The following is a 57188-nucleotide window of genomic DNA, read 5'->3' on the forward strand; positions in this document are numbered from 1 at the left end:
TTTTGGCGGTGTTTCCAACTTGGCGGCTGCGGCGATAAACGACAAATGCCAACAGACCGCCACCGGAATGGGCGACGATGTCAAACCAATCGATGGGCGCCAAGTGAAGTCCGTTCATCAGCATCATGGCCTTTTGCACCAAATGCGGTTCCGGCAAAATCGGCATGATCACGTACAGCAGGCCAAAAAATATGGTCGGCCCAACGGGCAATTTATCAATCCAGGAATTCAACATGGTCGTCCTTTGGCGTATATCGCTCTTTGTCATGGGTTGGTTTTAGACCCCCCAGGTGTGAAGACCCGCCCCCGTGTTGCTGTAGCCCTAAACGTTGCGCCGGGCAAAGTCAAATCATGCACCTTCAGGCCTTTGCGTAAAAAAACGGGCGTCCTCCGCATCGAAAGACGCCCGTTCCCAGCCTGTTTCCATTTATGGACGGATGTATTTCCAACCCTGGTCTTGGCGCTCAATCAGCTCCACCACACCTGACGGCACGACGGAAATGGTGTCCAATTTCAAAAGTTGCGGTTCTTTGCCTTCTTTTTTGGTCATCCCGGCCAAGGTATTGCCGCACGCGGCAAAGCTCACATTTTCATATTCCAAGCCGAATGTTTCCATCCGCGCCGCCACCGGCGAGGTGTCGGCGCGCAGCATATTCAGGCCCGGTCCATAGGTCACAATCTCAATCTGAACCTTTTCGCCTTTGCCTTCATAATACTTCGCCACGTTGGCGGCGTTGTTGAGCGTTAAGTTCATTTTGGCGGCATCATTTTCATCCACGTGAAAGACCACCTGGTGCTTAAAACCATCTGCGGCGCTGGCGGGCGTGAGGGCCGTACCCAACACAAGGGCAAACGCACCACATAACCCTAAAACAAGTGATTTAAACATCGAAAAACTCCCCATCGGTTTAAAATCCATACCCTTATACGAGTACGTTATGGAGAACATTATCATTGTTATAATTTAGTTTCGACAGCTTTTAATTTTCCACATCATTGCTGTTCAATAGCCCGCTTTTTGCCACTCGGGGGTTGCCTCTCAGGCTGTTTTCCGCCATTTTGGCCGGCCACCCTGCCTTTTCAGCACAACACTACGGGATGAATTCATGAGAGGTTATTTTGGCGTCGGCGTCGAACGCATCAGCAAATCCATGAACGCGGGGGCCATTTTCCGCACCGCCCACGCCTTTGGCGCCGGCTTTGTTTTCACCGTCGCGGCCCAATACAAACGCCCCAAGGGGGTCCTGGCCGATACCTCCAAAGCCCTTGAACACCTGCCGTTTTACGGCTTTCCCAATATTAACGAAATGATTTTGCCCGATAACTGTCGTCTGGTCGGGGTCGAACTGACCGACGACGCCATCGACATTCGCAGCTTTCGCCACCCCAGCCAGTGCGCGTATGTGCTGGGTCCGGAACGCGGATCGCTGTCGCCGGAGATGGTTGAGAAATGCGAATTCGTGGTCAAAATCCCCACCCGCTTTTGCATCAACGTTTCGGTGGCCGCAGCAATGGTTTTGTACGACCGATCCCTGTCCATGGGCCGTTTTGCCGAACGCCCCGTACGGGCAGGCGGGCCCCATACCCCGTTAGAACAGCATCAACACGGTGGTCCTATTTTGCGGAGACTGGAGAAATTCCGCAAAGATCCGCCAATTGGTGAAGATTTCGATCCCCACGGATTTAGCGCATAAGTTTAATCTTAAAAGACAAGCCCCGGGCCGCGACGAATTTCCCCGACTCGCTCGCCCAGGGTCGATTTGATCGGCTGTTCGATCAAATCGAGCAGTTGCGGACGCACGGCAGCGTGCAAAAGGCCCAATCCGTCCAGCACACAGGCCATGGCCAGTTCCGAGGCCCGGATGGTGCCGTCGTCCATTTTGAGCGCGATGCCCAGACCTAAACCGGGCAGCATGGCGATGTGCACGCCTTCGGCACCGCCTTTGGTCAAAACTGTGCCGTCGCAGGCGCTCATCACCCGGGTATCGAACCGTCCGGTGCCGGCAACGCAGCGGGGGTGCGCCGCCATGGCCGATGTGATGTGCAGGGCCGCCGCCGTGCGCGCCGTGCCCAGTTCTCCCCCAACCATACGCGCCATACCCAGCGCCAACGCTTGAAGGGGGATGGCATAGACCGGAATGCCGCAGCCGTCCGTGCCGCACGGCACGCTGTTCAAGGCCACACCCGTCAATTCCTCAACCGCCTCGGCAACCCGCAACTGCACCGGGTGGTGAGCGTCGATGTAGCCCTTGGTGGGCTCATTCAGGTGCAGGGCCGTGGTCAAAAAGCCCGTGTGCTTGCCCGAACAGTTGTTGTGCGCGCGGGTGAAAACTTCGCCCGCGCGGCTCATGGATTTGGTCACATTCAGCGACAGGGCTTCGCACGTTCCCTCACCACCGGGACCACATTCCAGGTCCTCAACGCCGAGCCCCACCCGCGCCAGCCACGCCCTCACTTGGTCCACATGAAAAGCTTCGCTGCTGTGAGACGCACACGCCAAGGCGATTTCTTGGGGGGTGACGGAATAATAATCCGCCGCCCCGGTGTCGATCAAGGGCAACGCCTGAATGGGTTTGAGCGCCGAGCGCGGATACACCAAGGCCTCCAAATCGCCCCACGCGTGAACGATTTCGCCGTTGGCGCGCACCACGGCACAGGCTCCCCGGTGACGGCTTTCGACCTGTTTACCGCGTATCACTTCAACCAAAACCGGGTTCGCAGATGTCATGGCGGGCGATCCTCTCAAGAACTCTTTAAACAGGCGCTAAAACTGGGGCTTGCCCCATAGAGAGCGGCTAGTAAACTAGCACCATGATTCGCAACCTCACACCTCTATCTGCAGGAATGGCGCTGGCGGTTTTTTTAACGTTTGCCAGCCCCCTTCCCCCTGCCCACGCCGAGGCCCTTGCGGATAATGGTGCCTGGCAGGCCATCAAGGAATTGGAAAACGGCAAACCCGTCTGCGTGATGTCGGCGGAACCGAGTAAATCCGAAGGCAACTACACCCAGCGCGACACTGTGCTGGCGATCATTTCCCACCGGGTTCATGAAAAGCGCATCGGCGAAGTGGGCATTCAAATCGGTTATACCTTTGCCGCCAAGTCCGAAGCCATCGCCACCATCGACGGCAAATCGGAATTTAAGCTGTTTACCCAAGGCGGTCATGCCTGGGCCTATGATGCAGACGCCGACAAAGCGCTGATCGCCGCCATGAAAGCGGGCACCCAGATGGTCGTCAAAGGCACCTCCTCGCGCGGCACAGAGACCACCGACACCTTTTCCCTATCCGGCTTCACCGCCACCTTGAACGCCATCAACACGGCCTGCGGCGTTAAATAATTGCGCCCGGTTCAAATGGGTCTGTTGGGGTTGGGAGGAAATAACTGTGAAAGGTGTTACGGTTGAGTAGTTAAAGTAAACTGTCACCGAAACTCACCGCACCGAAACTCCACCGAAACTCACTGAAACTTCTGAAACTCCGCACTGAAACTCCGAAACAACCCGCGTCGAGGAGCCATCACTTCTTACTAAAGTGAGATGAGTACGACTTCATCTACGCTCCTCGTAGGGGTAAGCGTGCGGCGTAGTACCTTTACCTTCGACCACCGACAGGAACCTTCTGTTTTGTTCACCACAGACTGAACGAGGTCCTCAGGCGCATTATAGCCGAGTACGATGGAATCCACTGCGTCGGAAGGCACTTCAAAAAGGAATACATCATTACCCTTCGGGTCTTTTTTTTCTGAAACCTTGGTTGCCTCCTCCGGTCTGCGCAAGAGACGCATTTCCTTTTCGGCCTTCCAGTCTTTGCGCTTTCTATACAAAAGCTCCGATGGCAAATCTGGGGGCTTGCCTTTAAGAATATCCTCGGTTCCGACCGTTTGGCCGCCGAGCCGCACCCAACCTCCGTTCGAAGAAACCCTAACAGGTTCATCGTTATAGTCGACTTCGAATAGTCGATCTGAAAAGAACGGGTGGTCCCTGTGGAAGCGGATTTCAATGCCCTCATGATTATTTCCGTAATGGGCCCACATTGATTCAGAGGCCACGGCTAACGAAAGGCTAAACACGAGAACAGTCTTATTCGCCTGCTCAAGACAAAGCTCGACGGCGCGCTCTGCTACGGCATTATCGAATTCGGCAATAGATGCAAAGGGGGCTGCCCGTAGACGCGGCTCACAGGTAGGCCATAAACCCGGGAAGCTTTTCTCGTCAAAACGTCCTGCGGGATACGGGGCCAGATAGAAGTCTTTGAGCTCATCATCATCCCGAGGATATCTGCCACCACGCGATGCAGTTTCATAGGCAGTAATCAAATCTTCCTGTGCATACTTATTAATCAGAACCACCGGACGTGCGTCATCAGCATCGTTCAAAGAAGCTGGCTGCGTAAATCTGAACAGGCCGTTTTCGAGAAAGAGACCGTTCCGTAAGTACTTCGAGAGAAGTTTCAAGTCTGTTCCTGCTTCCTGCTGAAATCAATAAGGTTACGGTGGTGGTAACGGGTAACGGTGACAGTTTACTTTTCTCTCCAACCACCATTCGTCCATACACCCAAGTGTAACCATAGATTGTCAATAATGTAAATGTTCACCGCTTGTGAGACGCGCCCTGGATGGCTTCGTCGCTTTGCTTCTCGCCATGACGGGGGGGACCAAAGTCTTCGACGAAGTTTCGTCCGGACCGGACTTGATCCGGTCATCCACGTCTTTCTCGCGCCTTCCAAAAAAGTCATGGATACGCGGGTCAAGCCCGCGCAGGACGGCTGAATTCAAGCGTGCCCTTAGGGTACCCCATACGATCTGAGTTGATGACGTTTTGTTATGGTGTCGGGTTCCTCTTTCGTGCGTTTTGTTCTGAAAAATCTTTATCCGTAAACTCATAAATAGGTTTTCCGTTTTAACCCTCCCCACCGAGAGTCTTTGCAGTTCGCCCGCTTTGCCCTTATATGAGGGCCATCATGACGACTGCGCGCACCAATCTCATCGGGCTCACCCGCGAAGAACTGACGGAGGCTTTGGCCGCCATCGGGGAAAAGCCGTTTCGTGCCAAGCAATTGTGGCACTGGCTGTATCATCAAGGGGCCAAAAGCTTTGATGACATGACGACCCTGTCCAAATCCATGCGCGAAAAGCTGCCCGAGCATTTTTATGTTGGCCGCCCCGAAGTGGTTCAGCATCTGACCAGCGTCGACGGCACCCAGAAGTGGCTGTTTCGCCTGGAAGACGGCAACGAGATCGAAGCCGTCTTGATTCCCGAAGAAGACCGCGGCGCGCTGTGCATTTCCAGCCAGGTGGGCTGTTCTTTGAATTGCGCGTTCTGCAACACCGGCACCCAGCGCATCGTGCGCAACTTAACCGCAGCCGAACTGGTCGGCCAAGTGATGGCGGCGCGCGACAGCCAAGGGGAATGGCCGTCAGGTCTGGACGGGCGCAAAATCGTCAATATTGTTTTGATGGGCATGGGCGAGCCGTTGATGAACTTCGACAACGTCAAAAAGGCCCTAAAAATCATCAAAGACGGCGAAGGCATCGCCATTTCGCGCCGCCGCATCACACTTTCGACCTCCGGCGTGGTGCCGATGATGGCGCGCGCGGGGGAAGAAATCGACGTGGATTTGGCCATCAGTCTGCATGCGGTGCGCGACGAATTGCGCGACGTGTTGGTGCCCATCAACAAAAAATATCCGCTCGATTCATTGCTCAAGGCGTGCGCCGCGTATCCCGGGGCGCGCAATTCACGGCGCATCACCATGGAATATGTGATGCTCAAGGACGTCAACGATTCCGAAGCCGACGCCCATCTGCTGGCCAAGTTGATGCGCCAGTATGATATCCCCGCCAAGTTCAACCTGATCCCGTTCAACCCTTGGCCGGGCACCTCTTATGAAACGTCATCCAACAACGCGGTGCATCGGTTTTCTAAAATTTTGAATGATTTGGGGTTTTCTGCCCCCATTCGCCATCCCCGTGGTCGCGACATCATGGCCGCGTGTGGGCAGTTGAAATCGGCCAGTGAAAACCAAAAGCTCAAAGATTTGGCCGCCAAACGCGAAGCGGCTTTGGACAGCGCCCCAGCCCCCTCGATTTAGATTTTTCTGGGCAGCGACCGGGCTTCGGTCTATTTTTGTACAGCTATTCCAAAACAAAGAACGGCTTGACCCATGGCGCGCCCCCAAGAATTTGACTCTGATGACGTTTTGCAAAATGCCATGCTTTTGTTCTGGCAAAAGGGCTATGACGCCACCTCCATCCAAGATTTGGTCGACGCCACCGGGCTGAACCGAGGTAGTCTTTACAATGCCTTTGGCGACAAAGCCCAGTTGTTCGCCATGGTGATGGAGCGCTATCGCGCTTTTTCCCCGGCTAGGGCTTTGGCCGAAGCCCCTGAGGACGCCTCACCCAAGCAACTGATTCAGGATTTTTTCGACACCTTGGTCGAGCGCGCCGAACACGACCCGCAAAACAAAGGCTGCTTGCTCACCAACACGGCGGCGGGGCTCTATGGCTGTAATGACATTATGGCCGGGTGGGTGCGCGAGACCATCGGCCAACTCGAAAACGTTGTCGCTCAGGTTGTCGAGCGCGGTCAAGCCCGTGGCGAATTGAGCACCCAACAATCGGCCACATCCATGGCCCACTTTATTGTCGCCACGGCGCAAGGCCTCAACGTTATGGCCCGGGCAACCCCTGACATCCAGACGCTTAAAGACATCGTTACCAACGCACTGCGGGCGCTGGAGCCCCGCTAAATCTTTTATTTTGGAATGATCGTTCATTAATCCTTGACCCAGCGCTCAAGTCTATTTAGATTCGAGCTATATTTGAACGATCATTCCATAATTTGAGAGGTCTCCCATGTCCCCCTTCACGTTGCACACCAAAGATACCGCCCCTGTCGGTTCCCACGGCGTCATGGATGCCTATATGGAGAAATTCGGCTTTGTTCCCAACTTGATTGGCATGATGTCCCAATCGCCGGCGACCACCCAAGGCTATGCGCAAACTTATGCGTTGCTGGATGAAACCGATTTTACCCCCGCCGAACAGCAATTGTTGTTTCTCACCGTCAGTCGCGCCAATGAATGCACCTACTGTGTTGCGGCGCACACCCTGGCTGGCAAGATGATGGGGTTGGATGAAGCAACCATTTCCGCCGTGCGCGAAGGACGCCCGATTTTAGATCCCAAGCTGGCGGCCTTGTCGGAATTTGCGCTCAAGATCGTCGCAAAACGCGGCAACGTCAGTCGTGACGACGTCAGTGATTTTCTCACCGCCGGGTATACCAACGCGCAAATCCTCGAAGTGCTTTTGGCGGTGGCAACCAAGTCCATCAGTAACTATATGAACCATATTGCCGAGACACCTTTGGACCCGGCGTTCCTGGCTTCGGCTTGGTCGGCCCGTTCTCAGGCGGCATAATTTGTTTTTTTATGCGGCCTCCCCCGTTCCTTTTTCCGCTGCGCCGGGTCTGACTCCTCCCCCTCAAGGCCTCTAGACCAACGCAGCGGGAGAAGGTTCTTTTCAACAGAAGGCCTATGTGATGTCTGACGTTTGCCCCATAACATCTGATGAAAACCTCAACGACCCGGTCGCCTCTTTTGATCCGGGACCGGGAAAACACGTTTTGTTTTTTGGCGATCCCATGTGTTCTTGGTGCTGGGGTTTTTCGCCTGATTTAAAACAGATTGCCGACATGGCCCAAGGCCGCGCCCAGTTCCATGTGGTGATGGGTGGTCTGCGCCCCGGCACCCGTGAATCATGGGATGCAACGATGCGCGCTTACATTCGTCATCACTGGCAAGACGTCGCCGCCAAAACCGGTCAGCCGTTTAATTTTGACCGCTTTGACGATGAAGATTTTGTCTACGACACCGAGCCCGCCTGCCGTGCGGTGGTCACCGTGCGCAGCCTCGACCCCAGCCGCACCTTGGCCATGTACGAAGCCCTTCAACGCGGCTTTTATGCTGAAAACCTGGACATCACCAAGACTGAAGTCCTGGCTGACCTGGCGCAATCCGTCGGTCTTGACCGCGATCGTTTTGTAAATTTATTTGAAGTCCCGGGTCAACGCCAACTGGTGGCTGCAGATTTTATCCGCACCCAGTCGTTTGGCGTTCAGGGGTTCCCGTCGCTGTTGTGCGCCGAAGATGGCAAGTACGGATTTTTGGCCTTGGGCTATCGACCGTTTGCGGCCATGCAGGGCGACTTTGCCGCGTGGCTCGACGCCTAACCGAACATGCCTTGCCCGGCTCGCGATTTTGGCTATAGTGCCCGCGAGAGCGCTCTGTTTTCGATCAGCTGAGGCTTCTGACCTCAAACTGTCTCCCACAAGCCTCCCACCGACCTCATTATTTAAGGACACTCCTCATGGCGGGCGATATCAAGAAAGTTGTTTTGGCATACAGCGGCGGATTGGACACGTCCATCATTCTGCGCTGGCTGGAAGAAACCTATCATTGCGAAGTGGTGACGTTCACTGCCGACTTGGGTCAAGGTGAAGAGCTGGAACCGGCGCGCCAAAAAGCCGAAATGATGGGCATCAAGGAAATCTACATCGAGGATCTGCGCGAAGAGTTCGTCCGCGATTATGTGTTTCCCATGTTTCGCGCCAACGCGTTGTATGAAGGCACCTACCTGTTGGGGACCTCCATCGCCAGGCCGCTGATCGCCAAACGCCAAATCGAAATTGCCCGCGAAGTCGGGGCCGACGCGGTGTCCCACGGCGCCACCGGCAAGGGCAACGACCAAGTTCGTTTTGAACTGGGGTATTACGCGTGTAATCCCGACATCAAAATCATCGCACCGTGGCGGGAATGGGACATGGCGTCCCGCACCGATCTCATCAATTATGCGGAAAAGCACCAGATTCCGGTGCCCAAGGACAAGCGCGGCGAAAGCCCCTTTTCCCAGGACGCCAATTTGCTGCACATTTCGTCCGAAGGCAAAATTCTCGAAGATCCGTGGCAAGAACCCGATTACGACCTGATCTTGGCGCGCATGGTCACCCCCATGGCGGCGCCGGATTACCCCACCGAAATCACCATCGATTTTGAAGCCGGCGACCCCATCGCCATCAACGGTGAAGCCATGAGCCCGGCCACCTTGCTGGCGAAGCTCAACGATTTGGGCGGCGCCAACGGTGTCGGCGCAACGGACATCGTGGAAAATCGTTTTGTCGGCATGAAATCGCGCGGTGTTTATGAAACCCCGGGCGGCACGGTGCTGCTGCACGCCCGACGCGCCATGGAAAGCCTGACCCTGGACCGCGGTGCGGCGCATCAAAAGGATGAATTGATGCCGCGCTATGCGGAAATGATTTACAACGGCTTTTGGTTTGCCCCGGAACGCGAAATGCTTCAGGCCGCCATCGACAAGGCCAGCGAGCGGGTCACCGGTACGGTTCGCCTGAAACTCTACAAAGGCAACGTCATCGTCACCGGGCGCAAATCGCCCAATTCGCTCTATGACGAAGCCATGGTGACGTTTGAAGAAGACAGCGTTTACAATCAGCACGATGCAGAAGGCTTTATCCGCCTCAATGCGCTGCGTTTGCGCCTAGGTGCCCGTTTGAAAAAATAATCAATAGAGACAGTTACGAGAAAAAGGGGCCGCAAGGTCCCTTTTTTTTGATCGGACCAAACGTTCGACGCACAGGCCTTCGAGCCGCCAGCTATATTTAAAGATTATTATATAATCTTATTATATATAGGCTGTGATCTTATTTTTACGTCCTAATGCTTTGATTATTCGTGTAAAAAATACAAACCTAATTTATTTATTTTTTATTTGCACCTGGACCCACCAACAAAATTTGACCAACGGCATAACACCAAACCGACACCGGCATGTAACCAATCTCATGAGTGCCGACCATGCGCTTGCCCGACATGTTGCGGGTCAAAACTTTTGACGGCGTCGATGGTTGGTTCAGGTCCAAGAAATCGATCATATCGGCAAGTACGTCTTGAGGCTTTGAAACAGCCGTGTTGGACCAATCCAATTCGATGCATTTCACCGGCTTTGTGCCCTTCGCGGGCATTTCAACCAGAGACACGTGTTTGTGTTTGCGGCCTTGTTTCCAAAAGGCATAGTACAACCTCTCGAAGGTCGACGAATGCATAAACTGTGAGATCACCGCCGTTTCCGCTTGGCGGGCCATGGCTTCGTCGTCCAGCGCCACGGGACCGGCCAGACCAGCGCGCAACGCCGGAGAGGTCAGATAGACCTTAAAGCGGGTTTGGCGCAAAAACCGCTTGGCTTCGCCGTCAACCCGCCAAATGCGTTTGATCAAATAGGCGGCCTCTAGGAATTCCAAATATTTGCGCAGGGTATTTTTCGCCACGCTCATGTCTTTAGACAGATTTTCGATGCTGGTTTCAATGCCGGTTTCCAGCGCCAATCGGGTCATCAGCTTGGCCACTTCGCGCTGGTCGGCGATGCCGCACAATCCCGCCAAGTCGCGATGGAGAATTTTCGCCGTGACGTCGACCGGATTGCCCACCTGACCGCCGGTTAAAAAGGCAATCTCGGGAAATCCGCCGAAGTTCACGTAATCGACAAAGGCTGCGTTGAGGCCATCCAGATCGTTTAAGCGTCCTTCAGCGTCAAACAATTTTTCCCGAATGCGTTTGATGTGCAGATATTCCGCAAACAACACGGGCGGTAAAACAGAATGCGAAAAAGGCCCCGGTTCCGTTACCTTTAGGGCTTTGGTTTTTTCGTTTTGATCCGCCATCACGTCGGTGTTGGTTTGGGGCGCCAGCGCCGTCACCGCGACAATGCGGCATGACGGGCGCGCGCGCGCCAGTTCGTCTAAACGCTGTTCCCATTCCGGCACGTTGTGAACGTCGTCCAAAAAGACATAAGCACCCGCGCCGCCCGGCTCAACGCCCGCCGACTGCAGCGCCTGGTCAACCAAATCGATCAGCGCCAAATTGGCGAAGGCTGGATTGTCCAGGCGAATATAAGACAGAGACTTTGGCTTAACCCCCGAACCCATCAACAACTGAATCACTTGCTTGATGAGAATCGATTTCCCCGCCCGTCCCGGACCGGAGAGAACCACCGCGACACCACCACCAGACCGGACCCGTTCAAGGAACGGACTCACAAACGCGCGGCGCGCCGCACGCTGAACCACCGTCTCAACTGAGCCGGTTGCCCACCATGGATTGTCCAGGATAAGCCTATTTTTCAAGTCAGTATCAATCACTTAAACCATCCCGTCAATTCGTATGAACAATTAAGATTAGTCTAAATAGTCTATACTGACGCCCCATTGGATTAAGGCATTTTATATACTTTTATATTTTTAAGCAAACGAAATAGCTTAATTTAATGCTATTAAACCCTATTTTTATTATGGATTAAACAAAGGATTTCTCTATCGCCCTAAATGGTTCATCATAACCACTGCGAACCTTTTAACCGGTATCATGAGCCTTTACATATGTCCCATGCAAAGCGCCCAGCCATTCCCGCCAAGCGGATCAACCTCAACAATCGTTTTGTCCACTTCGTTAGCATTGCTTTTGTCGTGGCCCTGTTCTTGATCGGTATTCCGTATGTGTTGGTTTCGCGTCCCGACGTGAATGCACAAGTTGCCCTGGCCAAGGCGGCACTGGCCGAATCCCGCCAAGCACGGCGTATTGTTTTTGATGGCGACGACATCACTGCTTTGCCGTTCGAGGTTAGCCAAGTTGAAGACCAAAAGGTTTTGTTTTTGGCCCGCATGTTGCCCCTCGTCGCGGCGGAAAATGCACGCATCACCAAGCAGCGCGCGTCCATCGAACACAACCCGTCTCCGGCCCAGCTCAATGCGTTGGCCCGTGCCTATGGTCTGACACCCGGCGCGGTTGACCGGGCAACTTTACTGCGGCGCATTGATGTGGTGCCCGAATCGTTGGTTTTGGCCCAATCGGCCATCGAATCGGCCTGGGGCGGTTCTCGGTTTGCCCGCCAAGGACACGCCTTTTTTGGTGAGCACACTTCAGACCCCGATGCCCCCGGCATGAAACCCAAACGAGCTGAGGGGTTTAAAATCAAAAGCTTCGAAACACCGCAAATGTCGGTGCGATCTTACTTAAAAACCCTCAACACCCACCCCGCGTATAAGGCCTTTCGGCTTCGCCGCGCCACCTTGCGGGCCTTGGGCGAACACCTGTCCGGCGCAGATTTGGCGCACCACCTGATGGCCTATTCGGAGCTGGGCTCGACCTATATCTCTATGATCACAAGCACCATCGCGACCAATGGCCTGCGTGAATTTGATGGTCTTCGCCTGTCTGACTAGCATCTTTATGAAGCTCACACTTGCCAGTCCGCCCAGCAGCCCGGATAATCCGCTCCCATCTTCCATTCACCCGGTTGCGGAGGTTCTGCATGGTTAGCGTTTTGTTTGTGTGTCTGGGCAACATTTGTCGATCCCCCACCGCCGAGGGCGTGTTTCGTCATTTGGTTGAACAGCGCCGATTGAGCGATAAAATCTCCATCGACAGCGCCGGGACCCACGCCTATCACATTGGCGAACCACCCGACCGCCGCGCCCAAGCCGAAGCGCGGCGGCGTGGCATCGATATCGGTGCCTTGCGCGGCCGCCAAGCCAAGGCTGACGATTTTTTAAACTTCGATTACGTGCTCGCCATGGACGCATCCAATTTGAGCAACCTGCAAAAAATTTGTCCCCAAGGCCACGCCCAGCGGCTCAGCCTGTTCTTGGACTTTGCCCCCCATTTAAACCGCCGCGAAGTCCCCGACCCTTATTATGATGATGGTTTTTCAGGGGTTTACGACATGATCGAAGCCGCAGCTCAAGGCTTGTTGGCTGACATCGAAGCCAAGCATCTGGCAGAAGATTGACCATGAGCGTTGATGTGAACGCCCAAATTGAAGCCTTAACAGGCGCGCGCCCGACACGTTTAACGCCCCTGTCCGGAGGCTGCGTCGGCCAAGTTTATCGTGTGTCGTTTGCCCACAAGCCCGACCTGGTCGCCAAGGTGGGCGAGGCGGACAGCGGTTTGGCGCTGGAAGGGCAAATGTTGGCCTATTTGGCATCCAACACGCAGCTGCCGGTGCCCCAGGTGCACCACAGTGATGATATGTTGTTGCTGATGGAGGCCCTGCCCTGCGGAGGTGGCTTGGGCACCATCGTCCAGCGTGATGCCGCCCGCCATGTCGCCGACCTTCACGCCATCACCACCGACCAAGGCTTCGGCTTTTCCTACGACACGGTCATTGGCGGATTGGCGCAACCCAATCCGTGGACGGCCAACTGGTGCGATTTTTTTCGCGATCAACGACTCATGTATATGGGGCGATTGGCGCATCAGTCCGGCAAATTGCCCACCCCCACCTTGAACCGCCTCAGTCTTTTTTGTGAAGTTTTGGAGCGATGGATACCCAAAGCCCCCCGGCCTGCACTGATCCATGGCGATCTGTGGACAGGTAACATTTTGAGCAATCAAGAGCACATTACGGGCTTCATCGATCCGGCCATTTATTTTGCCGACGCGGAAATAGAGTTGGCCTTCACCACCCTGTTCGGCACCTTCGGCGAGTCTTTTTTCGATCGATACCACCAGCTTCGCCCCATCCGTGCAGGCTTTTTTGAAGAACGCCGCGATATTTACAACCTCTACCCGCTGTTGGTACATGTGCGCCTGTTTGGCGGCTCATACGTTGCCGACGTTGAACGCACCCTTTCTAAATTTGGACATTGAGGCCATGAATTTACAGCTGGTCATTTTCGATTGCGATGGCGTCTTGGTGGACAGCGAAATGATTGCGTCGCGTGAATTGGCGTTGTATCTCAGCGATCTAGGCCATCCAACCGAGGCTGCAGAGTGTCGCCAATTGTTCACCGGCATGTCGATCCAATCCGTCGCCGATAAGGTTGGCACGGAGTGGGGCCTGAGTGTGCCCATTGATTTTATCGAACACCTGCGCGCCCGCGACCGCATCGCCTTTGAGCGCGAGTTGAAGGCAGTCGCCCATGTTGAAGAGGCACTGGAACACCTCCACCAAGCCAACATTCCGTTTTGTGTGGCCTCTAGCGGCACCCCGGAAAAAATTCGCCATTCCTTAGAGCTAACTGAGTTGCTGCCATGGTTTGACAACCATCTGTTCAGCGCCACCCAAGTGGCTCACGGCAAACCTGCGCCGGACCTGTTCACTTTTGCCGCCAAGCGTATGGGCGTGCCGGCCGGACACTGTCTGGTCATTGAAGACGCCACACCCGGTGTTCAAGGCGGCGTTGCGGCTGGAATGGACGTGTTTGGCTTTATCGGGGCCAGCCATTGCACCCCACACAGCGGTGAGGCCCTGTTGGCCAGCGGCGCGAAGTGCATTTTTGAACATATGGCCGACTTGCCTGCTCTATTAGATGCTCGCCAGAGCCACTGTGATTTTTTATAGTATACTGATGTAAAAAGATTATTTAAGTCTAATTTTTTAACCTTATTATAAATTGCTTAAATGTCGTCTTAAGGCGCTGGATTGGGCAGGTCCCGATGGATTTTGCCGATGGCTTGCAAGACCTCATCGCTGAGCGTCAAGGACCCGGACGCCACATTGGATTTCAACTGATCCATGGTTGTTGCGCCGATGATGTTGGCCGTCAAAAAGGCCTGCTGATTGATAAACGCCAAGGCCATTTGCGCCGGGTCCAGGGCAAAATCGCGGGCCACCTGGACGTAACGCGCCGTCGCTTGGGCCGCCAAGTCGTTTACGTAGCGGGTGAAGTATGAAAAGAGCGTGAGCCTGGCGCCTTCGGGACGCTCCCCGCCTAAGTACTTTCCGCTCAACACCCCAAACGCCAGCGGGGAATAAGCCAACAGGCCGCAGTCTTCGCGCTGGGAAACTTCCGCCAAGCCGACTTCATAGGTTCTGTTCAACAAGGAATAAGGATTTTGCACGCTGGCGATGCGCGCAAGGCCAGCTTTATCGGCAGCTTGCAGATACTTCATCACGCCCCAGGGGGTTTCATTGGAAACGCCGACAGCCCGGATTTTGCCGGCTTTCACCAAATCGGTGAGCACTTCCAAAGTCTCCTCGATGGGCGTTGAGGGCGCTTCTGCACCCGATTCATAGCCCAGCTTGCCAAAAAAGTTGCTGCGCCGTTCCGGCCAATGCACTTGATACAGATCGATGTAGTCCGTTTGCAAGCGCTGCAAGCTGGCATCGACGGCGGCGATCATGTTGGCGCGATCCAGTTTCATATCGCCTTCGCGCATATAGTCCACGGGAGGATTTTGCCCGCTGACGTTTTTACACGATACTTTGCTCGCCAAGATCACCTTGTCGCGCCGGCCGCGGGCTTTAAACCACGCGCCAATGATTTTTTCCGACGCGCCATAGGTTTCCGCCGAAGGCGGCACGGCATACAGCTCTGCCGTATCGATAAAATTGATGCCTTGGTCCAGCGCGTAATCCATCTGGGCAAAGGCTTCGTCTTGGCTGTTTTGACGGCCCCAGGTCATGGAGCCCAAACACATTCGACTCACCTGCAGATCGGTGCGGCCCAAACGGTTGTAAATCATGGGAGGTCTCTTTCAGTCGGTCAGAAGGTTCACGACGGGCGGCACCAGACGCTTGACGATGATCGCCACGCCTTGGGCGTTGGGATGAATGCCGTCTGCCTGGTTCAAGGCCTCGACGGTCGCGACCCCTTGAAGAAAAAAGGGATCGAGCGCGACTCCATACTTTTGCGCCAAATCCGGATAGATTGAATTGAACGCCACGCCATAATCTTCACCCAAATTAGGTGGGGCCAGCATACCCGAGAGCAAGACCAAAATGCCGCGCCCCGTTAATTTGGCCAAGATGGCATCCAGATTTCTGCGTGTCTCAGCGGGGTCTAAGCCCCGCAAACCGTCGTTTGCGCCCAATTCAACGATCACCAAATCGACAGGTTCGGCCAACAACCAATCCAGACGCGCCCGCCCCCCCGCTGACGTGTCGCCCGACACACCGCCATTGATCACAACAACGTCGGGTAAACCCGAATCGCGCAAAGCCGCTTGCAGCTGTACAGGAAATGCATCGGACTGCGCCAAGCCATAGCCCGCCGTCAAACTGTCGCCCAGGGCCAAAATGGTCTTGCCCGCGCCTGCGTAGACCTCCGATGAGAAACTCACAAGGCACACGAAGACCGCCAACGCGTTGACAAAACGAAGCCCAAGGCCATATCCCAAAGGATAAGTTTTGTTTTGTTGTTTCCCAAACCGCATCAGCAGGTATCCTTATTCTTATGCCCGATCAAAACCCCGCCCCCTCCAACACGTCTGCCAAAACATCTTTGGCCATCGAACTCGATGATGTTCGCTTGACGCTCAGCAGCGATGCGGGCGACGTCAACATCTTGCGGGGGATCAACGTGAAGATCAACCGCGGCGAAACCATTGGTCTGGTGGGGCCCAGCGGGTCCGGCAAGACCTCCTTGTTGATGGTGGTGGCCGGTCTGGAAAGCGCCAGTTCGGGGCGCGTGTGCGTCGCCGGGCAAGACATCACGCGCCTGAGTGAAGACAAACTGGCGCTGTTTCGTCGCCAGCACACCGGCATCGTGTTTCAAAATTTTCATTTGGTGCCGACCATGACGGCGCTGGAAAATGTCGCCTTGCCGTTGGAATTTGCGGGACGCTCAAACGCCTTTGACGCCGCCCGCGTTCAGCTTGAAGCGGTTGGCCTTGGCCATCGCCTGACCCATTATCCGTCCCAATTGTCCGGCGGCGAACAGCAACGCGTTGCCCTGGCCCGCGCGTTCGTCACCGAGCCCACCCTCTTGCTGGCCGACGAGCCCACCGGAAACCTGGACGGTCATACCGGCGAAGCGGTGATGGATTTGTTGTTCGATTTACACCGCCGTAAAGGCACCACCTTGGTGCTGATCACCCACGCGCCCGCTCTGGCGGAGCGCTGCAGCCGCATCCTCACCATGGCCGATGGTCACTTGATGGACGATGTCGCCCATGCCTAACGCCCTGGACGCTTCCACAGTGCAACTGGCGTGGCGCATTGCGCGCCGGGAAATGCGCACCGGGCTGAAAGGCTTTCGGGTATTTTTGGCGTGTCTGGCGCTGGGCGTCGCCGCCATTGCGGCGGTGAACAGTTTATCGGCCGCGGTCACGGCTGGTCTGTTGGCCGATGCGCGGGTGCTGTTGGGCGGCGATGTCGATATTCAATTACAACACCGCCCCCTCACGGAAGATCACCGCGCCTACTTAGCCGCACACACAAAGCGCCTGTCCTCTACTGTGGAAATGAAAGCCATGGCGCAAACCGACAGCGCCCGCGCTTTGGTGGAATTAAAGGGCGTCGACACGCTTTACCCCTTGGTCGGGTCCGTTGATTTATCTCCTGTTTCCGATTTGCAAACCTTGCTGTCCAAGAAAGATGATATATGGGGCGCTGCAGTTGAGCCGGGCTTGCTGATCAAACTTGGCCTTTCCATCGGCGACACCGTGCGAGTCGGCAAAGCCAGGTTTCAATTGCGCGCAAAAATTTTGAAAGAACCTGACCGGGTGGCGTCCATCGTCAATTTTGGCCCCCGGTTTATGGTCTCCATTGAGGCCTTAGACGACACCGGTCTGGTCCAACTGGGATCGCAAATTCGTTACCATGACCGTTTGCAAATGCTTCCAGGCCTCACCCCCGAAGCCTTTATGGAACAACTTGATCTGGCTTTTCCCCACGCCGGATGGCGTCTTCACGGGCCCGATAACGCCGCCCCCGGCTTGCAGCGGTTTATCGAACGGTTGACACTTTTTCTGACCTTTGCCGGGCTCACTGCGTTGTTGGTCGGCGGCATCGGCGTGTTGGGCGCAACCCGCACGTATTTGCAAACCAAAACCGCCACCATCGCCACGTTCAAATGCTTGGGCGCGCCCAGCACGCTGGTGTTTCAGACCTATTTGTTCCAGGTTTTTATGCTCACCCTGATCGGCATCGCCATCGGCTTGGTCATGGGCGCGGTTTTGCCCCTAGGCGGTATTGAACTGGTCAAGGCGCAGTTGCCGTTTGTGCCCCAAATGGGGCTGTATCCGTTTGAACTGTTTAAGGCCGCCACGTTTGGCCTGTTGGTTTCCATGACGTTTGCCCTATGGCCCTTGGCCCAAGCGCAACAGACCCCCGCCGCCAACCTGTTTCGCACCCACGTTTTGCCCATCACGACCCTGCCCCGGCGCCGCTATATCGTGGCGGTGCTGGTGGGCGCGTTGGGATTGGGGGCGTTGGTGATTTTCTGGGCCGAAGAACGCAATTTTGCCTATTGGTTTGTGGCCGTCAGCATTCTCACCGTTTTTTTGCTCCATCTGGGTGCCCTTTTTGTGATGAACCTGGCCAAGCGCGCGCCCCGTCCCGAAAGCGCCCTGTGGCGTCTGGTGTTGACCAATTTGCACCGTCCCGGCACCGCGACCCCCGGCGTGGTTCAAGCGTTGGGTGTGGGTTTGACGGTTTTGGTGGCGGTGGCTTTGATCCAAGGCAACATCGCCAAACAGGTCAAAGACACCATTCCCGACCAAGCCCCGGCGTTTTTCTTCATCGACATTCAGCCCGATCAAGTGGCGGCGTTTGACAAAGCCGTCCTGGACGTTCCCGGAGCCTTCGATTTGATGCGTCGTCCATCCATGCGCGGGCGCATCGTCAAAATCGCCGGCGTTCCCGTTGCAGACGTAGACATCCGCTCCGACGTGCGCTGGGCCGTGCGCGGCGATCGGGCGCTGTCTTACGCGACGTTGCCGCCCGAAGGGGCAGAGATTGTCGAAGGCGCTTGGTGGCCCCAGGATTACAAGGGAGAGCCGCAAATTTCTTTTGACACCACCGTTGCCGAAGGTTTTGGCGTGGGTGTCGGCGACAGCTTGACCATCAACGTGTTGGGCCGCGACATTACAGCCAAAATCACTTCGCTGCGCAAAATCGATTGGCGCTCGTTGCGCTTCGATTTCGCCATCATTTTTGCCCCCGGCACATTGGAAAACGCGCCCCAAACGCATATTGCCGCCATCAAGGCCTCACCGAAATCAGAGACTCAAATCGAAAAGATAGTGGCCGAAAAGTTCCCCAACATTTCGACCATTCGCGTCAAGGACGCCTTGGACGCCGCCGGGCGGATCATTTCCGGCATCGGCATGGCCGTCACCGGGACCGCGTCGGTTACCGTGCTGGCGGGCATCATTGTGTTGGGCGGCACCATCGCGGCGGCGCGCGCGGGGCGCATCTTCAGCTCTGTGGTGTTCAAAGTGTTGGGGGCCACCCGTCGCCAAGTGATGCTGGCCTTTTTGCTGGAATACGGGCTTTTGGGCCTGTTCACCGGATTGATTGGCGCGGGCGTGGGCACGCTGATTTCCTGGGCGGTGCTGCGCTTCATTATGGGCATGAGTTGGACCTTTTTACCCGTGGACGCGCTCATCACCGTGTTTGCGGCGATTGCCCTGACCTTAGCGATGGGCTTTGTCGGCACGTGGCGGGCGCTGGGGGAAAAGGCCAGCTCGCACCTGCGCAATGAGTAATGGCTCAACAAAGAAAGACGCAGCGCATAATGACGCAATGAAAAAGCGTTCTTCTGCCCTTGATTCGCCCTAATTTCCTGACATATTAAGGATAGTAATTTTTTTGGCCCACCTGCCAAGCCGATGAGGTTGGCAAACTGTAATGGAGTGATCGCCACATGGCCTTCGACCGCCAAGACCAAACCGTATTGCGCACCGAAACCCGGACGGGTTCACGGACCGATACACTGAACATTGACCAGGGTCTGCGCGCCCACATGCTCAAGGTCTACAACTATATGGCCTCTGGCTTGGCGCTGACCGGCATTGTCGCGCTGATGACTGCCAGTTCTGAAACCATGGTCCAAACCATTTTCACCACCCCGCTGGCGTGGGTGGTGATGCTGGCCCCGCTGGCGTTTGTGCTGGTGCTGTCGTTTGGCATCAACAAACTCAGCACGCCCATGGCACAAGCCCTGTTTTGGGGTTTTGCCGTCGTTATGGGCCTGTCCATGTCGTCCATCTTCCTGATGTACACCGGGGCCTCCATCGCACGGGTATTTTTCATCTCCGCCTCCATGTTTGCGGGCATGAGCCTTTATGGCTACACCACCAAGCGTGACCTGTCGGGCTTCGGTTCGTTTTTGATGATGGGTCTGATCGGTTTGATCATCGCCATGGTGGTGAACATCTTCTTGCAGTCCACCGCCCTGGAATTTGTGATTTCTGCTGCGGGCGTGCTGATCTTCGTCGGCCTCACCGCTTACGACACGCAAAAGATCAAAGCCATCTACAACGAAATGGACGGCCAGGACGTGATGTCCAAAAAAGCCATCATGGGGGCATTGACCCTGTATCTGGACTTCATCAACTTGTTCTTGATGATGCTGCGCTTGTTCGGCGACCGTCGCTAAACCAGCCCGTTTTTTTAAGTCAAACCGCCCATGACGCAAATGCGTTTTGGGCGGTTTTTCTTTTTCGTCTGTTAATGAGAACCGCGGCGCAGCAGTTCCATAGCCGCGTTCAACTGGCTCATGCGCTGGTGACAGCCGTCTTTGCCGTCGGGGTGAAACACCGTCGCCAAACGGCGAAAGCGCAAACGAACGGTGTTTAAGTCGGGCTGAGAGCCAGGCGGCAGACCCAGCACGTACAGGGCCTGTTCGCGGGTCTGCACGCCATCGCTTATGGGTTCAAAATACAACGCCTTCACCACGTTCTGTAACCGTGCCATTTCGTCGTGGGTATCGCGCAACAACGCATGCTGGGCTTCTTGTTCCATTTCGGCTTCGGAAATCGCGGCTTCGGATTCCACATCTACGTTCATATGACCGCGCTCAATCGCCAAGGCCAACGCTAAGGCCTTGCGAATGGTTTCGATTTCAAAACCGGGGGCCATGCGCACTTGCAATCTGGGTTTTCGCCGCCACGGTTTACCCACTGAGCGACCTGATTTCAATATTACCGTTTCGCGGTCGTCACGAGCGGGCTCACCAGGGTCCTTATGGGCGTTGATGACGGCAAGCGGTACAACCAAAACCACCGATCGCGCCAAGTCGGCAACGTTGCAGTGCTTGGCTTGAGCCAGCGCAAAGACCTCATCGCGAAACCGGCTGGCGCACGGCACCGTATAGGAATGTTTGTTCGAAGGTTTTTCAAAACTCATCTCTACACCCTTTTATACGGCCCTCTGACAGCTTCCAAGTTGCCCCGACAGCCTTTGCCTTTAAGCGCTCGCAGGGGCCAAATCGTGAGGGATTCATTTCTAACCCGGCCCTTATGGGCCCCGTGCCGACTCACTTTAGGCCCTGCAAAACCCCCGTCAACTGCAATTGTTGTTTTTTTACCCTTTTAGGGGCGTTATGCTTAACAATTCGTCACCAAAATGACCATTTAAGCTTGAAGCATTTTATATTTTTATTATAACAAACTGAATATAAACAAAATTTTCGTGTTTAAGCAATCATTAGGATTATTACCCAAAATGCAATGGTATCGCTTTTGTGGGCATTATTTTCCGTGTTTTTCCCATTTCAAAGCCCCCTCAGGCCCTTATTTTGGTCTAAAATAAGTAAACCGGGACTCCGAAACGATTTGCATTTGAACCTTAACTTCATATGTTGTTTTCATGATCTGAACGGACCCCGCCCTTAAGCATCGTCCAATCGCGGCTCTTGTCCTGACCCTTCAAGCGGCCAAAATTGGCGACAGGAATTTGCTCTTGTCGACGACCATGATAACCCGATCTTATCCCTTTACACCTTAGCTTCGACGCAGTTGGCTTCATCCTTTATTAACCATAAATGCAGTATCGCAACGAACGCGCCAACACCCCGCAAGAAGTGCTTCCACCGCCATTGGGTGTGCCTCCACGGACCACAAAACAACCGCTTGCAAAACCACGTCACCTAACCGCCTGTCCCTCCTCTCACATTTTGATACGTATCGTTAACGAGAAAATATTTGCTGTATTATCAATACACTATGATAAATCAAAATGGGAAATCAGTTGCGCCGCGCAGAAACGCAAATCTGCCAGCAGCCCCAATGCCGTGTTTGGATTAAATAAATTTGTATCCCCGCAACGTTTTTTTTCGGGCGTGGGATCAAAGATTGGCGGCCGCGCAAAAATATCGTTTCTCATTGCGTCTTTAGGCTGTGTTAACCATAAACAGACCACCTTGTCCACGCGCACAAAGGGCTATCGTTTCACTCTCAAGACTAAAAGTGTCTGGCCGCTTCATCAAAACGCTACGGTGGCGATATAGCCTCAAAAGACAACCGCTCAGAGCACCGGAACGATGGGGCGACGAGGGCGGGTGCTGCTCCATCCGTACACACCAAGGCCGAGCCAAATCAAAGCAAAGGCCGCCAGGTGTGCCCGGGTGAAGGGTTCATCAAACACAAACACCGCCAAAATAAATTGCGCCGTCGGCACGATGTACATGAGCACACCCAGGGTCGATAGACGCAAGATGCGCGCCGCTCGGGCATACAACAGCAACGGCATCGCGGTCACCAATCCGGTTCCCGCCAAAAGAAAGCTGTTCGTCACATCCCCGCCAAACGCAAACGCTTCGCCGGATGACAGGCCCAGCCAACCGATGTAGGCCAGCGCCCACGGCAACAGCATCAGGGTTTCCAAATACAGCCCCGGCAATGATCCCACCGGAGCCATTTTGCGCACCAGGCCATAAATCGACCAAGACACCGCCAAGCCCAGAGACACCCACGGCAGCGCGCCCAGGTTGACCACCAAAATCGCCACCCCCAGCGCCGCCATGCCCACCGCGACCCAAGCCAGAGGCACCAAACGTTCGCGCAAAAACACCACCCCCAGAACCACGCTCATCAACGGGCTGATGTAATAACCAAGGCTTGATTGCAACACTAAGTTATGGCTCACGGCCCAGATGAATATCCCCCAGTTCCAGGCAATGGCAAAACCTGAAAAGGCCATGATGCGCAGTGTTTTGGGGGCATAAAACGCCTTGGAAAAAATTTCCCGCCCACGCCCCATAATCACCATCAAAAGGGTGACAAACACCAACGACCACGCCGAGCGATGGGCCAACACTTCCAAGGCGCCAATGTGGGTCACGGTTTTAAAGAGCAAAGGAAACAGGCCCCAAATGCACGTCGAGGCCACGGCCAAGAAGATGCCCTGGCCGACACTGGCGCTGTGCGCCGTATCTACGTGGGATGTTTGGGGGGGTGTATGGGGGGGGAGGTCGCGCATTCCGTCACCGTTGAAGGTTTTGCCGTTATGACATAGCAGGTGTTCACCATTACACCTTTCAAGTACACTGTGCAGATAGATTCTTTGTCTACAGTCGGAGCACCTCATGAAGCTCAATCGTATGGGCACGTCCCTCAAAGTTTTTTTGCACTCTTCATCGGGCGCCACAGCCATTGAATACGCGCTGATTGCGACCTTGATTTGCGTCGCCATCATCGGGGCCTTAACCCTCTTCGCCAGCAGCATGGGCGGTATGTTCAACTACATTTCCAGTGCCGTGAGCCCGGGGTCGTGATCGAAGAGATCTTACTGCTCAGCGACCCGGCGCTTATCCCGGACCTAAAAGCGGTTTTCAAAGACGCCAATCCCCGCCTGCGTCTCTTAAGTATCGATACGCTCGACACCTTAAACACCCTTGAAAACCGCGCTTTGGGCAACACCCGGCTGATTTCGTTTGGCGGCGAACTGATTGTCCCGGCTGCGTTTTTAAATCGCCTTGGGGGTGGCGCATACAACTTTCATCCCGGCCCTCCCGATCGTCCCGGACGCTATCCGTCGTGTTTTTTTATTTATGACAATGGCGTTCAATCTGACGGCGATCACCCGTTCGGCTCAACCGTTCACGAGATGGCCGCCCAGGTCGACAGTGGCGCGATTGTGGCCACAGACCTGTTTCACGTTCCCACCGACATTGATCGCCTCACGTTGGACGCGCTGAGTTTTCAATCGATGCTGACTCTATTGCGCCACTTGGCCCCAGCCTTAGCCACGGACCCAGCACCGCTGCCCCGCATCGATGCCGTGTGGAGCGGGCGCGCCACCACCCAGCGCGATTTTGAAGCCCTGTGCCACTTGCCCCAAGACATCACGGAGGCCGAATTTCAGCGCCGCTATCGGGCCGTCGGCGAAGGCCCCGAGCACGCCTTGAACCTCACCCTCTTTGGCCACCGCTTCACCCTCAACAATCGCCACGCAGGGCCGAAAGTCACCGTCGGCGGGAAAATCCGTTAGCCCCATGTTTGACCGAGCCGGCCAAACCTTATCGCCCGTTCACGATGGTTCTGACGGCGTTTCCAATGAAGCTTCCGGATCGCCTTGTGGCTGGTCTTGAGGACCGCTTTGCGTCGTCGGTTTGATGGGCGCGACCCTTGGCTCTTCGGGTGAGGCATCCTTCGGTTCTTCAACAGCGACTGCACCTGACTTCTCTGCAGGGACTGCACCGGGAAACGCACCGGGGGGGAAATGCACAACCCGCTGGGGGAAGGGGATTTCGATGCCGCCGGCTTTAAATGCATCGTGAATGGCAAACCGAATGTCTGAACCGGTATGCAGTCGTTTTTCCACGTTGGCCAGATAAGCACGCAGCTCGAAGTTTAAGGAGCTGTCGGCAAAATCGGAAAAAATCACATACGGCTCCGGATGCGCCGTCACATTTGGATGGGCTTTGGCGCATTCGAGCAAAATCGCTTTAACCTGCTGTGGATCAGAGCCATAGGCAACGCCGACCAACACTTCGACGCGGCCCAAAATATTTTTATGCGTCCAGTTCGTCACCGGCGTGGAAATCAGGTCCGCATTGGGAATGATGACGCTGGCGCGTTGAAAGGTTTCAATTTCGGTGGAGCGCACATTGACTTTTTTGACCGTGCCCTCATGCCCGCCAACAATCACCCAGTCGCCCGGTTTGATGGGGCGTTCCGCCAGCAAAATCAAACCCGATACGAAGTTGTTGACCACGTTTTGCAAACCAAAGCCAAGGCCGACGGAGAGCGCGCCCGCGATCAACGCTAAATTGGTGAGATCAAGGCCCAAGGTTGAAATGGTCACCAGCAGAGCGATCACCGTACCGGCGTAACCAACCCCCGTTTTCAGGGCGTCTCTCACCCCTTTGTCCTTGGTCAGGTTAGGCAGGATATGGCGTTCCAGACCTTTTTGGATCAGCCGGGTGATGAACAAGATGGCGCCGAACAAGGTCAGCCCGATCAACACATCGACGAGCGAGAACGTATACGAGCCAATGCGCATACCGCGCATCAACTTGCCGAGCGATACGGCGGTGTCTTCCGCACCCAACCCCCACACCGGCAGCAACACCAAACCTGTCACCAGCAAGAGGGCAATATCCAGAACCGTGCGCAGCCAAAACAGCGTGCGCTCGCTGGCATCCCCGTCAAGGGCAAAAAGCGTGCGCGCCTTGCGGCCAAAGCTGTGTTGGGGGTCCAAAACCATCCCCAGACCTTCGCGACCGACACTGCGCAAAAGCCCCATCCCGGCCAAAATCAAGCTGCTCAAAAAGATGGCCCGCAGTACGTAGGTCGCCAGTCCAGGAAACCCGACCAAAGCCACAATTGGCAAAACGACCAGCCCCACGGTCAAAAATGCCCGCACCCGCGGAAGCGTCGAAACGGTGTCCTTTTCGGGCGTTTTAGGGGCGCTTTCCGGGGACGAGAATTGCCCCCAGATGCGCGAATCCAAAAGAGAAATCAGCAACGGCACCAGCACCAGCGTGAACACAAATGTCGCCACACTGGCCAGCTCCGCCGAGGGAGTCGCCCACAACGTCATCTCATGCAGGCCGTCAAAAACCAAGAACAGGGCCAAGGTGAGTTGGAGGCGCACCACCAACAGCTTGGACGCCGCCGCATCAAAATCCAGCAAATGCCATTCCTGGCGCTGTGGGGCTAAACCCGCATTGATCAACCCGTAACCTAGAAAAAACAGCACCAAGGTCCGGTCGGCACCGCTCAGCACCGTGGCCAACGGTTCCGGGGCTTGATCGCCTTCAAACGGCAACCAGCTGACCAAAAAGACGAACAAAATCGGCCCCAAAGCACGACCGCCCCCTTCCACCAAGCCGGCCAGCAAACGGCGGCTGTAGCTCGGTTTCTCGATACCGTAAACGCGCCCATAGTGCGCGCGCAGCCAAAGCCCCAGCATCCACCCGCCTATGGCGGCAAAAAAGGCAATGGCCAAATGGCGCAGCAGCAACGTTTGCTCCTTAGCCGCACCGTCGATGCTGGTCCACCACGTCTGTGGCGCGGTGATGAAGGAGGCGTTAAACACCTGCATCGCTTCCTTCCAGGCAATCGTCCAAGCCTTCTGATTGAGCGGCGTGACGGTGCGTTCGAACAACTCATTTTTCAGTCGTTCGCGCGAGCGCAGGGTGATCTTCGACAAGGTTTGTTCCGCCTTGGCGATGATCAAACCCGCTTGTTTGGCGTGCCCTTCTAGGTCCGCCACTTCTTTACCCAATTCCTTGCGCCGCTTTTGCACCGCTTCGGATTCGGCATTGGTCTCTTCCGCGGGCGGCGGACCTAAGGTTTCCAACAGCCTTTTGCTTTGTTTGGCTTGACTGAGGGCGCTGTCGCGTTGCACCACCGCACCATCGGCAATGGTTCTCAGCTGATCACGCAGATCGCGCTCTTCCAAACTGCCGGTGCGCCCGCTTTCGACCCGTTTTTCGATTTTCAGGACGGCTTGGTCCCAGGCGCGCACCTGAGCGTTAAAATCAATCGGCGGTTCCTGGGCAAAGCCCAAGCTGGCGACGAACAGAATTTGCAGGGCAAATACAAACCCCAAGCCCAAACCAAACCGCAACCGACTATCCATCGTCATATCCATTTAAAGCGCCGCATTATCCATATTTCGATCACAACGAGCCCGACCAATCCCGCGCACACGAACCAGAACGCCCACGGTGATTCAGCGCCGGGCATGCCGCCCACGTTGATGCCCAACAACCCGGTCAAAAAGCCCAGCGGCAACATGACGGTCGCCACCACCGTCAGAACATACATGGTTTTTTCCATGCGCTGGGAAATGCGGTTGATCAGTTCGTCCTGCACCACCGCCGCACGTTCGCGTATTTCATCCAATTCTTCAACAATGCGGGTGACCCGGTCCACCGTTTCGCGCAAGCGTCCCTTGATCCGGTCATCCAGCCACATCTCTTCGAACTGGGCCAAGCGCGCCAACGCGTCACGCTGGGGATTGATGTAGCGACGCAGTGCGATGGCAACCCGCCGACAATCAATCAGCTCATAACGCACCGCGCGCATATCAAGCGTCTCCCCCCCATCGATACCGATGAGCTTATCTTCAAGCCCCATCAATTGATCGCTGAGATTCTCAATCACCGGACTCATCCGTTCGGTCAGGCTGGCGGCCAAGCGGGCGACCAAATGCCCCGTCGAAACCGGACCTTTTCCGCTGCTGAGTTGTTGGCGAACGTCCTCGACCGCCATCAGGCGGCGAAACCGGGTCGAAATGACCCGATCGGCTTCGATCCACATGCGGATCGACACCATATCTTCCGGTTCAGCCCCGGGGTTTAAATTGACTCCACGCAAAACCAGCAGTGTGCCATCATCGTAATCGTCGCAACGCGGTCGGGATTCATCGGCCATCAGGCCATCGATCACAAACGTATCCAGGCCGCTGTGCTCGCGCAGCCACGCGTCGGTGTTTTCATGCGTGCAATCTAAGTGAACCCAAATCGGCCCCTGATCCGCCGTCCACGTGTTCACTTTAGGCCAGTCCAGGGTCGTGCCCAAGCCCTTGCCGTCCAACACATAAGCGCAAATCAATTCAGGAAATTCCGTCATGGCTGGCTTTCATTCAAAAACTTATTTTTTTGATGATAACGTAAAATTAGGCCGGAGAACATGATAAGCTCACGTATCGTTTTGTTTATATTATGTTTTTATCAACCGATTTGGAGCACAAACTGAGCACGTCCATAGTGGCAACGATTTTCACAATCTCAGCGCTTTTGTTGGCCGTCTTTGGCATGAACTTGGGCTTTGGTCTGCAAGCCACTTTGTTGGGCGTGCGCGCAGGCATGGAAGACTTCGCCCTGCCCATGATTGGCGCGATCATGGCGTTGTATTACGTCGGCTACATCGGCGGGTCGCTTTATGGACCCCGGTTGATCAACCGGGTCGGCCACATTCGCACCTTTGCGGCGTTTGCCTCTGCGGCGTCCGCGGTCGCTTTGATCCATGCCATGATTGTCGAACCCTGGACGTGGATGGCGCTGCGCGCCATGACCGGCTTTTTTCTCGCCGGAATGATCATCGTTTCGGAAAGCTGGTTAAACCACGCCGCCAGCAACACCAACCGCGGCAGCGTTTTGTCCACCTACATGATCGTCACCTTGGGGGCTTCGGCTCTGGGCCAATTGCTGCTCAACGTCGCCCCACCCCGGGGTACGGAACTTTTTATCTTGGTTTCGATCTTGATTTCCTTGTGTTTGGTGCCGCTCACCGTGACGCGGCGTGAAGTCCCGCTGCCCGTACCGACCCCGCCCATGTCGATCAAACGCCTTTTTGCCATTTCCCCAACCGGCGTCGTGGGGTGCTTGGCCACGGGTCTGATCAGCGGTTCATTTTGGGGTATGGGGGCTGTCTATGCCCAACAGTCGGGCATGACCACCCCGGAAATCTCTGTGTTTATGGCCATCGTTGTGTTGGGGGGCATCATCACCCAGTGGCCGCTTGGCTTTCTTTCTGACCGCATCGATCGCCGCACCGTGATGATCATCATCAGTCTGGCCATTGCCGGGGCCAGTTTTGCCCTGTCCTTTGCCGATCATATGTCGAGCCTTCAACGCCTTGGCGCGGGGGCCCTGTTCGGCATGGCGGCCTTTCCGCTGTACGCCATTTCCAACGCTCACGTGAACGACCAGGTGAAATCAATGGACTTCGTTTCGGCCAGCAGCACCTTGTTGGTTGTGTATGGACTCGGCGCCGTATCGGGGCCGATGATTTCGTCCACCGCCATGGCAGAATACGGCCCCGGTGGATTGTTTTATTACACCGCCGTCATAGCCGTTGGGCTGAGCCTTTTTACCCTGCACCGCAAATGGGTCGGGCAAGCCGTCGCGGCGGATGACAAAGAGCAATTTGTCGCCGTACCCAAAACCAGTCAGGTCGCCATGGTGATGGTGGCGGCCGCCGTCAGCGAAGAGAACAATTCTGACGATGCCCCTGACGGCGGGTCTGATGACGGGTCTAATGACGGGCCCGAAGCGCCCCTAAGTTGAACGCCATTTATAGCGCTCGCGCCATGCGTTTAGCCTTGAAATACTGCTGTTTTCTGACCTCGTAGGCGCTATGATCAAGTCCTCTTCAGCCTTTGAATTCGTGTGTTTAAGAATGGGGCTGCGACACGTGTAACGCTTTTGGCACGTGCTCGGTTGTTTTATTTCTACGTCCTGTATTTCGGTTTTCGGCACCGCTTCACGCGACAAGATTAACGGCCGAAATATCCCGCGCGATGCGTCTATGAAGGAAATTCTCAGCATGCTTAATCGTCTTCTCGAGGTTCTTCGAATTCCCTTCTCCGTTTTTCGCCTCTCCGGTGAGGACTTGATGCAATTGCTCCATGCGGGTGGTCATTCCCATTATCTGAGCCGCCATCGCGCAGGTTTGATTATCGAGCGGGTGCGTTTGGTGTCGGCAGCGTTTTGCCTGCTGACGTTTGCCTGGATTGGCCTGGATTTTTTTGCCTTTGAGCTCAAAACCTGGTTAATTTTGGTGCAGTTGCGGCTGGTTTCAACGACCATTTTTCTGCTTTTGGCGTGGCGCTGGGATTTTGAAAAACACCTGCGCACGGGCTTCATCATGATGATTATGATGATGGCCAACCCGCTTATTTTTTACGGCTTTGCCTATGGTCTGTTTGCCGGACAAGCCTTCACCGGCGTGGCGCATATCGTCGCCACCGTTTACACCATGTTGCCCTATATCATCATTGCGGGCTTAAGCCTTTTCCCCCTGACGGCCCTTGAAGCTGTGTTGTTCGCCCTGCCGATTTTGGCCATCACCGCATTTGCGCCCCAGTTTGCGGGGGTTGGCGAGGTCACAGATTCCATCGCCACATTGTGGATTTTGGGCCTGATCCTAGGCGTCTATATCCTGGCCGGGATGAGCCAACTGCATTCGATGATTTCTTTGGTCCACCAAGCCAGTAAGGATCCCCTCACCGATCTTTTGACGCGGCGCACAGGCACCGAAATCATCGACCTGTATTTCCGCATCTCCGTTTTGCACAACACGCCGTTTTCGGTGATCTTTTTTGATCTGGATCATTTTAAGCTGATCAATGACGAATACGGTCACGAAGCCGGCGACGAAGCACTGCGCAACACCGCCAAAAAACTGCACGAATACCTGCGTCGATCCGACGTCATCGTGCGCTGGGGCGGTGAAGAAATGGTTGCCGTTTTGCCCAACACCAACATGGACGGCATAAAGCTGATTTTGAACCGCGTGTTAAAGGATTGGCTGGGCAACCGTCCCGACGGTACCCCGCTTACCGCCAGCATCGGCGTGGCTGAGCGCATTTCCGATACCATCGATGACTGGCCCGAACTGATTGAAATGGCCGACAAGCGCATGTACGCGGCGAAGAAATCCGGGCGCGCCCGCGCCATCTTGTGTGGCGAAGAGGTTATGGTTTCAGACCAAGCCTCTTAAACCCCAAGACCAAGTTAGCGGATCCATTTGTTAGAAATCCAGGGACACCGTTCGCTCGGGTGGGAAGCGCACTTGAATCGTTGTACCCTTGCCCTTCTGGCTTTCAACGCTGAGCATGCCGTCGTGCAGTTCGACAAGCCCCCGCGTTAATGGCAAACCAAGTCCTGTGCCTTCGTGTTTGCGCGACAACGTGCTGTCCACTTGGCCAAACTGCGCCATGGCCAGTTTGATCTCCGCCTCATTCATGCCAATGCCGGTATCTTTCACAGTCCACACATGGCAATCCGCTTCATCGCAGAGGGTTGTCAGGTAAATATCTCCACCCGCCGGCGTAAACTTAATCGAATTGGTCAATAGATTGAGCAGAACCTGTTTCATTCGCCGTTCATCGGCAAAGATCATCGGCAAATTATCTTCACATTGGATGTGCAGATGCACCTGGCTCTCTTGAGCGCGGTGATTCACAAGACGTACGGAGGATTCAACGATACCTCCCACTTGGACAACGTTTTCATGTAGCGTCAACATCCCCGCTTCAATGGCGGAAACGTCGAGAATATCGTTGATCAAGTCCAACAAATGCTGCCCGGAACTGTGGATATCGCTTAAATATTCACGGTATTTTTCGTGACCAAGCGGGCCAAACGTTTCCGTTTCCATCAAGCTGGAAAATCCGATGATCGCGTTCAACGGGGTGCGCAGCTCGTGACTCATATTGGCCATCAGTTCCGATTTGGTGCGGCTGGCCACTTCGGCTTCATTGAGCGCGTTGCGCACCGCCAATTCCGCAGCCTTGCGCGCGCTGATATCTTCGTGGGTCGCCACGTAATGCGTGTTGTGGCCCGTATCATCCTTGATGGGAGCAATGGTGGCATAGGCCCAAAATTGACTGCCGTCTTTGCGCGTATCTTGCAATTCCCCACGCCATTCCTGGCCCGCCTGAATGGTGGTCCAAATATCGCAATGAATGGCCCGCGGCGTTTCCTGCGATTTGATGATTCGGGGGTTTTGGCCAAGCGCCTCTTCGGCCGTGTAGCCCGTCAGTTTGGTGAACCGAGAGTTGACGAACTCAATGATTCCCGCCGTATCGGTGATGAACACGGCGCTGGGACTTTGTTCAAGGGCGCGCGTCAGCTTTCGCGAACGGGCCTCGCTTTCCTTCAGTTCCCGGGTTCGAGCCTCAACCCGGTCTTCCAATTTGCTTTGCATATCAAGCAATGCATTTTCAACTTTTTTGCGCGCCGTAATATTGCGCGTGGTGCCTTCGACACCTGCATAAGCACCAGCTGCATCGTACAGCATCTTCGCGCTGGTCGAGACCCACACTTCTTGGCCGTTTTTATGGCGCAGACGCACCGCATAATCGGAGACACGGCCCCCGTCGCCCTTCAGCTTTTGCAGGAAATCGTCTCGTTCTTTTGGATCGACATACAAGTCCGCAAGCGGTTGTGAAATCAATTCATCAACGCTATAGCCCAAAACGGTCTGCACTGAATCTGACAGCATGGTGATGCAGCCATCGTGGTCGGTTCGATAAAACACATCGGTCATGGTTTCCAAAATCGTCCGAACTTCACGTTCCGACTTTTTCAGTGTGGACTCTGCGTGCACACGTTCAGTGATGTCGATACCGGTGCCAACCACATATTGAATGGCGCCGACCTCGTTCAATGTGACCGTGTTAGACCAAGAAATGATTCGCTTTTGTCTGTCTTTGGTCAGCCAAGCGTTTTCATGGGCGCTTGGAAAATCGCCGGCCGTCAGTTTTCCAAAGACCTCTTTGACCTGCGCACAAACATCGTCAGGCAGCAAAAAATCCCACGGCGTTCGCCCCAGGACCTCAGCTTCGCTATAGCCGGTCACCTCTTGGCACGTGCGATTGAAAAACACGATTTTGCCATCAGAATTCAAAACCACAACCAGCGCTCCAACCGTTTCCAGTATGGCGCGGGTGATTTTGTCATTTTCCAACAAGGAAGCTTCGCTAAGAAGGTGCATATTCACTCAGTCACTTAAAATGGACTATTGTCATATAATAATCAGAGGGCGCAATTGCATGCCTTTCCTGCTGTTCCCTCATTTTATGTGCCTTACGAACGCGCCACGGAAATGCCCACGCCCATCATGACAAGGCCGGATATCTTGTTGACCCGGCGGGCAATTTTAGGACGGTTCATCAGCCGTTTCAGCTGCTGGCCCAGCACGCACACGATGCTGATTCCAACCAACAACGTCAGCCCAACCGTGAAAACAATTTGCGTCGCGACCAGGGTGGAAAGGCTGTTTAAATCGACAAACAACGGTAAAAAAGAAAGGTAAAACACGATCAACTTCGGGTTTGTGCCGTTGATGAGAAAACCGACCAAAATTTGTTTCGATTGCGATCGCCCCGGACGGATCTCATCGACGTGAACGCCCGGACTGGTGAATTGTTTATAGCCCAAATAAATTAAATACGTGGCACCGCAAAATTTGACGTAGACCATGACCGGAGCCAAGGTCGCGGACAAGATGGCTAAGGAAGACAATGCCAACACCAGATACAAAACCGCCCCGATCACTTCTCCAACGGCGAGAAAAAATCCAGCCCGAAAGCCATCGCGCGCGCTGGTCACCAGCACCGCCAAATTGGCCGGCCCTGGCGACAAAACAAACACCAACGCGGCCAAAGACAGGCTCAAAGTCGTCGAAAAATCCATCTCACACCCCTCCCGCACCGCCAACACGATGGCGCAAATATCCTCAAACGAACTTCGATCAATTGGTGGAGTCCGTCAAGGACAGAGGCGGATCGATTGGCAAAGGCACCTATCATATTTATGCTTTAGCGCGCCTACGCTCATTCATAATCTTCACCGGCGCGGGCATGGTAGGTCGGCAATGTCCATCCATAAACGATGCCCCCTGCACGAACCCCAAAGCCAACGACAAAGGCCGCAAAGGCCGGCCAGGGTGTCGGCACGTCGAGAAATTTCAAGCCCACGTAAACGGAAGACCCAAGTAAGGTGCACGTGGCGTAAACCTCCTTTCGCAAAATGAGAGGCGTTTCATGACAGACAACATCGCGGGCCAGTCCGCCGAAGGTTGCCGTCATAACCCCCAAGATCACGGCGACAAGTTCGTTTGCCCCAGAGCGCAACGCCACGTCCGCCCCCACCACGCAATAGGCGGAAATGCCAATGCCATCAGCCCACAGAATGTAGATAAACCTTCTGTGCAAGATATGTGCGGTGAAATACACCAACACGGCAACGGCAAGACAAATCCCCACATGGTAAGGGGTTTCAAGCCAGAACACGGGGCGACCGAGAACAATGTCTCTGAACGTACCGCCGCCGATCCCCGTCAGGCTGGCCATGAGACCAAAGCCAATCAAATCCATTTCTTTGCGCGAAGCCACAAGAGACCCTGAAATCGCAAAAACCGCGATGCCCATTAAATCGATAAAACTCAAAAGCGTCGGCATGGCTTGGTCTCTCATACGTTCGAAACGGTGGTCTCAAGGAAGCGGTCACCTCTTAGTGTTAGTTGAGGATTGGCCGTTCGTCCATTGGCATGGTTTAGAGCCTTACAAAATGCACCCTAAATGTACAAAAAATTCGGGCCCCCGCCTCAGATGAGGGGGAGCCCGAACCGTGCAGTTTCCTGCTTTATAATGGTGCCGATGCGCAGATTTGAACTGCAGGCCTACGCATTACGAATGCGTTGCTCAAATTAAAAGTGATTTAAAAACAATTATCTATATACTATACTCATCTAATTAATCATCTTGATTATAATCATAAAAACCCAGAATACCGCCATTTAGTTTACAAATAGATCACACATTCACAACTATCATTTACAGGCACAAATGACCTCCTTTTACAAAAATCTCGAACGCATTCAGGACAACCTCTACATCTACCAACGAGATGGCTCCAAGCGCGGCACTTGGCAAGCAAGAGCGCGTATCGATGGCAAATACATACCCTTTTCCACACGCACAACTGATCGTAATCGTGCACGGGAAATTGCGTTGTCCAAATGCAAAGAATACGTAAGACGAACGTCAAAAAAGCTAAAAGTTGAACGCAAAATTTTCAGCGACTTTGCAGACCTACTCATTGATGCAGCTAATAACATTCTTGGTAATCCGAGAAAACGGAACGCGGTTTTATCTCCACTCAATTTGCACCTCATCCCGTTTTTTGGGCAAATGGACATATACGAAATCAGTGTTTCTGATATCGCAAAGTATAAACGCGAAAGGCTTAAAGTGCGCCCAAAACCAGCCGCACAAACAATCAACAAAGAGCTATTTGTTCTAAGAAAGGTGTTCAAACGTGCAGTCACCGAGCATCATATGGTCGCCAATGACATCCCGGAAATTGAAAATTTGTCGCTTATAAACGAAGAGGAGTATGGCAGCGACCCTCAGAAGAAACGGCTTGATTTTGATAGGAAGGAAATAAAAAAGATTACAAGCCGACTACGGCAACTAGAGGCCCGTGCACACGCAAAATTTCAGATCAAAATGCAAAAAAGACAGCAGTATCTTCAGAATAGGAAAAATTGCACGTATGACGATGCTGCATTTCAAAAAGAGAAAATGGAGACGTACCTGAAAAGCAAGGAACTCCAAGCGATGTCTATACTCCCCATATATGTAGACTTAATCCTTGGCACTGGTGCTCGCCCTTCTACGTTGGCCAGAATGACCCGGCAGAGCATCAAAGAAGACGAACAAGGCAGACTATTGCTAAGGGGCCTCACAAAAAAAGGGGGCAAACACGCTGACGTTTTACCAAGAAGCATTATCCCAACCGATATTGGTGAAAAGGCAATTAGAAGACTGCTTAAGTACCATGATAATCGGAGTGCTACGTCTCGTAAGACGCCCCTACTGCCCATAACAACACACCATCTCAATCGTTTATTCTGCAAGGTTCTTGATGATTTAGATCTAAGGGAAGATGAAATTGGTGGCTCCCGGTCAATTTATTCACTGCGACACACCTATATTAATCAACGCTTTCGTGGAGGCGTCGATGTCCAAACAATTGCCAGCAATACTTTAACATCTGTTCAAATGATTGACCGTTATTATCAGAATATCAAAAACGAATTGCGCGAAGAGTTACGTGAGCAGGATAAATTGCTTTTGCACGATGAAAGCGAATACTCAAATTTGCTTGGTGAACTAGAGGGTGAAAATCGAGAATCTTTCCTGGAAGACTTAAGGTTCATCGATGCAAAAGAGCAACTTGACTTCGAAGAAGGACGACTTTTGCTTGAGGATGAAATCGAACTAAGCGATGAAGCGAAAGAGGAAATCGCACAGGAATCCATTGAGGCCATGTCGGATGAAGAACGGCTTGAGTTTGAGGCCTTTGTCACGGAATCCCGCGATAAACCCTCGCAAATTTTTTAACTTTGTTCAGTATTCGTTCACTTATTTTCGACTAGCTGTTAAGATCGATTCGCCAAGCTTGGGAGAGATGTACTGTGTCACGTAAAACTGCCATTGATTTGTTTTGTGGTGCTGGGGGCCTGTCTGAAGGATTCCACCAAGCAGGCTACTCTGTTTTAGCAGGCAACGATGTTGATGCTGCAGCTGGTATAACCTATCAAAGAACTCATCCTGATTCACAATTCATCCTTGCTCCAATCCAAGATGTAAGTCCGAGCAAACTGTTAAAGGTGGCGGGCCTTAAATCTGGAGAACTTGATATATTGCTTGGTGGGCCACCCTGTCAGGCATATTCCGTTTACAACCACCAGCGCGGAATGCACGATGAACGTGCTTCACTTTTCAAACAGTACCTAAAGATGGTTAAAGGGCTTCGCCCGCGCTGGTTTGTCATGGAGAACGTTACTGGCATCACAAGTATCGCATGTGGCACTGTTGTTGATACCATCAAAAAAGAACTGGGTAAGCTTGGTTATTCAGTGGAGTGGCAAATACTCAAAGCTGAAGAATTCGGTATACCTCAAGAACGTCGGCGCATTTTTTTCATTGGCAATCGTGTTGGTTTGCCGATTCGGTTTCCTGAGCCCACTCACGGTAAGGGACTGAAGCCCTTTGTCTCCATTTGGGACGCTATTGGAGATCTCCCCGAAATCCAAAATGGTGGTACTGCAGATAACGAACCGTACATCACAGCACCACAAAATTCATATCAACGATATTGCCGTGGTAGTCGTAAAACGGTCCTTAATCACTCTTCACCAAAATTAAGCCCAGTCAATCTTGAACGCATGCAACACATCCCTATTGGTGGCTCCTGGAGAGACATTCCTTTTCATCTCTTGCCCAACGGAATGAAAAAGGCAAAACGCAGCGATCACACCAAAAGATATGGCCGAATGCGCCCTGATGGCCTTTCATGCACCGTGTTAACAAAATGTGATATCCATTGGGGTGCGTACATACACCCATATACAGATCGTGCAGTTTCCGTACGTGAGGCGGCCCGATTGCAGGGTTTCCCCGACTCTTTTAAATTTTATGGCTCAAAAACTGAGCAATATGTTCAAGTAGGTAATGCTGTACCCCCCATATTGGGGCGCCAAGTTGCTCAATCAATCTTGTCTACAGAAGATGAAAGCAACAAACTCATTGATAGCAGCGCAGCTTAGCTTACTGTGACAGGGCCTTTGTTATAGCTTCTTCATAAACGCCCATTTCTGGCAAGTTTCTGGGTGATGTAAAGGCTAATGCTACCTGATCTACTGTCGTCGTAAACTGTCCAGCAAAAACAAGCTCTCTCGTATTGCCCGCTGAAACATCCGGTCCAACAGTGTAACTTCTAAAAGTAATTGTTCCTGGACCCTGAGGATAATGATGAAGTTCGCCTCCCAGGCGGTCTCGAATGCGCGTGTAAACCTGTTCAGGGCAGACAAAATACAGACCCTTCGTGCATTTATGCTCCCGGCGCAGCACATGTCCCTTGTATATGACTTGCGGAAGAATGCGCTTATTAACGTTTTCCCAATTCAGACCTGCGTCCGAATAACCAGGAGATCTTCCCTGCTTATCTGTGAACTGTGCGCCTGACATAAATGTTTCTGATTGACCTCGATAGCTACCGGTCGTGTCGATTGTTTGAACTTCAGTAGCTGTCATCTCGCACAATGAGCCATCTACATTCATCTTGGCAAGAATCCAGTCAACGTAATATTTTCTACTCAAGGCTCCAACTGAACGTCCCTCAAAGCCTAGTGTTCTTGATCCCGGCGTCGGTAATGGAAGTTCTTGTCCCCACCTATGGCCAAAAACAACAACTTCATTACCGCGAACACTGCCTTGTTGTAAGGCATCTTTAAATTTATTTGGGCGAATTAACGCGCATCCAATACCAAATGCATCATCGGCTATATCCTGGAGAAATTGATAGTTGTTTCCATAGATTCGATTTGGGCAGCATATCACTGGATCCCCGCCAGTTTGGCAAACCGAACAGGCGCCATGATCGGGCTTTGAACAGTCATCATTAATGAATGGACACCTTTTATTGGCAACAAACGATGTCGACGCAGGATCAAGCGGTTTAAACCCAAAAAACTCAACGATCTGAAGTGCCATTTTATCCCCCAAAGAAAGCACACGAACTGTGGAGCGATTCGGCTACGCATGCAACCACAGACACTATTTAAACATGCCTGAAGCGCCAATATGGCCGCAATAAATGAAGGGCATCAAACCTTATTGATCGTGCATATGCTCGTTCATAGCTTTGGATATGCTGAGGCTCAGCCCTGTAAGGATAACGAATAAGGGAGTGGTTATAAACCATTGATTGTTAAGCGTTTTCATATGTCATCAGCAACATAGAAAAATGTCGCACAAAACAAATTTCTTGAGTTTTTTGAGCAAATGCCACAGCTGTTATTGGGCCGGCACTAATGCTTGCCCCAGACACATACTCAACGATCTGGAGCCCCAAATGGCAAACTATAAAGCACAAGACACTACCCGCCCGCATTTCGATGTTTCACAAATCAATGCCTCTGATGTTGAAAACATCAAAATGGCAATTCAAGATATTGAAGGCACTGGTGCAGGATACATCAGCCTCACTGATCCCGAGACGGTCTACATTATTAAGCTCTTCTACAAGATAATTGTATGGCGTCATATAGAACTATCAAAAATGTAAATGCACGATGAACTCATCAAAAAAGCGTACGGTTCTCTTTCTATCCTCTTCAGATAGATTCTTGTCTGGCTGAGGATAAGCAATGCTTCGAAGCGCCGCTTCAACACTCTCAATCGCCTGTTCCTCCGAGATACCCGCGAACACCTCGCCTATAGCCTGATCAAGTGCACTCTTCACCTCACCAATATGCTGCTCTATGGGCTGCATTACAGAAAGAGCATCGAGGGGGTCTCCCGATCCCGACGAAGCTTCAGGTGCCAAACCAAAGAAAGGATTCATACGATAGGATTCAAGCAAGCGATACACATTATTCAGCGCGACTTGTGGATTGACTGCCTTAGCAGGGTCATCAATACAATCTCTTGCTGTACTCGCCAGAAGCCACGCAGCTCCTCGGGCATCGTTGCGTTCATCTACGGCCATAATTGGCATGGTGATCTCCCTTATGATCAGAGTACAAGGTTCTCTTTCTCACATCTAGCCCAATAACCACTCAATGTATGAGCCATACAACTACACTACAATATATAGTTTTCCAAAACCACCCAAAATAACCCACATAAATATAATTATTTATATTGATTAAGATTTATTGAACAATTTCAATAAATTGAGATATGATACCTTAAAGAATTATTTTTCCAAATACACCCAAGAGAAACCATCTCATGGTCATACCGCCCAAACCCTACGCAAGTGGAACCATCGCCCTAAGTCGCAAGCAACCTCGCTTTACTATTCCAGCAGAGGTATTGGCTTCTGCTGGCTGGAATGACCTAGATGAAGTGGAAGAGCTCGTTGCTGAGTTTATCGATGTGGGGCACTACAAATTACACCGCCTGCGTGACATTGAATCAAACATAGCGGCTGCCAAAGCCTGCATAACGAACGAAGCACCAACCACCCAACAAGAGGCGGATGAGCTTCAGCTGCTAGCTGATCAATTTCGCGTAGTTAGACTATATAAGTCTGATAATAATCGAGTGGCCATAAAAGAGGAGGTTGCCAGTATCCTGGTAAGCGATTCAAATGAATGTGGGCCCTACAAACTTTATATCCAGGCAAGCAATGGCAACATTGACATCATGTCGCCGACTGTTCGGATTAAAAGATTAAAATCTTTTGTTGAAAAATAGGCACTTTGCGACGCTCAGCTTGTCGCAAAGTATTGCCAGTCTCCATAATACAGGATTCACAAAAAACATTCACAAAAAATTCCGGCCCCCAAAAAGGGAGCCGGAATAGCGCAGAATTCTGCGAAAAAATGGTGCCGATGCGCAGATTTGAACTGCGGGCCTACGCATTACGAATGCGTTGCTCTACCACTGAGCTACATCGGCGTAAAAATCATGTCGTCCTGAGGACGCGCTCTTTTAGTCTGCCGGGGCGGGCGCGTCAACGCGTTTTGCTGTTGGACGCTGCTTTTCAGGACCTTTATACGGACTTCGCGGCAGGTTTGCCCAAAAGCGGCACGGACGCATACGAAGCACCGCCCAGCAACACCAAGCCTTGGGGTGTTTGCCAATCCATCTGATCAAAGCTGCGGCATTTGGGACAATGAGCCGACCATTTGGCTTCCACGTGGCCGCAATCGGAACACACCCACGCCGGATCGGCGCTGGCGGATGCGGCGCGCGCCAACCAGTGGCGCACCTGGTCTTTGTCGCCGTGTTCTTGGTCTTCCAGGTCGGCCATCATGGTGAACACCTTGCGGCTTTGACAACCCGCTTCCAGCGCGGCGCCCAGATGGGTGCGCGCCTGACCCCACAATTGCGCCTGCAAAGCCGCTTCGGCGACAACCATGTGGCCATCAATAGAGGCGGACTTCAAGGCCAGCAGTTTTTGTGCGGCGGTCACTTTTTTGAGGCCGTCATCGGCCGAATCCGCCCGATAATACAGCACCGCCAAATCGGGATGAGGTTTTAAGGCCCAGGCCTTTTCCACCACCTGTGAGGCTTTGTGCTTGTCGCCGCGGTTTAAATACAAGGTGGCCAAGCGCAGCGCCGCCGCCGTCAACGCGGTGTCCAAAGACACGGCTTTTTCCGCCAGTTTAAGCGCTTTCACCGGATCGCCCGCACGCTCCGCTTCTTGGCTTTCGCCCAACGCCACAATGGCTTGACGGTGACGGGTGTCGCCTTGGCTGATGGCCGTTAGCTTGCCCGCGTGGCTCAACGCCTCGCCCGCCGCCGCCCATGTCCCCGCCCGGGATTCCAGTTCGAACAGCGTCTCGGCCAACCATTCGCTTTTGGGTTTCAGCGCCTGGGCGCGCCGCGCCAGCGCCAGCGCCGCTTCATCATCGCCGCGCTTGACCGCTTGATTCAACAGGCCGCGCAGGCCTAAAAATTCCATTTCCGGTTCGTCCAGCATGGCGACAAAAAAGCGTTCTGCGGCCGTTTCATCGCCGCCCAGCTGGGCCGATTGCGCCTTCAACAGCAACGTCAAAGGCGGCTCGCCCAACAGGCCGTCGGCCTTGTGCACTTGGCGCGCGGATTCTTCGCCGTCACCTGCGGCCACCGCAACCATGCCTTTGGTCAGCGCCTTATAGCCATTGCGCGAACGCCGTTCGCGATACATATCGACCAATTGCCCCGGCGCACGGGTTAAAAACAGCCAAAAACGATACACCAACGCCGCCACAACGACCAAAATCGCCACGCCGCCGACCAGCACCCCGGCACTGGTTTCAATTTGCCAACCGCCCCAGTTGAGGCTGACGGCACCGGGGTTGTTGCTCACCCAAATGAGCCCCCAAGCCAGAGCCGCAACGGCCACCAAAAAGGAAATGAGACGCAGCATGTTGTTCCCCTCACGCGCCGCCCGTGGCCGCAAGGGCCGCGAGCGCATGATTGTGGAGCGCCTGTAAAGCGTCTTGGATGTTCACCCGCGCCTGGGCCGCATTGTGCCAAGCGCGTAAGGCATCCGCCTCAACGCCGCCAATGGGGGTTAACGCCGCCACCGCCGTTTTCAGATCTTTTTTGTCCAAAGCCTGATCCGCAATGGCCAAGGCGCGTTCGACTGGATCGTCGATGCGGGCCGGATCGGTTTGACGCACGGACACCAGATTGGACATGGCACGTTGAACCTCACCCCACCAGCCGGGCGCTGCGATTGACTGTGAACCTTCATCACCGTACCCGCGACGCCGTTGAACTGTTCGCTCAAGGTGTCTTGTGTGGGCACGCCCACGTCGCCATAAGCGCGCAAAATGTCGAGGGCGGCAGCCACCACCGGGTCTTTACCGCCGATGCGCTCCAGCGCGTCAAGCGCGGTGGAAAACGGTTGCGCGCTTTCGGCTTGGGTTGCCAATTGGGTCACCGACAGCACCAAGGCCTGGGCCGAAGCGCTGGGGTCTGCCACCCCGCGCGGCGCACTTTCCAGGCGTTTGATGCGGGCGTTTAAAGCCTTAACTTCATCGCGCAACTCCGCGATCACTTGGGCAAGTTTGCCCGATGTATCGTCTTTGGTGATTTTGTTCGCGACGGACGACGTGGCCTTCAGCTGATCTTCCAGCGCGTCCATGCGTTCGTTCAAGCGACGTTCAAATAGTGTCGAAACCGCCATCACGGGCAAGGCGTCGCTGCTCTGTTGTGCCGGCTCAGTGACGGCAGGTGCATTGGGTTTGTCCGCACCGATAAAATCGGCAGCGCTTTGGGGCGCAAATTGGGGCGCGGCCGGCGTCGCGTTTTGATCGACGGGCGGTGTTGGCTTTGCCAGCGATAAATCGGTCGGCGCGTATTGGGGTTCCAATGCGGGAGCAGACGCGGGACTGGATGCGGGTGCGGGCGGACGTTTTTCTGTTTGACGGGCTTCGGACGGCAAGGTCGGCTGGGTCGGGCGCGATTGCAGGCCCAACATGGTTTGCGCCTTTTGCAGCATCGGCGTCACGGTTGAGCCGATATAAGGCCACGCGGCATAGGTGCCGCCGCCCGCCAGCAAGGCAAAAGCCAAAAACCACACCAAACCAGCGCCGCCGGGCTTATCTTGGCGATCTTGCTTGGCAGGATTTGACGACAAGTTTGCCGCGGCCAACTCTTCCATATTCAAGACCTCGGCGTCCGGATTTTTGTGTTCGTTGTCGGTCATGGGCAGATCGAGTCCCCAAAATGGTGCAAGAAATGGCGCAAAATATAAAGGTATGGGTCTATAGAGATAAGGTCTATCACATGTTGAGCAATGCCAAAAGAGAAGCTTGATCGGGCTTTACCGCGATCCGAATATCTTTCCACTTCAGCGCGCGCACGTTTTGCGCTACCGGGTCGCTGAGACAAAATGCGGTTATACCTGTGAGATGCGCAGCCAGACCCGCCTTGTCAACCAAGGCGGCGAACGCCGCCCCGGTGCGCGGCGAAAACAGCAACACACCGTCCAGGGTGCCCTCTAACATTTCCGTGCGCACAATTTCGGGCAAAACATCCGCTTTTACGGCCTCGTACAAAACTTCGCGGCGATACACAAAGCCTTCGGCTTCCAGCAAGCCTGCCAGATCCCCCGCCACTTTGGTGCTGGCGGGATGCAACAGGGGGCCTTGTTTCGGGTCCAAGATCTTGATCACCAAAGCGGCCAAGGCCTCCACGTCCCCCGCCGCACTTTTCACCGTCTCAAAACCCAGTGCCAAGGCTTCGCGCGCGGTGGCATCGCCGACACACAACGCCGGTACGTCGCGTACGGCTGAGCGCGCCGCAAAGGCCCGCGCCCCATTGGCCGAGGTCAGCACCAAAGCCTGTACATCCGCCATTTCCAGCTCGACCCCGCCGAGAATGCGGATGTCCAAAAGCGGCGCCAAAACGCCCTCGTGGCCTTGGCTTTTGAGAGCCGCCAAAAGGGATTTTGCATCCTCAGCGGGACGGGTCACCAAGACGCGCATGGGCGGAACCCTCAATCTTGTCCGGATGTTTTCAGCGGTGCCGTGGTTGGGGACGCGTCAAACGCCGTGGTGACCAAGAAATCCGGGCCGATTTTGGCTTTTAACTCAAGCCCCGCGTCGTGTCCCATAATTTGGGCATCCGCTTCCGTGGCCGGGCCGGTGCGGGTGACTTCGTGAACTTCCGAGCCGTCGGGCTTGGCCACCAGGCCGTGAAATTTCAGCGTCGTTGCAGTATCGTACCAGGCATGCGCCGCGATGGGGGTGCGGCACGATCCGTCCAACACTGCCAAAAACGCCCGCTCTGCGGTCACCCGGATCACCGTTTCGACATGATTTAACGCCGCCAGATAGCGATTGGCGTTTTCATCGTTTTCCATGCACGTGATGCCGATGGCCCCTTGGCCCACGGCGGGGATGAAGTCTTCAGGGTCCAGCGATTGGGTGATGTGTGCGTCCATGCCCAAGCGGTTCAGCCCAGCGGTGGCCAACATGGTGGCGTCCACATCGCCGTCTGCCAATTTTTTCAGCCGTGTTTGCACGGTGCCGCGAAAGGTGACGACTTTTAAATCCGGGCGCCGCGCCATGATTTGCGATTGGCGGCGCAAGGACGCAGAACCGACGACGGCCCCTTGGGGCAAATCCCACAGGCTTTTGCTGGTCAAGGAAATGAACGCATCGCGCACGTCTTCGCGTTTCAACATGCACGGCAAATGAATGCCGTCTGGCAAATAGGTCGGCACGTCTTTCATCGAATGCACGGCAATGTCAATGTCGCCCGCCAGCATCGCGTCATCGATTTCCTTGGTGAACAAGCCTTTGCCGCCGATTTCCATCAAGGCGCGGTCTTGGACTTTGTCGCCGGTGGTTTTGATGACAACGATCTCGATCGCGCCGTCTTTCGCCAGTTCGGGAAAAGCGGCTTTTAAGTTGTCGCGGGTTTCATAGGCTTGCGCCAACGCCAAGGGGCTACCACGGGTACCGATACGAAATGGGGTCACAGACATATTGATTTGGTCCTTAAGACAGAAATGATCGTTTTTGAGGCGTGCAATAAAGTGCCGTCCTAGAGTAAAGTCCCTCGCACACGAAACAAAGGGTTTTAAGAGACTTTATACATGATCGTTTTGGGCATCGAAACCAGTTGTGATGAAACGGCCGCCTCTGTGATCCGGGTGAACGACTCAGATCTCAACAGCGGCGGTGAAATTTTGTCCGATGTGGTGCTGTCGCAAATCGAGGCGCACCGCCCCTTTGGCGGCATTGTCCCCGAAGTGGCCGCCCGCGCCCACTTGGAAAGCGCTGATCTGGTTGTTGAACAGGCCATGAGCGAAGCGGGTTTGCGTTTTGATCAACTGGACGCGGTCGCCGCCACCGGCGGACCGGGACTGATCGGCGGCGTCATCGTCGGCGTGATGACCGCCAAGGCCATCGCCGTCGCCCACAATTTGCCGTTTATAGCGGTCAACCATTTGGAAGGCCACGCGTTGACCGCACGGCTCACCGACAATGTGGCCTTTCCTTATTTGTTGCTGTTGGTGTCGGGCGGTCACAGCCAGCTTTTGATTGTGCACGGCGTCGGCACCTATACCCGCCTGGGCACCACCATTGACGATGCAGTCGGCGAAGCGTTCGACAAATCGGCCAAACTTTTGGGCCTGGGTTATCCGGGTGGTCCGCCTTTGGAAGCCGCCGCCAAGTTGGGCGATGCCAAGCGGTTTCCTTTGCCCCGACCGCTGCGCGGCAAGCCGGGCTGTCATTTTTCCTTTTCCGGGCTCAAAGCCGCCGTCAAGCGCACTATTGATGCGCTGCCGCCGGGTGATCTTTTACCCCAAGACGTCTGTGATATGGCCGCCAGTTTTCAAGCCGCCGTGGCCGATGTGATGGCGGAGCGCACCCGCAATGCCTTGCGTGAATTTCGCACACAATGCCCCGACGGCACCACTTTGGTGGTGGCGGGCGGCGTCGCCGCCAATCAAGCTTTGCGCGCCAAGTTGGAAAAATTGGTCAAAGCAGAAGGCTTTATTTTGGCTGCCCCACCGCTCAAACACTGTACCGACAACGGCGCGATGATCGCGTGGGCCGGGATCGAACGGCTGCGGCTGGGACAAACCGACAGCCTTGAGTTTGCCCCCCGGCCGCGTTGGCCGCTAGACCCCGATGCGCCAAAGGCAGAAGGCGCTGGCGTCAAAGCCTAAAATTATCACCGCGCTCTTGTACCCCGCGCCCAGAGCGGGCATATAGGTTTAACCCCTTCAGGTCCGAGACAGAGGAAATCACTGTGCACACCATCGGTATTATTGGAGCAGGCGCGTGGGGCACGGCCCTGGCAACCGCCGTCAGGCGCGCGGGACCAGAGGTTATTCTTCAAGCCCATGAGGCCGAAGTCGCCCAAGCGATTAACACGAGTCGAGAAAACGCCTCGTTTTTGCCCAGCGTCACCTTGGACCCCGGCATTCACGCCACCCAAGACATTGGGGAAACGGTGCAAACGGACGCCGTTCTGCTGGTGGCCCCGGCGCAATTTTTGCGCGCCGTGTGTGAAGCCGCCAAACCGTTTTGGAAGCCTGGCACCCCTGCCATCATCTGCGCCAAGGGCATTGAACAGGGCAGCTACAAATTGATGTCTGACGTGGTGGATGAAACCTTGGGCGATTTGGCCCCCATCGCGGTTTTATCGGGTCCCACCTTCGCCATCGAAGTGGCCCGCGATATGCCCACCGCCGTGACGCTCGCTTGCGTTGATGAAAAATTAGGTCAACGATTGTGCGAAAACTTATCAAGCCGCTGTTTTCGCCCGTATTATTCTTATGACGTGATCGGGGCACAGTTGGGCGGCGCGGTCAAGAACGTGATGGCCATTGCGTGCGGCATCGTTCAAGGCCGGGGCATGGGCGACAACGCCCGCGCCGCGTTGATCACCCGCGGATTGGCGGAAATCTCCCGTTTGGGCGAAACATTGGGGGCCGATGAGCACACCCTCATGGGCTTGTCCGGGTTGGGTGACTTGACGCTGACCTGCAACGCCATGCAATCGCGGAATTTCTCCCTAGGGGTCCAATTGGGACAAGGTCGATCACTTGATGCTATTTTGGCGGAACGCACTTCGGTGACGGAGGGTGTTTTCACCGCCGCCGCGGTGACCGAACTGGCAAGACGGCTACAGGTCGACATGCCCATCTGCCTGGCCGTCGATGGCGTGCTCAATCACGGAGTCGATTTGGATGCCATCATCAAGGGCCTGCTCTCTCGCCCCCTCAACATCGAATAATCTTAGTTAAGGATATCTTAATAATGCTCTTCGCCATCTTTTGTACCGACAAAAAGGACCATTTGCAGGTCCGTCAAGACAATCGCCCGGCCCATGTTGAGCACCTGAAAGCCATCGGCGCGCAGCTGATTTTCGCCGGCCCGACGTTAGCTGATGACAATGAGTCCATGAATGGCAGCTTGATTGTGGTCGATTTCGACACCCGCGCCGAAGTCGATGCCTTTGTGCAACGAGACCCTTACGGCCAGGCCGGTTTGTTTGAAAGCGTGGTCGTGCGACCGTGGAAAAAAGTGCTTCCGCAAGGCCCTGCCTGATGCGCAGGGATTCTGTCCGTTTTAAGCGGGATGCGAGATTTTAGATTTTGTTAGGATACCGAAACGTGGCCTATTGGTTGATCAAATCTGAACCAAACAGCTGGTCCTGGGACGATCAGGTCCGCGTCGGCACCGAGCCTTGGACCGGCGTGCGCAATCATCAAGCGGCCAAATACATGAATGCCATGACACGCGGCGACCGGATCTTCTTTTATCATTCCGTTCAGCAAAAGAGCATCGTCGGCGTGGTCGAAGTGGCGAGGACTGCCTACCCCGATCCCACCGACGACAGCCATCGATTTGTGTGCGTGGACGTGAAAGCTGTTTCGGCTGTACAACAACCTGTGTCCTTAAGCGCCATCAAATCCAATCCGAAGCTGGAGCACATGCCGCTGCTGCGCCAGTCGCGTCTTTCGGTTTGTCCGGTCACCGAAGAAGAGTGGGACGAGATTTTGCACATGGCCCACGGATTGGCCCCTCAAACTTCTTCGGGGCGTCCCGCATGACAGCCGATCATTCCCCATCCACGCCCCTGTGCCGCCTTGAGGACATTCCCGATAATGGTTCTGCTGGGTTTGTCGTCCCTGTCAATGGCGAAATGGCCCGTCTACTGGCTGTTCGAAGAGGCTCAATTGTTTATCTTTATATAAATTCCTGCCCGCACACCCATGCGCCGCTGGATTTTACGCCGGGGCAGTTTTTAAACCTCGAAAAAACGTTGATTATGTGTTCAAGCCACGGAGCGCTGTTTCGCATTGAAGATGGTCACTGTGTTCAGGGGCCGTGCGCGGGCAATCATTTGACCAAAGTTGCGTGCTCGGTGCGCAACGATGAGGTTTGGTTGGACTAAAAAAGAGCTTCAAAGCCGTTTTCTTGACTTGCGTCGGCATTTGAATTCCTCAATAATATTTTTACGCTGCACTGCACAATGCATAGCGTATTGTGCCGTCGGCAGAGCGAGCGGACTTAATCACGCCCAAAACCAAAGCTGCACGCCACCCGGCGCGACGGTAGGGGAAGATTAAGAATACCCAAAACAGACCTCACCCAGGGAGGGGCTTTAGAATATGACTGATTCCCACGTTTTTCCGGTACCCGAGCAACTTGCCAAAGAAGCTTGGGCCGATAACGCCAAGTATCTCGAAATGTACCAGCGCTCCATCGAGGACGCCGAAGGGTTTTGGGGCGAACAAGGCAAGCGCCTTGATTGGATCAAGCCGTATACGCAAGTTAAAGACGTCAACTTCAACATTCCCGGCGTATCCATCAAATGGTTCGCTGACGGCACCTTGAACACGTCTGTAAACTGCATCGACCGTCACTTGCCCAAACGCGCCAATCAAACGGCGATCATTTGGGAAGGCGATGATCCGGCGGATTCCAAAAACATCACCTATCAAGAATTACACGATGAAGTGTGCAAGCTGGCCAATGCGATGAAGGCGCGCGGCGTGAAAAAGGGCGATATCGTTACCCTTTATATGCCGATGATCCCCGAAGCCGCCTATGCCATGCTGGCGTGCACGCGCATCGGCGCCATCCACTCCATCGTTTTTGGCGGTTTTTCGCCAGACGCCCTGGCCGGACGCATCAAAGGTGCGGAATCCAACTGCGTCATCACCGCCGATGAAGGCCTGCGCGGCAAAAAGGGCATTCCGTTGAAAGCCAACGTGGATGCGGCGCTCAAAGGCTGCCCGTCGGTCGAAACCGTCTTTGTGGTGAAACGCACCGGCGGAACGATCAATTGGGTCGATGGCCGCGACATTTGGTACGATCAAGCCGTCGCGGGTGAGCCCACCACGTGTGAGCCGGAAGAAATGAACGCCGAAGACCCCATGTTCATTTTGTACACATCGGGTTCCACCGGCGCGCCGAAGGGTGTTCTCCACACCACGGGCGGCTATTTGGTCTATGCGTCCATGACCCATCAATACGTTTTTGATTATCACGAAGGCGATGTGTATTGGTGCACCGCGGACGTGGGTTGGGTCACCGGCCACAGCTACATCGTTTACGGTCCGCTGGCCAACGGCGCCACCACGTTGATGTTTGAAGGCGTGCCCAACTATCCCGACACGTCGCGGTTCTGGCAGGTGTGCGACAAGCACAAAGTCACCATCTTCTACACCGCGCCCACGGCGATCCGTGCCTTGATGCGCGATGGCGATGGTCCGGTCCAAAAGACCTCTCGTAAGTCATTGCGTTTGCTGGGGTCGGTGGGTGAACCCATCAACCCCGAAGCGTGGATGTGGTATTACAACGTGGTTGGCGAAGGGCGTTGCCCGATCGTCGACACCTGGTGGCAGACCGAAACCGGGGGCATTTTGATTACCCCCTTGCCCGGTGCAACGGCGCTGAAACCCGGTTCCGCCACCCGTCCGTTCTTTGGCGTTCAGCCGCAAATCGTCGACAGTGAAGGCGTCCCTCTGGAAGGGGCGACGGAAGGAAACCTCTGCATCACCGACAGCTGGCCCGGTCAGATGCGCACCGTGTTTGGCGATCACGACCGCTTTGAACAGACCTACTTTTCGACCTATCCCGGCAAGTACTTCACCGGCGACGGCTGTCGTCGTGATGAAGACGGCTATTACTGGATCACCGGGCGCGTCGATGACGTGATCAACGTGTCCGGTCACCGCATGGGCACCGCCGAAGTCGAAAGCGCTTTGGTTGCCCATGAAAAAGTCGCCGAAGCCGCCGTGGTCGGTGCGCCCCATGACATCAAGGGCCAGGGCATCTATGTCTATGTCACCTTGAATGCCGGGATTGAACCCACCGATGAGCTCAAAAAAGAACTCGTCACCTGGGTGCGCAAAGAAATCGGCCCCATCGCTTCACCCGATTGGCTGCAATGGGCGCCAGGTCTGCCCAAAACCCGTTCCGGGAAAATCATGCGCCGCATTTTGCGCAAGATTGCCGAAAACGAGTTTGGCTCCTTGGGCGACACCTCCACATTGGCCGATCCTTCGGTGGTCGATGACTTGATCGACAACCGCCAAAACCGCTAAGCTTACGCAGCCTAGCGGATACGGCGAAAACAATGAAACGGCGGGGTCGTAAAACCCCGCCGTTTTTTTACGTTAAAAAATATTGTGAAATCGCAACAAAATATGAAAATGGCCTGTTCAGAGCAAATATATAATGCGCTCAACGGGTCTCCAGCTGGCGGTAATGATCAAAAATCCACGCACCGACCATTTTTTTCCCAATCACCAAAACGAGTCGGATCGGGTCCGTCACGTCCGCCAATTTCTTTCGGTTTTTCAACGGATTGAGGCTTTGATTCGCCATCACAACAGGTGCTGTCTGGGGCCGTTTCCGGGTCTTTAGCGACGCCATCTGGCGCTTTGGTTTCAGAGGTATCGGCGCGGTTCGTTTTGGGATCGATCATAAAAATGGCGTTCCTTGGGGTTACGCGCGGCGGCGGCGGGAGACCATCCTTTTTGAGGTGGCGTGAACACGTTTCAGTGTAACCCAGCCGTTGCTCGTGGTATAGGGGGGACGCACCAGATGGCTTTCGAGCTACTATTACATGACCCCTTTTGACGAGCGCCCCCGTTTATGCCCCGTACCGCTGCCCTCCATCTTCTTGATGCCGTTATCAATCACAAACTGCTGCTGGACGACGCCCTGGTGCAGACGCCCAGCTTTGGCAAACTGGAACAGCGCGACCGGGCCCTGGCGCAACAGATCACCCGCACCGTTTTGCGCCATCTGGGCGAAATCAACTTCATCATTTCGTCTTTTTTGGACAAACCCATGGGCAAAAAGGGCGTGGGTGCGCTCAATGTCATGCGCATCGGCCTGGCTCAACTGCTGATGCTTGAAATTGCCGACCATGCGGCCCTGGATACCGCGGTTGATCTGTGTCGCGGCGGTGACTTGGCGCCATACCGAAAATTGGTCAACGCCATTTTGCGCCGCGCCCAGCGCGAAGGCGCGGCATTGCTCGCTACCCAAGACGCGGCGCAACTCAATACGCCCGCGTGGTTGTGGCAAAGTTGGGTGACGGCCTACGGCGAAGACACCGCGCGCGCCATCGCCGACCAGCATCTGATCGAAGCGCCGCTCGACATCACCCCAAAGGGCGATTTGGCCGAATGGGCGGACGAGCTGAAAGCCGAGCTGATGCCCACCGGTACCCTGCGCCTTTATGGCCATAAGGGCGCCATCACCGAGTTGCCCGGATTTGCGGAAGGGGCTTGGTGGATCCAAGACATCGCCGCCAGCCTGCCGGCCCGACTGCTCGGCGACGTGCGCGATTTGGACGTCATCGATTTGTGCGCCGCGCCCGGTGGCAAAACCATGGAATTGGCCGCCGCAGGCGCACGGGTCACCGCCGTGGATCGATCTGAAAAACGCCTCAAAAGAGTCGCTGAAAATTTAAAGCGTACCCACCTTCAGGCCAAATTGATCACCGCCGACGCGCTTGAATGGCGTCCCGACTTTTTGGCCGATGCGGTGTTGCTTGACGCACCGTGTTCCGCCACCGGAACGGCGCGACGCCATCCCGACGTTATCCAGCTGAAACAGCCCGGCGACGTCGCCAAACTGGCCGCCTTGCAAGGCCGTTTGCTACGCGCCGCCATCGAAATGGTGCGTCCCGGCGGTTTGATTGTGTTTTGCACCTGTTCCCTGCAGCCCGAAGAAGGGGCGGCGCAAATTCATGCCTTGCTCAAAGACAACGATTTGGTGCGCCTCGACCCTCTGCAACCGTCCGAAGCGGGCACGCTGACGGAGATCGTCACGGCGGATGGGTTTTTGCGCACTTTGCCGTGTCATCTGGGCGCACAAGGCGGCATGGACGGCTTTTTCGCCGCGCGCCTGCGCCGCCGATAAGACTCAGATAGCTTGTTGGGCGGCTATGTGCGCGCCCTGCACGGAACGGTTTAGAATGTTGCGTTTACGTGTCGAATCGCTCTTCGCGCACAGTGGTATCGCCTCATAGCCTCTCAGGTGCTCTGAGCGGGTGGAAATTACCCCCTGAATCGAAGGCCTTAAGGACCATCAATGCGGATCCTTGCTCGACCGGATCGAAACTGATACCCCTCATCTTATGCGCAACACAAACGAACCCCGTTCAACGCCTTTATTTTCCCCGCCCAAACCCCCGGCACCCTCTGATGCGTCCGGGGCCAAACGGGAGGAGCATCCTGGAATGCGCGGTGGGTTTCAGTCCTCCTTGGTGTACCGTCTTTTGTTGCTGGGGCCCGCACCGAAACGCCTGCGTTTCCCTGTGCCGCAGTTGTGGCCGGGAAATCCCGATGTTGGACGCGCCCTGATTCAAGGCGTCTTCAGTCATGAAGACGAAAGCCACACCTTAACGGCTGCCGATGCCTTGCCCGCCGCTTCCGCCGCTTGGACGGCTTGGTTTCACGGCCTCGGCTGGCTCAATGACCTGTCCGCTTTGGGCGGCGGCGAAGCGCCTTATTTCGCCCGCGAATGGTTGTCGGTGTGGATGACTGCCAACGCCAAATGGAACGCCCGTGCGTGGGCACCCGACGTGACGGCGGAACGGCTCATCAACATTTGCCAAAACTGGACTTTTTTGATGCGCGACGACGGCTGCGGCGGTCTTGAAAAACGGTTGCACCGCCAAGCGGGCCGGGATGCACGCCATCTGTTTCACAGTCTGCCCCCGGCCAACTGTGGATATGTGCGCTTTCATGCCCTCAAAGGCCAAGTTTATGGCGCTTTTGCCCTATTGGGCGGTGAAGGGCGCATGAACCGCACGCTGCAACGCTTGGCCGACGACATTCAAAACCAAATTTTGCCCGACGGCGGGCATGTGGAGCGCAACCCCGAACGTCTGGCCGACATGTTAAAGGATTTGTTGGAACTGAAGGTTTTGCTCAGCACCGCCACCGGCGACGTGCCCCGCTTTTTGCAAAACGCCATTGACCGGGTGGCCCCGATGCTGCGCGCCTTGCGTCATCCCGACGGCGGCCTGGCGCTTTTTAATGGCGGATTGGAAGGCAACCGAACGGTTCTCGATCTGATTTTGGCGCAAACCGATTCCACCGCCAAGGCCCCGTTCAATGGCCCCCACGCAGGCTTTCAACGCGCCGGGGCCGGGGCGCTGTACGGGATTATGGATTGCGGTCAGCCCACCAAAATCGGCAAAGCACAGCACGCCGGCGCGCTCAGTTTTGAGCTCAGCTCGGGCAAGCATCGCATCATCGTCAATTGCGGGTCACGATCCGGAACCAGCGATCCGTGGCGCACGGCATTAGCGGCGACGGCGGCGCATTCGACCCTCACCGTCAACGACACGTCTTTAGCCGCATTCGCCTTGAACGGGGCTTTGCGCAGCGGCCCCGAACACGTTACCTGTACGCGCAATGACATCGATGAAGGCACCTTGATCGAGGCCAGCCATGACGGTTATATGCCTTCCTTTGGCCTGCTTCATCAACGCGCGCTGTTCATCGCATCTCATGGCACCGATGTGCGGGGCGAAGACCGTTTGATCGGCACCGGCGGCAATCAGTACACGTTGCGCTTTCACCTCCACCCCAACGTCAAGGCCTCTCTGCTCGGTGACGGTCACGGCGTGTTGCTGCGTGTCGGCGGCAAGGAAGTCTGGCGGTTTCGCACCTCAGCCGATCAAATGGCGCTGGAATCCAGCGTCTATCTGGGCCACAAAGGGGAACATCGACGGACCGAGCAAATCGTCATTTCCGGGCCCCTGTCGGGCAACGGCGTATTGATCAAGTGGGCGCTCAGCCGCGACGATCACTAATTATGGGCTAGGCAAGCGGGCTTTCATTCAGGAATTTTTATGCACAAACTCAGTGTCGTTATCCCGTGCTACAACGAAGAAAAGACCCTTGCCGCCGTGGTTGCCAAGGTGCTCAGCGCCGACACGGCGGGTCTTGAGCTTGAAGTGATCATCGTTGACGACTGTTCTTCCGACGGGTCCGCCGCCATCGCCCAAGATCTGAGCCATGCCGATCCGCGTCTGCGGGTGCACAGCCACGCCACAAACCAGGGCAAAGGCGCCGCGCTGCGCACCGGCTTTGCAGCGGCCAGCGGCGATTTGGTAATCGTTCAAGATGCCGATCAAGAATACGACCCCGCCGACTACGTCAAACTGCTTGGCCCCATCCTGGACGGCACGGCGGATGTGGTGTACGGATCGCGGTTTTTGGAACGCGATGCCACCGAAGTGCATTTTCTGCTTCACGGTCTCGCCAATCGCTTTTTGACGTCGCTCTCAAACCTAATGACGGGCCTCAAACTCACCGATATGGAGACCTGTTACAAACTTGTGCCCAAGGCTTTGTTGGAGCGTCTCACCATCACCGAGAACCGCTTTGGCATTGAGCCCGAAATTACCGCCAAGCTGGCTCACATGTTACCCAAGCCGCGCATTGTTGAGGTCGCCATATCCTACGTTAATCGATCTTACGATGACGGTAAAAAAATCGGCTGGAAAGATGGCATCAGCACCATCCGCTGTATTTTCAAGTTCAGTTTAATGCGTTGAGCTCTGGTGCGATGCGATCACGACGCGTAAAAGGGCTGCACCGCCTACGCGATGGTGTGATACGCTCCGGCCACAGTTTATTCTTCATGGATACGATTTCTGCCCAGGTACTTTAATTCATGGCCCTTTTACCCAAAACCTTTCACCTCTCGACCCGAAACATGATTGCTTTTGGCCACGATATCATCATGGCGGCATTGTCGTTCGGCATATCGATGGCCTTGCGGTTGGGCGATCTCGGCAACCCTTTGCGCGACACCGTGCTGCTCAGCGGCACGGCGGCTTTTACCGCCACCGCAGCGGTGGTTTTTTTAAGCCTGCGCATGTACCGCGGCATTTGGCGCTATGCGTCCACCACCGATCTGGTGACCTTGGCCAAGGCGGTCAGCATCCTCATCTTGATCTTTTCCTTCGAGATGTTCTTTTTCTTTCGTCACGAAGGCCTGCCGCGCTCGGTTCCCATCATCAACTGGTTTGTTTTGCTGGCGATGCTGGGGGGGCCGCGATTCCTCTATCGCATGATCAAAGACCGCCGCTATGGCTGGCATTTGGATCTCAGCGCGACCCCTAAAATTCCCGTACTGCTGGTCGGCGCAGGCGATGAAGCGGAATTGTTCATTCGCGATGCCGCCCGCTCGAAAACCGCATCCTATCGGCCAATGGGCATCATCGCCGAATCCTCCAACCGGGTTGGACGACACATTCACGGTGTTGAAGTCTTGGGCACCCTGACGGACATCAAACAGGTCCTCACGGGGCTGAATGGTGAAAACCGTCCGCGCCGTCTGGTCCTCACCAAGGACACCCTCAAAGGTTCAAGCGTGCGTGAGTTGCTGGAATTGGCGCAAAACTTTGGCATGACCATGGCGCGCATGCCCCGGGTTGACGATCTGCAATCGGATGGTGAGAACCAAGAGCTGCGCATCCGGCCCATCGCCATTGAAGACCTGCTGGGTCGCCCGCAACAGCCGCTCGATCGCGACGCCATGACCGCGCTGGCCCAAAACAAACGCATTTTGATCACCGGGGCGGGCGGCTCCATTGGCTCCGAGCTGGTGCGCCAGCTGGCCGAAATTGGCCCCAAAGAATTGGTGCTGGTGGAAAATTCCGAATTTGCCTTGTACCTGGTTGATCGTGAACTGGCCGAACGGCACCCCGCCTTGACCCGTCACGCGGTGATCGCCGATGTGCGCGACCGCACCCGCATCGACCAAGTGTTTGCCCACTACAAACCCGAATTGGTGTTCCACGCGGCAGCCCTGAAGCACGTGCCGTTGGTCGAAGACAATGTCTTTGAAGGCATGCGCACCAACGCCATCGGCACCCGCAACGTCGCCGATGCCTGCGTCGCCGCGGGCGTTGATGTGATGGTGATGATTTCCACTGACAAGGCGGTCAACCCCACCAACATCATGGGAGCCACCAAGCGCATTGCCGAAACCTATGTTCAGGCGCTCGATCTCAAACGCGGTGCAGACAACGGCACCCGTTTTGTCACCGTGCGCTTCGGCAATGTGTTGGGTTCCACCGGATCGGTGGTGCCGTTGTTTCAAAAACAGTTGCAAGCGGGCGGACCCTTGACCGTCACCCATCCCGACATGACGCGCTATTTCATGACCATCCGCGAAGCCGTCGAGTTGGTCCTGCAGGCCTCCGCGCTTGGGGCGTCAAATCACGCCAGCAATGGCAAACTGTTTGTCCTGGATATGGGTGAACCGGTGAAAATCGTCGATTTGGCGCGCCAGATGATCCGTCTGGCGGGCTATGTGCCCGACCAAGACATTCAAATTCAATTCACCGGAACACGCCCCGGCGAAAAGCTGTTTGAAGAAATTTTTCATGGCGCAGAACCGCTGGTGCCAACCAAGGCGCCTGGCGTGTTGCTGGCCTCGCCGCGCACCCAAGACGTCGATCAGGTGCGCGCCACCCTGGACGCGTTGGACACAGCCGCACGTGCCGAAGATCGGGATGGATTGCTGCTCAACATTGCCAAATTGGTGCCCGAATACGCGCCACCCCCCGCCGTTCAAGACTTAAGCCCACCTGCTTAATTGCCCGATCCGAGATTATCCGATCCGAAGCTGGCCTTGCAGGCCGAGGACTGCTATATGGCAAACAGCTTCAAACTTTCACTCACCACTCATAAGGGACCCGCCACATGTCCGAACCCATCCGCCGCGTGCTGCTTTCCGTTTCCGACAAAACAGGCATCGTCGAATTTGCCCGTTTTCTGGCCGACCAGGGCGCGCAAGTGCTGTCCACCGGCGGCACCGCGAAGATGCTCAGCGACGCCGGGGTTCCGGTGACGGAAGTGTCCGAACACACGGGCTTTCCCGAAATCATGGATGGCCGGGTGAAAACCTTGCAGCCGTCCATTCACGGCGGCCTGCTGGCGGTGCGCGACAATGCCGAGCA

General features: G+C 54.9%; 56 protein-coding genes and 1 tRNA gene (2 of these 57 cut by a window edge). 34 read left to right on the top strand and 23 right to left on the bottom strand.

The features are described 5' to 3' along the window. Together BEN30_RS16475 and BEN30_RS16480 are read right to left on the bottom strand one after the other, a co-directional pair. Positions 1-235: the 5' portion of a hypothetical protein gene (locus tag BEN30_RS16475; protein WP_084005658.1), read on the bottom strand. Its footprint begins 17 nt before the window's first position; only the first 235 of its 252 coding nucleotides appear in the window; its start codon is at positions 233-235; its stop codon lies off the left edge, out of view. Positions 236-427: 192 nt separating this feature from the next. Next, the gene (locus tag BEN30_RS16480) at positions 428-889 is read right to left on the bottom strand and encodes a DsrE family protein (RefSeq protein ID WP_069959398.1); all 462 of its coding nucleotides are present in this window, start codon (positions 887-889) and stop codon (positions 428-430) included. 217 nt (positions 890-1106) lie between these two features. On the opposite strand from BEN30_RS16480, the gene BEN30_RS16485 reads away from it, so the two are divergent. Further along, positions 1107-1694 carry an RNA methyltransferase gene (locus BEN30_RS16485; protein WP_069959399.1) on the top strand — a complete coding sequence of 196 codons (588 nt, stop codon included), beginning with the start codon at positions 1107-1109 and terminating at the stop codon, positions 1692-1694. Positions 1695-1702: 8 nt separating this feature from the next. On the opposite strand, the gene BEN30_RS16490 is transcribed toward BEN30_RS16485, so the two are convergent. Beyond that, positions 1703-2728: an asparaginase gene (locus tag BEN30_RS16490; protein ID WP_069959400.1), complete on the bottom strand. Its 1026-nt coding sequence runs from the start codon at positions 2726-2728 to the stop codon at positions 1703-1705. Positions 2729-2811: 83 nt separating this feature from the next. Between BEN30_RS16490 and BEN30_RS16495 the strand changes: the two genes are divergently transcribed. Next, entirely contained in the window at positions 2812-3339 is a 528-nt protein-coding gene (locus BEN30_RS16495; RefSeq protein WP_069959401.1) for an invasion associated locus B family protein, read from the top strand. Positions 3340-3527: 188 nt separating this feature from the next. Here BEN30_RS16495 and BEN30_RS16500 read toward each other — a convergent pair whose 3' ends face one another. Beyond that, positions 3528-4454: a DUF2971 domain-containing protein gene (locus tag BEN30_RS16500; RefSeq protein ID WP_069959402.1), complete on the bottom strand. Its 927-nt coding sequence runs from the start codon at positions 4452-4454 to the stop codon at positions 3528-3530. 506 nt (positions 4455-4960) lie between these two features. Here BEN30_RS16500 and rlmN point away from each other — a divergent pair. From rlmN to BEN30_RS16525, 5 genes are all read left to right on the top strand, one after another. After that, positions 4961-6091, top strand: a complete 1131-nt coding sequence (rlmN, locus tag BEN30_RS16505) for a 23S rRNA (adenine(2503)-C(2))-methyltransferase RlmN (RefSeq protein WP_322091078.1) — start codon at positions 4961-4963, stop codon at positions 6089-6091. Positions 6092-6163: 72 nt separating this feature from the next. Next, the gene (locus tag BEN30_RS16510) at positions 6164-6751 is read left to right on the top strand and encodes a TetR/AcrR family transcriptional regulator (RefSeq protein ID WP_069959404.1); all 588 of its coding nucleotides are present in this window, start codon (positions 6164-6166) and stop codon (positions 6749-6751) included. Between the two features lie 106 nt (positions 6752-6857). Beyond that, a complete protein-coding gene (locus BEN30_RS16515; protein WP_069959405.1) occupies positions 6858-7421 on the top strand; it encodes a carboxymuconolactone decarboxylase family protein in 564 nt (187 codons plus the stop codon). Positions 7422-7542: 121 nt separating this feature from the next. Then, positions 7543-8232: a DsbA family protein gene (locus BEN30_RS16520; RefSeq protein ID WP_084005661.1), complete on the top strand. Its 690-nt coding sequence runs from the start codon at positions 7543-7545 to the stop codon at positions 8230-8232. A 137-nt stretch (positions 8233-8369) separates the two neighbouring features. Continuing rightward, complete coding sequence (locus tag BEN30_RS16525) at positions 8370-9581, top strand: argininosuccinate synthase (RefSeq protein ID WP_069959406.1); 1212 nt, start codon at positions 8370-8372, stop codon at positions 9579-9581. A 196-nt stretch (positions 9582-9777) separates the two neighbouring features. On the opposite strand, the gene BEN30_RS16530 is transcribed toward BEN30_RS16525, so the two are convergent. Then, entirely contained in the window at positions 9778-11214 is a 1437-nt protein-coding gene (locus tag BEN30_RS16530; protein ID WP_084005662.1) for an ATP-binding protein, read from the bottom strand. 237 nt (positions 11215-11451) lie between these two features. Here BEN30_RS16530 and BEN30_RS16535 point away from each other — a divergent pair, with 237 nt between their 5' ends. The 4 genes from BEN30_RS16535 (at position 11452) to BEN30_RS16550 (ending at position 14414) form a co-directional block, all read left to right on the top strand. After that, positions 11452-12294 carry a glucosaminidase domain-containing protein gene (locus BEN30_RS16535; RefSeq protein WP_069959408.1) on the top strand — a complete coding sequence of 281 codons (843 nt, stop codon included), beginning with the start codon at positions 11452-11454 and terminating at the stop codon, positions 12292-12294. An 89-nt stretch (positions 12295-12383) separates the two neighbouring features. After that, positions 12384-12860, top strand: a complete 477-nt coding sequence (locus tag BEN30_RS16540; RefSeq protein WP_069959409.1) for a low molecular weight protein-tyrosine-phosphatase — start codon at positions 12384-12386, stop codon at positions 12858-12860. A 2-nt stretch (positions 12861-12862) separates the two neighbouring features. Further along, entirely contained in the window at positions 12863-13720 is an 858-nt protein-coding gene (locus BEN30_RS16545) for a fructosamine kinase family protein (RefSeq protein WP_069959410.1), read from the top strand. Positions 13721-13724: 4 nt separating this feature from the next. Further along, positions 13725-14414 carry an HAD family hydrolase gene (locus BEN30_RS16550; protein WP_069959411.1) on the top strand — a complete coding sequence of 230 codons (690 nt, stop codon included), beginning with the start codon at positions 13725-13727 and terminating at the stop codon, positions 14412-14414. A gap of 68 nt (positions 14415-14482) precedes the next feature. On the opposite strand, the gene BEN30_RS16555 is transcribed toward BEN30_RS16550, so the two are convergent. Beyond that, entirely contained in the window at positions 14483-15538 is a 1056-nt protein-coding gene (locus tag BEN30_RS16555) for an NADP(H)-dependent aldo-keto reductase (RefSeq protein ID WP_069959412.1), read from the bottom strand. Positions 15539-15550: 12 nt separating this feature from the next. Beyond that, positions 15551-16228 (bottom strand): arylesterase, encoded by a 678-nt coding sequence (locus BEN30_RS16560; protein ID WP_084005664.1) that lies wholly within the window; start codon positions 16226-16228, stop codon positions 15551-15553. Between the two features lie 20 nt (positions 16229-16248). On the opposite strand from BEN30_RS16560, the gene BEN30_RS16565 reads away from it, so the two are divergent. From BEN30_RS16565 to BEN30_RS16575, 3 genes are all read left to right on the top strand, one after another. After that, entirely contained in the window at positions 16249-16974 is a 726-nt protein-coding gene (locus tag BEN30_RS16565) for an ABC transporter ATP-binding protein (protein ID WP_069959413.1), read from the top strand. Then, positions 16967-19504 carry an ABC transporter permease gene (locus tag BEN30_RS16570; RefSeq protein WP_069959414.1) on the top strand — a complete coding sequence of 846 codons (2538 nt, stop codon included), beginning with the start codon at positions 16967-16969 and terminating at the stop codon, positions 19502-19504. Before BEN30_RS16565 ends, BEN30_RS16570 begins: the two co-directional genes overlap by 8 nt. A 158-nt stretch (positions 19505-19662) precedes the next feature. Further along, a complete protein-coding gene (locus BEN30_RS16575) occupies positions 19663-20397 on the top strand; it encodes a Bax inhibitor-1/YccA family protein (protein ID WP_069959415.1) in 735 nt (244 codons plus the stop codon). A 71-nt stretch (positions 20398-20468) separates the two neighbouring features. Here BEN30_RS16575 and BEN30_RS16580 read toward each other — a convergent pair whose 3' ends face one another. Further along, positions 20469-21146, bottom strand: a complete 678-nt coding sequence (locus BEN30_RS16580; protein WP_069959416.1) for a J domain-containing protein — start codon at positions 21144-21146, stop codon at positions 20469-20471. Positions 21147-21783: 637 nt separating this feature from the next. Between BEN30_RS16580 and BEN30_RS18455 the strand changes: the two genes are divergently transcribed. After that, a complete protein-coding gene (locus BEN30_RS18455; RefSeq protein WP_139135099.1) occupies positions 21784-22248 on the top strand; it encodes a hypothetical protein in 465 nt (154 codons plus the stop codon). 17 nt (positions 22249-22265) lie between these two features. Here the strand turns inward: BEN30_RS18455 and rarD are convergent, their stop codons facing one another. Further along, the gene (gene rarD / locus BEN30_RS16585; protein ID WP_170827102.1) at positions 22266-23219 is read right to left on the bottom strand and encodes an EamA family transporter RarD; all 954 of its coding nucleotides are present in this window, start codon (positions 23217-23219) and stop codon (positions 22266-22268) included. Positions 23220-23325: 106 nt separating this feature from the next. Here rarD and BEN30_RS16590 point away from each other — a divergent pair, with 106 nt between their 5' ends. Then, on the top strand, positions 23326-23514 hold the full coding sequence (locus BEN30_RS16590; RefSeq protein ID WP_069959417.1) for a Flp family type IVb pilin: 189 nt from the start codon (positions 23326-23328) through the stop codon (positions 23512-23514). Then, positions 23511-24230 (top strand): hypothetical protein, encoded by a 720-nt coding sequence (locus BEN30_RS16595; protein WP_069959418.1) that lies wholly within the window; start codon positions 23511-23513, stop codon positions 24228-24230. The genes BEN30_RS16590 and BEN30_RS16595 overlap by 4 nt, the downstream gene beginning before the upstream one ends. A gap of 39 nt (positions 24231-24269) precedes the next feature. On the opposite strand, the gene BEN30_RS16600 is transcribed toward BEN30_RS16595, so the two are convergent. Continuing rightward, positions 24270-26828: a DUF3772 domain-containing protein gene (locus tag BEN30_RS16600; protein WP_069959419.1), complete on the bottom strand. Its 2559-nt coding sequence runs from the start codon at positions 26826-26828 to the stop codon at positions 24270-24272. Positions 26829-26830: 2 nt separating this feature from the next. After that, positions 26831-27823: a zinc transporter ZntB gene (locus tag BEN30_RS16605; RefSeq protein WP_069959420.1), complete on the bottom strand. Its 993-nt coding sequence runs from the start codon at positions 27821-27823 to the stop codon at positions 26831-26833. A gap of 92 nt (positions 27824-27915) precedes the next feature. On the opposite strand from BEN30_RS16605, the gene BEN30_RS16610 reads away from it, so the two are divergent. Together BEN30_RS16610 and BEN30_RS16615 are read left to right on the top strand one after the other, a co-directional pair. Further along, positions 27916-29262, top strand: a complete 1347-nt coding sequence (locus tag BEN30_RS16610) for an MFS transporter (RefSeq protein WP_069959421.1) — start codon at positions 27916-27918, stop codon at positions 29260-29262. 259 nt (positions 29263-29521) lie between these two features. Continuing rightward, entirely contained in the window at positions 29522-30697 is a 1176-nt protein-coding gene (locus tag BEN30_RS16615; protein WP_170827103.1) for a GGDEF domain-containing protein, read from the top strand. Between the two features lie 30 nt (positions 30698-30727). Here the strand turns inward: BEN30_RS16615 and BEN30_RS16620 are convergent, their stop codons facing one another. From BEN30_RS16620 to BEN30_RS16630, 3 genes are all read right to left on the bottom strand, one after another. Continuing rightward, positions 30728-32695: a PAS domain S-box protein gene (locus BEN30_RS16620; protein ID WP_069959422.1), complete on the bottom strand. Its 1968-nt coding sequence runs from the start codon at positions 32693-32695 to the stop codon at positions 30728-30730. A gap of 92 nt (positions 32696-32787) precedes the next feature. Continuing rightward, positions 32788-33396, bottom strand: coding sequence for a LysE family translocator (locus BEN30_RS16625; RefSeq protein WP_069959423.1), 609 nt, complete (start codon positions 33394-33396; stop codon positions 32788-32790). Between the two features lie 140 nt (positions 33397-33536). After that, positions 33537-34163, bottom strand: a complete 627-nt coding sequence (locus tag BEN30_RS16630; RefSeq protein ID WP_069959487.1) for a trimeric intracellular cation channel family protein — start codon at positions 34161-34163, stop codon at positions 33537-33539. A gap of 387 nt (positions 34164-34550) precedes the next feature. Here BEN30_RS16630 and BEN30_RS16635 point away from each other — a divergent pair, with 387 nt between their 5' ends. Both BEN30_RS16635 and BEN30_RS16640 read left to right on the top strand, forming a co-directional pair. Then, the gene (locus BEN30_RS16635) at positions 34551-36110 is read left to right on the top strand and encodes a site-specific integrase (RefSeq protein WP_069959424.1); all 1560 of its coding nucleotides are present in this window, start codon (positions 34551-34553) and stop codon (positions 36108-36110) included. 74 nt (positions 36111-36184) lie between these two features. After that, complete coding sequence (locus BEN30_RS16640; protein WP_069959425.1) at positions 36185-37318, top strand: DNA cytosine methyltransferase; 1134 nt, start codon at positions 36185-36187, stop codon at positions 37316-37318. A gap of 1 nt (position 37319) precedes the next feature. Here BEN30_RS16640 and BEN30_RS16645 read toward each other — a convergent pair whose 3' ends face one another. Then, positions 37320-38264, bottom strand: a complete 945-nt coding sequence (locus BEN30_RS16645) for a NotI family restriction endonuclease (RefSeq protein WP_069959426.1) — start codon at positions 38262-38264, stop codon at positions 37320-37322. A 361-nt stretch (positions 38265-38625) separates the two neighbouring features. Between BEN30_RS16645 and BEN30_RS16650 the strand changes: the two genes are divergently transcribed. Further along, complete coding sequence (locus tag BEN30_RS16650) at positions 38626-38838, top strand: hypothetical protein (RefSeq protein ID WP_139135101.1); 213 nt, start codon at positions 38626-38628, stop codon at positions 38836-38838. Here the strand turns inward: BEN30_RS16650 and BEN30_RS16655 are convergent. Next, entirely contained in the window at positions 38827-39270 is a 444-nt protein-coding gene (locus tag BEN30_RS16655; protein WP_069959428.1) for a hypothetical protein, read from the bottom strand. The genes BEN30_RS16650 and BEN30_RS16655 overlap by 12 nt on opposite strands. Before the next feature lie 236 nt (positions 39271-39506). Here BEN30_RS16655 and BEN30_RS16660 point away from each other — a divergent pair, with 236 nt between their 5' ends. After that, positions 39507-39974 carry a hypothetical protein gene (locus BEN30_RS16660; protein ID WP_069959429.1) on the top strand — a complete coding sequence of 156 codons (468 nt, stop codon included), beginning with the start codon at positions 39507-39509 and terminating at the stop codon, positions 39972-39974. Positions 39975-40103: 129 nt separating this feature from the next. Here the strand turns inward: BEN30_RS16660 and BEN30_RS16665 are convergent. From BEN30_RS16665 to hemC, 6 genes are all read right to left on the bottom strand, one after another. Beyond that, a tRNA-Thr gene (locus BEN30_RS16665) sits at positions 40104-40178 on the bottom strand. Between the two features lie 94 nt (positions 40179-40272). Next, positions 40273-41634 carry a heme biosynthesis protein HemY gene (locus BEN30_RS16670; protein ID WP_069959430.1) on the bottom strand — a complete coding sequence of 454 codons (1362 nt, stop codon included), beginning with the start codon at positions 41632-41634 and terminating at the stop codon, positions 40273-40275. Between the two features lie 10 nt (positions 41635-41644). Further along, a complete protein-coding gene (locus BEN30_RS18460) occupies positions 41645-41821 on the bottom strand; it encodes a hypothetical protein (protein WP_170827104.1) in 177 nt (58 codons plus the stop codon). Further along, entirely contained in the window at positions 41803-42921 is a 1119-nt protein-coding gene (locus BEN30_RS16675; protein WP_069959431.1) for a COG4223 family protein, read from the bottom strand. The genes BEN30_RS18460 and BEN30_RS16675 overlap by 19 nt, the downstream gene beginning before the upstream one ends. 76 nt (positions 42922-42997) lie before the next feature. Continuing rightward, on the bottom strand, positions 42998-43702 hold the full coding sequence (locus tag BEN30_RS16680) for a uroporphyrinogen-III synthase (protein WP_069959432.1): 705 nt from the start codon (positions 43700-43702) through the stop codon (positions 42998-43000). A gap of 11 nt (positions 43703-43713) precedes the next feature. Further along, positions 43714-44706 carry a hydroxymethylbilane synthase gene (gene hemC, locus BEN30_RS16685; RefSeq protein ID WP_069959433.1) on the bottom strand — a complete coding sequence of 331 codons (993 nt, stop codon included), beginning with the start codon at positions 44704-44706 and terminating at the stop codon, positions 43714-43716. A 111-nt stretch (positions 44707-44817) separates the two neighbouring features. On the opposite strand from hemC, the gene tsaD reads away from it, so the two are divergent. The 6 genes from tsaD to acs all read left to right on the top strand — a co-directional run bounded on the left by tsaD (position 44818) and on the right by acs (position 50292). After that, entirely contained in the window at positions 44818-45897 is a 1080-nt protein-coding gene (tsaD, locus tag BEN30_RS16690) for a tRNA (adenosine(37)-N6)-threonylcarbamoyltransferase complex transferase subunit TsaD (protein WP_069959434.1), read from the top strand. Positions 45898-45980: 83 nt separating this feature from the next. Then, on the top strand, positions 45981-46970 hold the full coding sequence (locus tag BEN30_RS16695; RefSeq protein ID WP_139135103.1) for an NAD(P)H-dependent glycerol-3-phosphate dehydrogenase: 990 nt from the start codon (positions 45981-45983) through the stop codon (positions 46968-46970). 23 nt (positions 46971-46993) lie between these two features. Beyond that, positions 46994-47284 (top strand): YciI family protein, encoded by a 291-nt coding sequence (locus tag BEN30_RS16700; RefSeq protein WP_069959435.1) that lies wholly within the window; start codon positions 46994-46996, stop codon positions 47282-47284. 65 nt (positions 47285-47349) lie between these two features. Next, on the top strand, positions 47350-47790 hold the full coding sequence (locus BEN30_RS16705; RefSeq protein ID WP_069959436.1) for an EVE domain-containing protein: 441 nt from the start codon (positions 47350-47352) through the stop codon (positions 47788-47790). Next, complete coding sequence (locus BEN30_RS16710) at positions 47787-48134, top strand: Rieske (2Fe-2S) protein (protein WP_069959437.1); 348 nt, start codon at positions 47787-47789, stop codon at positions 48132-48134. The genes BEN30_RS16705 and BEN30_RS16710 overlap by 4 nt, the downstream gene beginning before the upstream one ends. Positions 48135-48351: 217 nt before the next feature. After that, positions 48352-50292: an acetate--CoA ligase gene (acs, locus tag BEN30_RS16715; protein WP_069959438.1), complete on the top strand. Its 1941-nt coding sequence runs from the start codon at positions 48352-48354 to the stop codon at positions 50290-50292. 167 nt (positions 50293-50459) lie between these two features. On the opposite strand, the gene BEN30_RS18895 is transcribed toward acs, so the two are convergent. Next, the gene (locus BEN30_RS18895; protein WP_069959439.1) at positions 50460-50675 is read right to left on the bottom strand and encodes a DUF1674 domain-containing protein; all 216 of its coding nucleotides are present in this window, start codon (positions 50673-50675) and stop codon (positions 50460-50462) included. Between the two features lie 170 nt (positions 50676-50845). Between BEN30_RS18895 and BEN30_RS16725 the strand changes: the two genes are divergently transcribed. From BEN30_RS16725 to purH, 5 genes are all read left to right on the top strand, one after another. Further along, positions 50846-52123, top strand: a complete 1278-nt coding sequence (locus tag BEN30_RS16725) for an RsmB/NOP family class I SAM-dependent RNA methyltransferase (protein WP_069959440.1) — start codon at positions 50846-50848, stop codon at positions 52121-52123. A gap of 319 nt (positions 52124-52442) precedes the next feature. Next, positions 52443-54026, top strand: coding sequence for a heparinase II/III family protein (locus BEN30_RS16730; protein WP_069959489.1), 1584 nt, complete (start codon positions 52443-52445; stop codon positions 54024-54026). Positions 54027-54065: 39 nt separating this feature from the next. Then, a complete protein-coding gene (locus tag BEN30_RS16735; protein WP_069959441.1) occupies positions 54066-54773 on the top strand; it encodes a glycosyltransferase family 2 protein in 708 nt (235 codons plus the stop codon). Positions 54774-54892: 119 nt separating this feature from the next. Then, positions 54893-56824, top strand: coding sequence for a polysaccharide biosynthesis protein (locus tag BEN30_RS16740; RefSeq protein WP_139135104.1), 1932 nt, complete (start codon positions 54893-54895; stop codon positions 56822-56824). Positions 56825-56931: 107 nt separating this feature from the next. Then, positions 56932-57188, top strand: partial view of a bifunctional phosphoribosylaminoimidazolecarboxamide formyltransferase/IMP cyclohydrolase gene (purH, locus tag BEN30_RS16745; protein WP_069959443.1) — the 5' portion only. 1312 nt of this gene lie beyond the right edge of the window; only the first 257 of its 1569 coding nucleotides appear in the window; it begins with the start codon at positions 56932-56934; its stop codon lies beyond the right edge, outside the window.

The sequence above is a fragment of the Magnetovibrio blakemorei genome, from assembly GCF_001746755.1.
In the GTDB taxonomy this organism is placed as follows: domain Bacteria; phylum Pseudomonadota; class Alphaproteobacteria; order Rhodospirillales; family Magnetovibrionaceae; genus Magnetovibrio; species Magnetovibrio blakemorei.

Bases quoted from the DNA above. Each gene is read 5' to 3' on its own strand.
- BEN30_RS16565 (WP_069959413.1), top strand. From the start codon at position 16,249: ATGCCCGATCAAAACCCCGCCCCCTCCAACACGTCTGCCAAAACATCT.
- BEN30_RS18895 (WP_069959439.1), bottom strand. From the start codon at position 50,675: ATGATCGATCCCAAAACGAACCGCGCCGATACCTCTGAAACCAAAGCG.
- hemC (WP_069959433.1), bottom strand. From the start codon at position 44,706: ATGTCTGTGACCCCATTTCGTATCGGTACCCGTGGTAGCCCCTTGGCG.
- BEN30_RS16600 (WP_069959419.1), bottom strand. From the start codon at position 26,828: ATGGATAGTCGGTTGCGGTTTGGTTTGGGCTTGGGGTTTGTATTTGCC.
- BEN30_RS16630 (WP_069959487.1), bottom strand. From the start codon at position 34,163: ATGCCGACGCTTTTGAGTTTTATCGATTTAATGGGCATCGCGGTTTTT.
- BEN30_RS16510 (WP_069959404.1), top strand. From the start codon at position 6,164: ATGGCGCGCCCCCAAGAATTTGACTCTGATGACGTTTTGCAAAATGCC.
- tsaD (WP_069959434.1), top strand. From the start codon at position 44,818: ATGATCGTTTTGGGCATCGAAACCAGTTGTGATGAAACGGCCGCCTCT.
- BEN30_RS16670 (WP_069959430.1), bottom strand. From the start codon at position 41,634: ATGCTGCGTCTCATTTCCTTTTTGGTGGCCGTTGCGGCTCTGGCTTGG.
- BEN30_RS16495 (WP_069959401.1), top strand. From the start codon at position 2,812: ATGATTCGCAACCTCACACCTCTATCTGCAGGAATGGCGCTGGCGGTT.
- BEN30_RS16560 (WP_084005664.1), bottom strand. From the start codon at position 16,228: ATGCGGTTTGGGAAACAACAAAACAAAACTTATCCTTTGGGATATGGC.
- BEN30_RS16545 (WP_069959410.1), top strand. From the start codon at position 12,863: ATGAGCGTTGATGTGAACGCCCAAATTGAAGCCTTAACAGGCGCGCGC.
- BEN30_RS16625 (WP_069959423.1), bottom strand. From the start codon at position 33,396: ATGGATTTTTCGACGACTTTGAGCCTGTCTTTGGCCGCGTTGGTGTTT.
- BEN30_RS16725 (WP_069959440.1), top strand. From the start codon at position 50,846: ATGCCCCGTACCGCTGCCCTCCATCTTCTTGATGCCGTTATCAATCAC.
- BEN30_RS16650 (WP_139135101.1), top strand. From the start codon at position 38,626: ATGGCAAACTATAAAGCACAAGACACTACCCGCCCGCATTTCGATGTT.
- BEN30_RS16490 (WP_069959400.1), bottom strand. From the start codon at position 2,728: ATGACATCTGCGAACCCGGTTTTGGTTGAAGTGATACGCGGTAAACAG.
- BEN30_RS16590 (WP_069959417.1), top strand. From the start codon at position 23,326: ATGAAGCTCAATCGTATGGGCACGTCCCTCAAAGTTTTTTTGCACTCT.
- BEN30_RS16485 (WP_069959399.1), top strand. From the start codon at position 1,107: ATGAGAGGTTATTTTGGCGTCGGCGTCGAACGCATCAGCAAATCCATG.
- BEN30_RS16520 (WP_084005661.1), top strand. From the start codon at position 7,543: ATGTCTGACGTTTGCCCCATAACATCTGATGAAAACCTCAACGACCCG.
- BEN30_RS16575 (WP_069959415.1), top strand. From the start codon at position 19,663: ATGGCCTTCGACCGCCAAGACCAAACCGTATTGCGCACCGAAACCCGG.
- BEN30_RS16605 (WP_069959420.1), bottom strand. From the start codon at position 27,823: ATGACGGAATTTCCTGAATTGATTTGCGCTTATGTGTTGGACGGCAAG.
- BEN30_RS16610 (WP_069959421.1), top strand. From the start codon at position 27,916: ATGTTTTTATCAACCGATTTGGAGCACAAACTGAGCACGTCCATAGTG.
- rarD (WP_170827102.1), bottom strand. From the start codon at position 23,219: ATGCGCGACCTCCCCCCCCATACACCCCCCCAAACATCCCACGTAGAT.
- BEN30_RS16535 (WP_069959408.1), top strand. From the start codon at position 11,452: ATGTCCCATGCAAAGCGCCCAGCCATTCCCGCCAAGCGGATCAACCTC.
- BEN30_RS16655 (WP_069959428.1), bottom strand. From the start codon at position 39,270: ATGCCAATTATGGCCGTAGATGAACGCAACGATGCCCGAGGAGCTGCG.
- BEN30_RS16735 (WP_069959441.1), top strand. From the start codon at position 54,066: ATGCACAAACTCAGTGTCGTTATCCCGTGCTACAACGAAGAAAAGACC.
- BEN30_RS16740 (WP_139135104.1), top strand. From the start codon at position 54,893: ATGGCCCTTTTACCCAAAACCTTTCACCTCTCGACCCGAAACATGATT.
- BEN30_RS16675 (WP_069959431.1), bottom strand. From the start codon at position 42,921: ATGACCGACAACGAACACAAAAATCCGGACGCCGAGGTCTTGAATATG.
- BEN30_RS16710 (WP_069959437.1), top strand. From the start codon at position 47,787: ATGACAGCCGATCATTCCCCATCCACGCCCCTGTGCCGCCTTGAGGAC.
- BEN30_RS16515 (WP_069959405.1), top strand. From the start codon at position 6,858: ATGTCCCCCTTCACGTTGCACACCAAAGATACCGCCCCTGTCGGTTCC.
- BEN30_RS16480 (WP_069959398.1), bottom strand. From the start codon at position 889: ATGTTTAAATCACTTGTTTTAGGGTTATGTGGTGCGTTTGCCCTTGTG.
- BEN30_RS16570 (WP_069959414.1), top strand. From the start codon at position 16,967: ATGCCTAACGCCCTGGACGCTTCCACAGTGCAACTGGCGTGGCGCATT.
- acs (WP_069959438.1), top strand. From the start codon at position 48,352: ATGACTGATTCCCACGTTTTTCCGGTACCCGAGCAACTTGCCAAAGAA.
- BEN30_RS16700 (WP_069959435.1), top strand. From the start codon at position 46,994: ATGCTCTTCGCCATCTTTTGTACCGACAAAAAGGACCATTTGCAGGTC.
- BEN30_RS16580 (WP_069959416.1), bottom strand. From the start codon at position 21,146: ATGAGTTTTGAAAAACCTTCGAACAAACATTCCTATACGGTGCCGTGC.
- BEN30_RS18455 (WP_139135099.1), top strand. From the start codon at position 21,784: ATGCAGTATCGCAACGAACGCGCCAACACCCCGCAAGAAGTGCTTCCA.
- BEN30_RS16680 (WP_069959432.1), bottom strand. From the start codon at position 43,702: ATGCGCGTCTTGGTGACCCGTCCCGCTGAGGATGCAAAATCCCTTTTG.
- BEN30_RS16615 (WP_170827103.1), top strand. From the start codon at position 29,522: ATGCTTAATCGTCTTCTCGAGGTTCTTCGAATTCCCTTCTCCGTTTTT.
- BEN30_RS16635 (WP_069959424.1), top strand. From the start codon at position 34,551: ATGACCTCCTTTTACAAAAATCTCGAACGCATTCAGGACAACCTCTAC.
- BEN30_RS16540 (WP_069959409.1), top strand. From the start codon at position 12,384: ATGGTTAGCGTTTTGTTTGTGTGTCTGGGCAACATTTGTCGATCCCCC.
- BEN30_RS16730 (WP_069959489.1), top strand. From the start codon at position 52,443: ATGCGCGGTGGGTTTCAGTCCTCCTTGGTGTACCGTCTTTTGTTGCTG.
- BEN30_RS16645 (WP_069959426.1), bottom strand. From the start codon at position 38,264: ATGGCACTTCAGATCGTTGAGTTTTTTGGGTTTAAACCGCTTGATCCT.
- BEN30_RS16660 (WP_069959429.1), top strand. From the start codon at position 39,507: ATGGTCATACCGCCCAAACCCTACGCAAGTGGAACCATCGCCCTAAGT.
- BEN30_RS16550 (WP_069959411.1), top strand. From the start codon at position 13,725: ATGAATTTACAGCTGGTCATTTTCGATTGCGATGGCGTCTTGGTGGAC.
- BEN30_RS16525 (WP_069959406.1), top strand. From the start codon at position 8,370: ATGGCGGGCGATATCAAGAAAGTTGTTTTGGCATACAGCGGCGGATTG.
- BEN30_RS16620 (WP_069959422.1), bottom strand. From the start codon at position 32,695: ATGCACCTTCTTAGCGAAGCTTCCTTGTTGGAAAATGACAAAATCACC.
- BEN30_RS16555 (WP_069959412.1), bottom strand. From the start codon at position 15,538: ATGATTTACAACCGTTTGGGCCGCACCGATCTGCAGGTGAGTCGAATG.
- rlmN (WP_322091078.1), top strand. From the start codon at position 4,961: ATGACGACTGCGCGCACCAATCTCATCGGGCTCACCCGCGAAGAACTG.